The sequence below is a fragment of the Actinoallomurus spadix genome (assembly GCF_024055725.1).
Classification (GTDB): Bacteria; Actinomycetota; Actinomycetes; order Streptosporangiales; family Streptosporangiaceae; genus Actinoallomurus; species Actinoallomurus spadix.
On sequence record NZ_JAMXMX010000009.1, the window covers coordinates 1 to 56,949 of the forward strand.

General features: G+C 70.3%; 54 protein-coding genes, 1 tRNA gene and 2 pseudogenes (1 of these 57 only partly in view). 21 read left to right on the forward strand and 36 right to left on the reverse strand.

The features are described 5' to 3' along the window. A partial coding sequence (locus tag NE235_RS15115) for a hypothetical protein (protein WP_252803166.1) occupies nt 1-181 on the reverse strand: 181 nt, incomplete at its 3' end. Nucleotides 182-463: 282 nt separating this feature from the next. Here NE235_RS15115 and NE235_RS15120 point away from each other — a divergent pair. After that, nucleotides 464-988, forward strand: coding sequence for an AAA family ATPase (locus NE235_RS15120; RefSeq protein WP_252803168.1), 525 nt, complete (start codon nt 464-466; stop codon nt 986-988). A gap of 153 nt (nt 989-1,141) precedes the next feature. Here NE235_RS15120 and NE235_RS15125 read toward each other — a convergent pair whose 3' ends face one another. Beyond that, on the reverse strand, nt 1,142-2,527 hold the full coding sequence (locus tag NE235_RS15125) for an FAD-binding oxidoreductase (RefSeq protein WP_252803170.1): 1,386 nt from the start codon (nt 2,525-2,527) through the stop codon (nt 1,142-1,144). 82 nt (nt 2,528-2,609) lie between these two features. Between NE235_RS15125 and NE235_RS15130 the strand changes: the two genes are divergently transcribed. Then, on the forward strand, nt 2,610-3,773 hold the full coding sequence (locus NE235_RS15130; RefSeq protein ID WP_252803172.1) for a MalY/PatB family protein: 1,164 nt from the start codon (nt 2,610-2,612) through the stop codon (nt 3,771-3,773). Between the two features lie 171 nt (nt 3,774-3,944). Then, entirely contained in the window at nt 3,945-5,105 is a 1,161-nt protein-coding gene (locus NE235_RS15135) for a sulfite oxidase (protein WP_252803173.1), read from the forward strand. Between the two features lie 21 nt (nt 5,106-5,126). On the opposite strand, the gene sigE is transcribed toward NE235_RS15135, so the two are convergent. Next, a complete protein-coding gene (sigE, locus tag NE235_RS15140; protein ID WP_252803175.1) occupies nt 5,127-5,729 on the reverse strand; it encodes an RNA polymerase sigma factor SigE in 603 nt (200 codons plus the stop codon). Nucleotides 5,730-6,075: 346 nt separating this feature from the next. Between sigE and NE235_RS15145 the strand changes: the two genes are divergently transcribed. Then, nucleotides 6,076-8,436, forward strand: a complete 2,361-nt coding sequence (locus NE235_RS15145) for an AfsR/SARP family transcriptional regulator (protein ID WP_252803177.1) — start codon at nt 6,076-6,078, stop codon at nt 8,434-8,436. Continuing rightward, nucleotides 8,391-9,050, forward strand: coding sequence for a tetratricopeptide repeat protein (locus tag NE235_RS15150; protein ID WP_252803179.1), 660 nt, complete (start codon nt 8,391-8,393; stop codon nt 9,048-9,050). Before NE235_RS15145 ends, NE235_RS15150 begins: the two co-directional genes overlap by 46 nt. Here NE235_RS15150 and NE235_RS15155 read toward each other — a convergent pair. Then, on the reverse strand, nt 9,004-9,519 hold the full coding sequence (locus tag NE235_RS15155; RefSeq protein ID WP_252803180.1) for a hypothetical protein: 516 nt from the start codon (nt 9,517-9,519) through the stop codon (nt 9,004-9,006). The genes NE235_RS15150 and NE235_RS15155 overlap by 47 nt on opposite strands. Before the next feature lie 148 nt (nt 9,520-9,667). Next, a tRNA-Asn gene (locus tag NE235_RS15160) sits at nt 9,668-9,743 on the reverse strand. A 135-nt stretch (nt 9,744-9,878) separates the two neighbouring features. On the opposite strand from NE235_RS15160, the gene NE235_RS15165 reads away from it, so the two are divergent. Next, a complete protein-coding gene (locus tag NE235_RS15165; RefSeq protein WP_252803182.1) occupies nt 9,879-10,205 on the forward strand; it encodes a YtxH domain-containing protein in 327 nt (108 codons plus the stop codon). 398 nt (nt 10,206-10,603) lie between these two features. Here the strand turns inward: NE235_RS15165 and NE235_RS37365 are convergent, their stop codons facing one another. From NE235_RS37365 to dnaG, 7 genes are all read right to left on the reverse strand, one after another. Further along, complete coding sequence (locus NE235_RS37365) at nt 10,604-10,729, reverse strand: hypothetical protein (RefSeq protein WP_289848694.1); 126 nt, start codon at nt 10,727-10,729, stop codon at nt 10,604-10,606. A 119-nt stretch (nt 10,730-10,848) separates the two neighbouring features. Continuing rightward, nucleotides 10,849-11,313 carry a hypothetical protein gene (locus NE235_RS15170; RefSeq protein ID WP_252803183.1) on the reverse strand — a complete coding sequence of 155 codons (465 nt, stop codon included), beginning with the start codon at nt 11,311-11,313 and terminating at the stop codon, nt 10,849-10,851. 11 nt (nt 11,314-11,324) lie between these two features. Further along, on the reverse strand, nt 11,325-12,611 hold the full coding sequence (locus NE235_RS15175) for an MGH1-like glycoside hydrolase domain-containing protein (protein ID WP_252803184.1): 1,287 nt from the start codon (nt 12,609-12,611) through the stop codon (nt 11,325-11,327). 51 nt (nt 12,612-12,662) lie between these two features. Continuing rightward, nucleotides 12,663-13,889, reverse strand: a complete 1,227-nt coding sequence (gene efeB / locus NE235_RS15180) for an iron uptake transporter deferrochelatase/peroxidase subunit (RefSeq protein WP_252803186.1) — start codon at nt 13,887-13,889, stop codon at nt 12,663-12,665. After that, on the reverse strand, nt 13,886-15,013 hold the full coding sequence (gene efeO / locus NE235_RS15185) for an iron uptake system protein EfeO (protein ID WP_252803188.1): 1,128 nt from the start codon (nt 15,011-15,013) through the stop codon (nt 13,886-13,888). The genes efeB and efeO overlap by 4 nt, the downstream gene beginning before the upstream one ends. 244 nt (nt 15,014-15,257) lie before the next feature. Continuing rightward, on the reverse strand, nt 15,258-16,400 hold the full coding sequence (gene rpoD, locus NE235_RS15190; RefSeq protein WP_252803732.1) for an RNA polymerase sigma factor RpoD: 1,143 nt from the start codon (nt 16,398-16,400) through the stop codon (nt 15,258-15,260). Between the two features lie 71 nt (nt 16,401-16,471). Beyond that, nucleotides 16,472-19,321, reverse strand: a complete 2,850-nt coding sequence (dnaG, locus tag NE235_RS38170) for a DNA primase (RefSeq protein WP_252803190.1) — start codon at nt 19,319-19,321, stop codon at nt 16,472-16,474. Nucleotides 19,322-19,707: 386 nt separating this feature from the next. Here dnaG and NE235_RS15200 point away from each other — a divergent pair, with 386 nt between their 5' ends. Beyond that, nucleotides 19,708-20,976 (forward strand): ABC transporter ATP-binding protein, encoded by a 1,269-nt coding sequence (locus tag NE235_RS15200; protein ID WP_252803192.1) that lies wholly within the window; start codon nt 19,708-19,710, stop codon nt 20,974-20,976. A 96-nt stretch (nt 20,977-21,072) separates the two neighbouring features. Here NE235_RS15200 and NE235_RS15205 read toward each other — a convergent pair whose 3' ends face one another. The 4 genes from NE235_RS15205 to NE235_RS15220 form a co-directional block, all read right to left on the reverse strand. After that, nucleotides 21,073-21,513, reverse strand: coding sequence for a carboxymuconolactone decarboxylase family protein (locus tag NE235_RS15205; RefSeq protein WP_252803194.1), 441 nt, complete (start codon nt 21,511-21,513; stop codon nt 21,073-21,075). Nucleotides 21,514-21,606: 93 nt separating this feature from the next. Continuing rightward, nucleotides 21,607-22,467 carry an RNA polymerase sigma factor SigJ gene (sigJ, locus tag NE235_RS15210; protein ID WP_252803196.1) on the reverse strand — a complete coding sequence of 287 codons (861 nt, stop codon included), beginning with the start codon at nt 22,465-22,467 and terminating at the stop codon, nt 21,607-21,609. A gap of 22 nt (nt 22,468-22,489) precedes the next feature. Continuing rightward, nucleotides 22,490-23,725 (reverse strand): NAD(P)/FAD-dependent oxidoreductase, encoded by a 1,236-nt coding sequence (locus NE235_RS15215; protein ID WP_252803198.1) that lies wholly within the window; start codon nt 23,723-23,725, stop codon nt 22,490-22,492. 115 nt (nt 23,726-23,840) lie between these two features. After that, nucleotides 23,841-25,106: a deoxyguanosinetriphosphate triphosphohydrolase gene (locus NE235_RS15220; protein ID WP_252803201.1), complete on the reverse strand. Its 1,266-nt coding sequence runs from the start codon at nt 25,104-25,106 to the stop codon at nt 23,841-23,843. A gap of 51 nt (nt 25,107-25,157) precedes the next feature. On the opposite strand from NE235_RS15220, the gene NE235_RS15225 reads away from it, so the two are divergent. Beyond that, the gene (locus NE235_RS15225; protein WP_252803203.1) at nt 25,158-25,661 is read left to right on the forward strand and encodes an NUDIX hydrolase; all 504 of its coding nucleotides are present in this window, start codon (nt 25,158-25,160) and stop codon (nt 25,659-25,661) included. Nucleotides 25,662-25,734: 73 nt separating this feature from the next. Further along, nucleotides 25,735-27,273: a M48 family metallopeptidase gene (locus NE235_RS15230; RefSeq protein ID WP_252803204.1), complete on the forward strand. Its 1,539-nt coding sequence runs from the start codon at nt 25,735-25,737 to the stop codon at nt 27,271-27,273. A 48-nt stretch (nt 27,274-27,321) separates the two neighbouring features. Here NE235_RS15230 and NE235_RS15235 read toward each other — a convergent pair whose 3' ends face one another. Continuing rightward, nucleotides 27,322-28,260, reverse strand: a complete 939-nt coding sequence (locus NE235_RS15235; protein WP_252803206.1) for an alpha/beta hydrolase — start codon at nt 28,258-28,260, stop codon at nt 27,322-27,324. A gap of 105 nt (nt 28,261-28,365) precedes the next feature. On the opposite strand from NE235_RS15235, the gene NE235_RS15240 reads away from it, so the two are divergent. Further along, a complete protein-coding gene (locus NE235_RS15240; RefSeq protein WP_252803208.1) occupies nt 28,366-29,025 on the forward strand; it encodes a TetR/AcrR family transcriptional regulator in 660 nt (219 codons plus the stop codon). A 154-nt stretch (nt 29,026-29,179) separates the two neighbouring features. On the opposite strand, the gene NE235_RS15245 is transcribed toward NE235_RS15240, so the two are convergent. From NE235_RS15245 to ppdK, 5 genes and pseudogenes are all read right to left on the reverse strand, one after another. After that, a complete protein-coding gene (locus NE235_RS15245; protein WP_406567590.1) occupies nt 29,180-30,310 on the reverse strand; it encodes a fibronectin type III domain-containing protein in 1,131 nt (376 codons plus the stop codon). Nucleotides 30,311-30,388: 78 nt separating this feature from the next. Then, a pseudogene (locus NE235_RS37380) lies at nt 30,389-30,634 on the reverse strand (cellulose binding domain-containing protein); the annotation flags it as partial. Nucleotides 30,635-31,044: 410 nt separating this feature from the next. Continuing rightward, nucleotides 31,045-31,464, reverse strand: a complete 420-nt coding sequence (locus NE235_RS15250; RefSeq protein ID WP_252803211.1) for a PPOX class F420-dependent oxidoreductase — start codon at nt 31,462-31,464, stop codon at nt 31,045-31,047. A gap of 48 nt (nt 31,465-31,512) precedes the next feature. Next, nucleotides 31,513-32,502, reverse strand: coding sequence for a YdcF family protein (locus NE235_RS38175; protein WP_252803213.1), 990 nt, complete (start codon nt 32,500-32,502; stop codon nt 31,513-31,515). Between the two features lie 33 nt (nt 32,503-32,535). Beyond that, complete coding sequence (gene ppdK, locus NE235_RS15260) at nt 32,536-35,196, reverse strand: pyruvate, phosphate dikinase (RefSeq protein ID WP_252803215.1); 2,661 nt, start codon at nt 35,194-35,196, stop codon at nt 32,536-32,538. A gap of 216 nt (nt 35,197-35,412) precedes the next feature. On the opposite strand from ppdK, the gene NE235_RS15265 reads away from it, so the two are divergent. Next, nucleotides 35,413-37,296 carry a glycoside hydrolase family 15 protein gene (locus NE235_RS15265; RefSeq protein ID WP_252803217.1) on the forward strand — a complete coding sequence of 628 codons (1,884 nt, stop codon included), beginning with the start codon at nt 35,413-35,415 and terminating at the stop codon, nt 37,294-37,296. A gap of 877 nt (nt 37,297-38,173) precedes the next feature. Here the strand turns inward: NE235_RS15265 and NE235_RS15270 are convergent. Continuing rightward, nucleotides 38,174-38,635, reverse strand: coding sequence for an ATP-binding protein (locus NE235_RS15270; RefSeq protein ID WP_252803219.1), 462 nt, complete (start codon nt 38,633-38,635; stop codon nt 38,174-38,176). Between the two features lie 189 nt (nt 38,636-38,824). Between NE235_RS15270 and NE235_RS15275 the strand changes: the two genes are divergently transcribed. Together NE235_RS15275 and NE235_RS15280 are read left to right on the forward strand one after the other, a co-directional pair. Beyond that, on the forward strand, nt 38,825-39,646 hold the full coding sequence (locus NE235_RS15275) for a helix-turn-helix domain-containing protein (RefSeq protein ID WP_252803222.1): 822 nt from the start codon (nt 38,825-38,827) through the stop codon (nt 39,644-39,646). Next, complete coding sequence (locus tag NE235_RS15280; RefSeq protein WP_252803224.1) at nt 39,643-39,762, forward strand: DUF397 domain-containing protein; 120 nt, start codon at nt 39,643-39,645, stop codon at nt 39,760-39,762. The genes NE235_RS15275 and NE235_RS15280 overlap by 4 nt, the downstream gene beginning before the upstream one ends. 111 nt (nt 39,763-39,873) lie before the next feature. Here NE235_RS15280 and NE235_RS15285 read toward each other — a convergent pair whose 3' ends face one another. The 8 genes from NE235_RS15285 to NE235_RS15315 form a co-directional block, all read right to left on the reverse strand. Next, nucleotides 39,874-41,262: a glycine--tRNA ligase gene (locus NE235_RS15285; RefSeq protein WP_252803226.1), complete on the reverse strand. Its 1,389-nt coding sequence runs from the start codon at nt 41,260-41,262 to the stop codon at nt 39,874-39,876. Nucleotides 41,263-42,574: 1,312 nt separating this feature from the next. After that, nucleotides 42,575-43,189 carry a WXG100 family type VII secretion target gene (locus NE235_RS15290; RefSeq protein WP_252803228.1) on the reverse strand — a complete coding sequence of 205 codons (615 nt, stop codon included), beginning with the start codon at nt 43,187-43,189 and terminating at the stop codon, nt 42,575-42,577. A gap of 73 nt (nt 43,190-43,262) precedes the next feature. Then, a complete protein-coding gene (locus tag NE235_RS38685; protein ID WP_406567582.1) occupies nt 43,263-43,643 on the reverse strand; it encodes a YbaB/EbfC family nucleoid-associated protein in 381 nt (126 codons plus the stop codon). Further along, nucleotides 43,640-44,758, reverse strand: coding sequence for a S8 family serine peptidase (locus NE235_RS15295; RefSeq protein WP_252803230.1), 1,119 nt, complete (start codon nt 44,756-44,758; stop codon nt 43,640-43,642). The genes NE235_RS38685 and NE235_RS15295 overlap by 4 nt, the downstream gene beginning before the upstream one ends. Before the next feature lie 112 nt (nt 44,759-44,870). Then, the gene (locus NE235_RS15300) at nt 44,871-46,175 is read right to left on the reverse strand and encodes a WXG100 family type VII secretion target (RefSeq protein ID WP_252803232.1); all 1,305 of its coding nucleotides are present in this window, start codon (nt 46,173-46,175) and stop codon (nt 44,871-44,873) included. A gap of 6 nt (nt 46,176-46,181) precedes the next feature. Continuing rightward, nucleotides 46,182-46,628 carry a hypothetical protein gene (locus NE235_RS15305; protein ID WP_252803235.1) on the reverse strand — a complete coding sequence of 149 codons (447 nt, stop codon included), beginning with the start codon at nt 46,626-46,628 and terminating at the stop codon, nt 46,182-46,184. A gap of 207 nt (nt 46,629-46,835) precedes the next feature. Next, a complete protein-coding gene (locus NE235_RS15310; RefSeq protein ID WP_252803239.1) occupies nt 46,836-48,035 on the reverse strand; it encodes a DUF1906 domain-containing protein in 1,200 nt (399 codons plus the stop codon). Between the two features lie 108 nt (nt 48,036-48,143). Further along, nucleotides 48,144-48,431 (reverse strand): antibiotic biosynthesis monooxygenase family protein, encoded by a 288-nt coding sequence (locus NE235_RS15315; protein WP_252803241.1) that lies wholly within the window; start codon nt 48,429-48,431, stop codon nt 48,144-48,146. A gap of 48 nt (nt 48,432-48,479) precedes the next feature. On the opposite strand from NE235_RS15315, the gene NE235_RS15320 reads away from it, so the two are divergent. The 5 genes from NE235_RS15320 to NE235_RS15340 are packed head-to-tail and all read left to right on the forward strand — an operon-like array spanning nt 48,480 to nt 51,653. After that, complete coding sequence (locus NE235_RS15320; RefSeq protein WP_308206090.1) at nt 48,480-48,767, forward strand: DUF6703 family protein; 288 nt, start codon at nt 48,480-48,482, stop codon at nt 48,765-48,767. Between the two features lie 60 nt (nt 48,768-48,827). Continuing rightward, entirely contained in the window at nt 48,828-49,718 is an 891-nt protein-coding gene (locus tag NE235_RS15325) for a metal ABC transporter substrate-binding protein (RefSeq protein ID WP_252803253.1), read from the forward strand. Next, complete coding sequence (locus NE235_RS15330; protein WP_252803255.1) at nt 49,715-50,470, forward strand: metal ABC transporter ATP-binding protein; 756 nt, start codon at nt 49,715-49,717, stop codon at nt 50,468-50,470. The genes NE235_RS15325 and NE235_RS15330 overlap by 4 nt, the downstream gene beginning before the upstream one ends. After that, on the forward strand, nt 50,467-51,288 hold the full coding sequence (locus tag NE235_RS15335; protein WP_252803257.1) for a metal ABC transporter permease: 822 nt from the start codon (nt 50,467-50,469) through the stop codon (nt 51,286-51,288). The genes NE235_RS15330 and NE235_RS15335 overlap by 4 nt, the downstream gene beginning before the upstream one ends. Then, a complete protein-coding gene (locus NE235_RS15340) occupies nt 51,285-51,653 on the forward strand; it encodes a Fur family transcriptional regulator (protein ID WP_252803259.1) in 369 nt (122 codons plus the stop codon). Before NE235_RS15335 ends, NE235_RS15340 begins: the two co-directional genes overlap by 4 nt. A 146-nt stretch (nt 51,654-51,799) precedes the next feature. On the opposite strand, the gene NE235_RS15345 is transcribed toward NE235_RS15340, so the two are convergent. The 4 genes and pseudogenes from NE235_RS15345 to recO form a co-directional block, all read right to left on the reverse strand. Continuing rightward, nucleotides 51,800-52,210, reverse strand: coding sequence for an endonuclease domain-containing protein (locus NE235_RS15345; RefSeq protein ID WP_252803261.1), 411 nt, complete (start codon nt 52,208-52,210; stop codon nt 51,800-51,802). 75 nt (nt 52,211-52,285) lie between these two features. Further along, nucleotides 52,286-52,741 (reverse strand): hypothetical protein, encoded by a 456-nt coding sequence (locus NE235_RS15350; protein WP_252803263.1) that lies wholly within the window; start codon nt 52,739-52,741, stop codon nt 52,286-52,288. A 281-nt stretch (nt 52,742-53,022) separates the two neighbouring features. Next, a complete protein-coding gene (locus NE235_RS15355) occupies nt 53,023-53,847 on the reverse strand; it encodes an isoprenyl transferase (protein ID WP_252803265.1) in 825 nt (274 codons plus the stop codon). Nucleotides 53,848-54,033: 186 nt separating this feature from the next. Next, a pseudogene (recO, locus tag NE235_RS15360) lies at nt 54,034-54,756 on the reverse strand (DNA repair protein RecO); the annotation flags it as partial. Between the two features lie 117 nt (nt 54,757-54,873). Here recO and NE235_RS15365 point away from each other — a divergent pair. From NE235_RS15365 to NE235_RS15375, 3 genes are all read left to right on the forward strand, one after another. Next, entirely contained in the window at nt 54,874-55,332 is a 459-nt protein-coding gene (locus NE235_RS15365; RefSeq protein WP_252803267.1) for a hypothetical protein, read from the forward strand. A gap of 106 nt (nt 55,333-55,438) precedes the next feature. After that, nucleotides 55,439-56,476 carry a M4 family metallopeptidase gene (locus NE235_RS15370; protein WP_252803270.1) on the forward strand — a complete coding sequence of 346 codons (1,038 nt, stop codon included), beginning with the start codon at nt 55,439-55,441 and terminating at the stop codon, nt 56,474-56,476. Then, the gene (locus tag NE235_RS15375; protein ID WP_252803271.1) at nt 56,473-56,727 is read left to right on the forward strand and encodes a protealysin inhibitor emfourin; all 255 of its coding nucleotides are present in this window, start codon (nt 56,473-56,475) and stop codon (nt 56,725-56,727) included. The genes NE235_RS15370 and NE235_RS15375 overlap by 4 nt, the downstream gene beginning before the upstream one ends. An 86-nt stretch (nt 56,728-56,813) precedes the next feature. Here NE235_RS15375 and leuA read toward each other — a convergent pair whose 3' ends face one another. Beyond that, nucleotides 56,814-56,949, reverse strand: partial view of a 2-isopropylmalate synthase gene (gene leuA, locus NE235_RS15380; protein WP_252803273.1) — the 3' end only. The gene runs 1,574 nt beyond the window's last position; only the last 136 of its 1,710 coding nucleotides appear in the window; the start codon falls outside the window, past its right edge — the gene reads right to left on this strand; the stop codon is at nt 56,814-56,816.

Below are 56,949 nucleotides of genomic sequence, written 5' to 3' on the forward strand. Positions count from 1 at the left end.
GAGACGGGACCGTCCGCGCCGCGCCTCCCCGAGGGGACGGACCAAGCATCAGCGCCAGCTCTTGCACGAACAACGGCTCCAGATCAGGGAACGCGGGTCCGGCCGCGAAACGGCCGTTGAGCCAAGGCCAATCCGCAGCCTCTTCGATCGTGGTCTCGCCGACCTGCTCATCCTGACGCATCACACGCCAGACGCCATCACTGCACTCCACGGCCGTCCCGCCCTGACGTGGCCGTCGTCCTGGACACCTTGCCGCCGAGGTGACCGCGGTATGTCGGTTTGGTCGGTTTCAGTGCGTCAACGACGTCGGCAGAGTGCCTCTTCTCCCTAGGGCGCGGCTTACGCCCGACCTGTCGAGTCCGGAGGTCGGCCTCACCGTGGCCTCCATCCGCCTGTGGCTCAGCATGTGATCGGGCAGATAAAACGGTGGTCGCCTGATCGGCTTCCCTGCCACGATCTGGGTGTGACCACGTTGTTCCTGATGGTCGGCCTGCCAGGGGCCGGAAAGACCACGCGGGCTCGACAACTCGCCGCGGAGCACGGCGCGCTGCGTCTGACGCCCGACGACTGGATGATTCCCCTGTTCGGCGAGGCGGAGGCGGACGGGAAGCGCGACGTGCTGGAGGGGCGCATGCTCTGGCTCGCCTTGGAGGCGGTCAAACTGGGCACCAACGTCGTCGTGGACTACGGCTGCTGGTCACGGGACGAGCGGTCTGCGATCCGCTGGCTAGTGGAGGCCGAGAAGGCGTGCTTCCGCATGGTCTACCTGCCGGTGGACGTTGAGACCCAACGTGCCCGTATCGCCCGCCGCTGGGCGACCACCCCCGAAAAAACGTTGCCGATGTCCGAGGCCGACATTCTGCACGGGCGGGCGCATTTTGAGGAGCCCGACGCGGCGGAGCTGGAGGGCCGCAGGGTCGCCGGCCCGCCGCCCGGCTGGGTGGGCTGGCGGGAGTGGGCCGCCGACCGGTGGCCGTCGTTCGCGTGACTACCGCGGCCCACGACAACCCAGCCGTACCGGGCGTGCCTGCACTAGCCCGAAACGATCCGCCGGACAGCCCCTAGTGGGCAGAGTGGGCCGGTCCGGGCGGTCGCCGGGACTCCCGCACGTAGAGGGGGCCGCGCGGCGCAGGTCGGGGGTTCAGGTGAAGACCTTGCCGGGGTTGAAGATGCCGGCCGGGTCGAGGGCCTGCTTGATCGCGCGGTGCATGCCGAGCACGACCGGGCCGATCTCCTCGGCCATGCCCCGGCGTTTCAGCAGGCCGACGCCGTGCTCTCCCGTCACGGTGCCGCCCAGCCCGATCGCCTCGTCGACGATCCGCTCGAACGCGGCCTGGGCCCGCTCCCGGGCGGCCTCGTCGTCCGGCGGCGTGATCATCAACGGGTGGAGGTTGCCGTCCCCGGCGTGCGCGACGTTCGCGATGCGGATGTCGTGCTCGGCGGCGATCCGCTCGATCCGGCCGAGCATCTCCGGCACCAGCATGCGCGGCACGCACACGTCCTCGGTGAGGACCGGACCGAGCCGCTCGACCGCCGGGTACGCGAGGCGGCGTGCCGCGAACAGCGCCTCCGCTTCCTCCGGGTCGGTGGAGCGCGCGCTCCAGGTGGCCCCCGCGGCCTCGAAGCACGCCAGAATGGCGTCGGCCTCCTCCTCGCCCACCTGGCCGGGGCTGTCGCTGCGGCCGAGCAGGAGCACGTCGCCCTCGTCGGCCAGGCCCATGTGCCGCCACTCGTCGACGGCGCGCAGGCAGTGCCGGTCGATCAGTTCCAGCGCGCTGGGCACCACGCCGGCCGCGGTCACGGCGCTGACCGCCTCCCCCGCGGCCACGAGTGAGTCGAAGTAGCCCACGATCGTGCGCTCGGCCGCGCGGGCGCCCCGGAGCCGTACGGTGATCTCGGTGATGACGCCGAGGGTGCCCTCGGAGCCGACCATGAGGCCGGTCAGGTCGTACCCTGCGACGCCCTTGGCGGTGCGCCGGCCCAGGCGTACGACGTCGCCGTGTCCGACGACGGCCTCGAGGCCGAGGACGTAGTCCCGCGTCACGCCGTACTTCACGCAGCACAGGCCGCCCGCGTTCGTGGCGACGTTGCCGCCGATGGTCGACCATGGCGCGCTCGCCGGGTCCGGCGGGTACCAGAGGCCGTGCTCGGCGCAGGCCCTGCGCAGGTCGTCGTTGACGACGCCGGGCTGGACGATCGCGATCCGCTCGTGCGGGTCGATCCGGAGGATCTCGTTCATCGCCTCGAACGACAGCACGACGCAGCCGTCGATCGCGTTCGCGCCGCCGGACAGGCCGGTCCCGGCTCCGCGCGCGACCACGGGTACGCCCAGTCGCGCGCACCGGCTGACGACCTCCCGGACCTCCGCCGTCTCCCGGGGCCGTACGACCGCGGCCGGGCTGCCGTACGGCGCCCACTCCGCCTCGTCGTGGGCGTAGGAGGCCACGACGGCGGGGTCGCGGACCACCCTGCCGCCGGGGAGCGCCCGCTCCAGTTCCGCCGCCAGGTCCACGGAGATCGCCGTCATACGCCGCACCCTACGCCCGGCGTGATCTCCGCGAACGGCGCCGGGCAGACTGACGGGGACGACCAGTAACGAAGGTGGTGTCATGCCCGCGAATCCGCTCACCGCGTACGAGCTGACCGACCTGCGCGAACGGCACAGCGTGAAGTGGCGCGAGTACCCGCCGGACGTGCTGCCGATGTGGGTGGCGGAGATGGACACTCCGCTCGCCGAGCCCGTCGCCGAGGCGCTCACCAGGGCGATCGCCCGGGGCGACACCGGGTACGCGGTCGCGGGACGGCTGCCGGAGGCGTTCGCGGATTTCGCCGCCGACCGCTACGGCTGGCGGCCCGATCCGGCCGCGATGCGGCTGGTGCCCGACGTGATGTCCGGGATCAAGGAGGTCCTGGAGATCATTTCCGCGCCCGGCGACCGGATCGTGGTGAACACCCCTGGTTATCCGCCGTTCTTCTACTGGCTGGAGCGGATCGGCCGCGAGGTCGTCGTCAACCCGCTGGCCTGTGGGCCGGACGGGTACCGGATCGACCTGGACCGGCTCGAGCGCGACTTCGCCGCGGGGGCGCGGGCGTATCTGCTGTGCAGCCCGCACAACCCGACGGGCCGGGTCTTCTCCCGCGACGAGCTGCTGGCCGTCGCGGAGCTCGCCGACCGGTACGACGTGCGGATCGTCGCCGACGAGATCCACGCGCCGCTGACCCATCCGGGCGCGCGGCACGTCCCGTTCGCCTCGCTGGACGCCCCGGCCGCCGCCCGGTCCATCGTGCTCGCCTCGGCGTCGAAGGCGTGGAACCTCGCCGGTCTGAAGGCGGCCCTGGCCGTTCCGGGGCCCGACGCCCGCGCCGACGTCGCCACGATCCACGAGGAGGTGAGCGAGAGCGCCGGGCTGTTCGGCGTGATCGCCGCGGAGGCGGCCTTCGACCACGGCCGTCCGTGGCTCGCCGACCTGCTCGGCGGGCTGGACGCCAACCGCCGGCTCCTCGGCGAGCTGCTCGCCGCTCACCTGCCCGGCGTCGGCTGCCACCTGCCGCAGGCCACCTACCTGGCCTGGCTGGACTGCCGCTCACTGGGCCTCGGGGACGATCCCGCGGAGGCGTTCCTCCGGCACGGCAGGGTGGCGCTGTCCCCGGGCCCGACGTTCGGCGAGGCCGGCCGGGGCTTCGCCCGGCTGAACTTCGGTACGGCGCCGGACCGCGTCGCGGACGCGGTACGCCGGATGGCGGCCGTCCTCGACGGGTCCGGCGCGCGATGAGGCGGGCGCCCGTCCGGGCCTGAGCCGACACCGCGACCGTCTCGTAACGCTCCGGCACTGGAGCGCGCGAACGTACTCAACTATCTTGGTCGGAAAACCTTGGAGATGGGAGCCGTGATGGGCATCACCGAAGAGGGCGACTGCCGACCGTCACGACGCACGATCCTTCGCATGTCCGCGGGGTTGAGCCTGGGCTCGGCGGTGGCCGCCGCGGCCACCGGGACGGCGCGCGCCGACGACGGGCCGATCGTCAAGCCCCTGCCACCCGCGCTGTTCGTCGTGCACGGCACGAACGCCGAGATGCGCTGGGAGGCGATGCGCGGGCAGGGCTACCTCACGCCGGCCGACCGCTTCTTCGTCCGCAACCACACCCGCACCCCGCTGATCGACGCGCGCACGTGGCGGCTCCGCCTGTTCGGCAGCGGCCTGCGCGGCTCCCCCACCCTCGACCGGCCGGTCACGTTCTCCTACGAGGACCTGCTCGGGATGCCGGCCCGGACCATCGACGCGTTCATCGAGTGCACCGGGAACGGCCGGAGTCTCTACACGACCCAGCAGCACCAGTCCGTCTCGGGCACGCCGTGGCGGCTGGGCGGCGTCGGCGTCGCCCGCTGGCGCGGCGTCCCACTCGCCCACGTCCTGGAACGCGCCGGCCTCACCCACCGGGCCGTGGACGTGATGCCGCGCGGACTCGACCCCGACTTCGTCGACGGCGGGCGGAACCTCGGGCGGGTCCGCAGGCCGCTGCCGGTCGCCAAGGCGCTCGACGACGTCCTGCTGGCCTACGAGATGAACGGCCGCCCGCTGCCCCCGGACCACGGCTTCCCCGTACGCGTCGTGGTGCCCGGCTGGGTGGGCGTCGCCTCGATCAAGTGGGTCGGCGACATCGAGGTCTCCGGTACGCCGCTGTCGTCCCCCTGGAACACCACCTACTACCGGATGTTCGGCCCGGACCACCCGCCGGAGGGCGGTGCCCCACTGACGCGGCAGGTGCTCAAGAGCGCGTTCGAACTGCCGTGGGACGCGCGGCTCGACTCCGGGCGGACCCACCGGCTGCGCGGCCGTTCATGGTCCGGCGAAGGGGCCGTACGCCACGTCGAGATCAGCACCGACGGCGGCCGTACCTGGCGGCGGGCGACCCCCTACGGACGCCGTGACGCCCTCGGCTGGACCCGCTGGGAGATCGTCTGGCGGCCGCCGGGCCCGGGATCGTACGAGCTGCGGGCGCGGGCCACGGACCGCACCGGAACCGCGCAGCCGGACGTCGCGCCGTACAACACGCTCGGCTACCTGTTCGGGGCGGTCGTGCGCCATCCCGTCACGGTGGGCTGAGAGCCGGTCCGCGCAGCCCGGTCAGGGAGTGGTCCAGGCCGGGTTGGTGCGCACCCGGCCGGCGTTCCGGCGCGGCTTGCGGCGGGCGGCGCGCTCCTCGGACACCCGCCGGTCCGGGGCCCGGTGCGCCAGCGCGTCGCGGAGCTGGGCGCGACCGCGGTGGATGCGGCTGCGGACCGTGCCCATCTTCACCCCGAGGGTCGCCGCGATCTCCTCGTAGGACAGGCCCTCGATGTCGCAGAGCACCACGGCGGCGCGGTACTCCGGTGCGAGCGCGTCCAGAGCCGTCTGGATGTCGTCGTCGAAGTGCCGGTCCTCGTACGCCTGCGCGGGGCTCGGTTCGCGGCCCCTCAGCCGCTCCGCCGCGTCGTCGGCGAGACCTTCGAACCGGATGCGCTGCCGCCGGCGGACCGTGTCGAGGAACAGGTTCGTGGTGATCCGGTGCAACCACCCCTCGAACGTGCCCGGCGTGTAGTTCGACAGCGAACGGAACACGCGCACGAACACCTCTTGTGTGAGGTCCTCGGCATCGTGCTGGTTCCCGGTCAAGCGGTAGGCGAGGCGGTAGACACGCGCGGAGTGCTCACGCACGATGTCGTCCCAGCTGGGTGGCGTCCATGCCACCGTGTCACCCTTCACCCGTCACCCCCGATATCACTGTTCGCGGTCAGAGTCTGTACCGCCGGGGGTAAGAGCGGTGTAAGGGAAGCCCGTCATGGGACCCTCCTTCCGCGGCCGTTCGGCCTGCCTTCTCCTCCGACGTTGTCCAGCATGGCAGCCCCGGGCCCGCCCGACGTCGCCCGTCAGGCGGGTGTCCGCACGCCCCCGCGTCGGCCGCGCGGCGGAGACGGAGACGACCTCCTCATCCTCAGGGGGGAGGGACCGGCGCGAACACCATCTTGATCAACTTCGTCCTGTCGGCCATTCTGGGCGCGGGCGGCCACCCCCGCCGGCCGCCCCGGGAGCGGCGATGGAGATTCGCATTCTCGGCCCGTTCGAGTTGATCGACGACGAACGACGGGTGCCGATCGACGCGCCCAAGCAGCGCGCGGTGCTCACCGCTCTGGTCCTGCGCGCCAACCGGGTCGTGCCGACCGATGAACTCGCCGCGCTGGTGTGGGGGGACGACCCGCCGGCGAGCGCCCGGCTCACCCTCCAGGGATACGTCCTGCGGGTCCGCCGCGCCCTGGCGTCCGTCCCCGGCCTGAGCATCCGCACCGAGCCCACGGGCTACCTGCTGCGGGTCGACCCCGACCGGATCGACGCGCACCGGTTCACGCGGCTGATCGACGACGCGGCCCGGGCGGCGGCGGGCGGCGACACGGCGGCGGAGGCCGAACTGCTGCGCGAGGCCCTCGCGCTCTGGCGCGGAGAGCCCCTCGCCGACGTCGGCTCCGACGCCCTCCGGCGGGAGGAGGCCGGCCGGCTGGCCGAGATGCGGGCGAGTGCCATCGAGCGGCGCGTCGACGCGGACCTGCGCCTCGGACGGCACCTCGCGCTGATCGGCGAACTGACGGCGCTCGTCGCGGCCCACCCGTTCCGAGAGGGGTTCCGCGCCCAGCTGATGCTCGCCCTGTACCGCGCGGGCCGCCGGGCGGACGCCCTGGAGGCGTACCGCGACGCGCGGGCCGTCCTCACACGGGAGCTCGGCATCGAACCGGGACCGCGGCTGCGGCGGCTGGAACAGGCCGTGCTCACCGCCGACCCCGCCCTGGATCCGGCGCCCCGGGCGGAGCACAGCCCGTGCGCGCTGCCACCGGACGTGCCGCATTTCGTCGGCCGGCGGGCCGAGCTGGCGCGGCTGCTCGCGGGCCCGCCCGCGGACGCCGGCCCGGCCGTGTGCGCGGTCGCCGGCATGGCCGGCGTGGGCAAGACCTCACTCGTCGTGCACGCCGCCCACCGGCTCGCCGAGCGGTACCCGGGCGGGCGGATCCACGTCGACCTCGGCGGCACCACCGGGCATCCGATGGATCCGGCCGTGGCCCTGGACCGAATCCTGCGCCTGCTCGGCGTGTGGGGCGGCCGGATCAGGGGCGGCGTGGACGACCGCGCCGCCCTGCTGCGCGACCGGCTCGCGGGCCGCCGTGTCCTGCTGGTCCTCGACAACGCCGTCGACGAGGCACAGGTACGGCCCCTGATCCCCGGAACGCCGGGCTGCGGAGCGTTCATCACCAGCCGGGCACGGCTCATCGGGCTGGAGTACGCCGACCTGATCGACCTCGACGTGCTCGCCCCGGACGACGCGGTCGACCTGCTGGCCGGGGTGATCGGCCGGCAGCGGATCCTCGCCGAGCAGGACCGCGCCCGCACGCTCGTCGCCCAGTGCGGCCACCTGCCCCTGGCGGTGCGGATCGCGGCGGCGCGGCTGGCCGGGCGTCCCGAGTGGATCCTGGGGCGGCTGGCCGGCCAGCTCGCGGACGAGCACCGGCGGCTCGACCGCCTGGCCGCCGGGGACCTGGAGGTGCGGTCCAGCATCGCGCTGAGCCAGGACGCCCTGCCGCCCGCGCACCGGCGGCCGTTCCACCTGATCGGGCTGCTCGACCTGCCCGAGGTCACGCCCTGGATGGTCGCCGCCCTCCTCGACCGGCCGGTCGCCGGGGCCGAGGACGTCATCGACGCCCTCGTCGACGCCCGCCTGCTGGAGCCCGGCCGCACGGACGCCCCCGACGGACCCCACTACCGCTGTCACGACCTGGTCCGGCTGTTCGCCCGCGAGCAGGCCCTGGAATCCGAGCCGCCGGAGGTACGGGACGCGGCCGTCATCCGGGTGCTGCGGGCGCTGCTGGCCCTGGCCGAGGCGGCCGACGAAGCCCTCCCGAGCCGGCGGCTGCGCCTGCCCGGCCCGCGGGTCCTCTCGGCGGGCCCGGCCGCGCCCGCCGGGGCGGCGCCGGCGGAACCGCTCGCGTGGTTCGAGGCGAACCGCCAGACCCTGACCACGGCCGTGCACCGCGCCGCGTCCGCCGGTGCGGCCGAGCTGTCCTGGCGGCTGGCCGCCTCGCTGCTGAGCTTCCTCGACCTGCGCGGGTACTGGGACGACTGGCTCGGCACCCACGAGGCCGCCCTGGCGGCCGCCGGTGCCCGCGACGACCGGTGGGGAGAGACGGCGATGCGCTACGGCCTCGGCCTCCTCGCCACCGCCCAGGACCGCTACAAGGACGCCGCCGCGCACCTGGCCGCCGCCGTCGCCGGAAGCCGGCGGCTCGGCGCGCCGGTCCGCGCGGGCCGGGCCCTCGGCGCGCTCGGTGACGTTCACCACATCTGTGACCGGCTGGACGACGCCTTCGCGTGCTTCCGGGAGGCACTGGAGATCGCCGACCGGCACGCGACCTGACAGGGCGGGCCAACGCCCTGCTCGACCTGGGGCTGGTCCACCGCGACCGGGGCGACCCTGCCGCCTCCCTCGCCCACCTGGGCCGGGCGCTGGCGACGTTCCGCTCGGCGGACGACGAGTACGGGGAGGCGCACGTCCTGCGTTTCCTCGCCGCGACCCACTACCACTCCCGTACCGACCTGGCGGCCGCGCGACGGCACGCGACGCGCGCGATCGGGCTGTTCCGGCGGTTCGGCGACGGTCTCGCCGAGACAAGGTCGCTGCGCCTGCTGGCCATGGTGCTGACGGCCGAGGGCCGCCCGCGGGCCGGGGCCGACCTCCTCGACCGCTGTCTCGTGGCCTTCCGGGAGCAGGGCGACCTGTTCGGCGAGGCGTCCACGCTCTGGGCACTCGGCGAGGCGGCACACGAGAGCGGCGACACCGTACGGGCGATCGCGTGCCTGGAGCAGGCCCTGACCCTCTTCCGGCGGCTCGACGTTCCGCTGTGGGAGACGCGCACCCGCACCCGGCTGGCCGCGGTGCGCGGGGAGGGAGCCGGCCCCGCCGGCGGCTCCCTCCCCGCGATCGTCACTGACGCGGGACCGCCGCGGGCGTCCAGCCCAGGTAGTGACTGAAGTAGCTCACGCTCGACGCGTGTCCGATCTTGCCGCTGATGCTGGTCGAGTAGAACCCGCCGTTGCCGTCGGCGATGCCGACGTGCCCGTACGAGCTGATGTTCCAGTACACGAAGGACCCGGCCGGGGGCTTGGTGCCGCTGTGGTGCGGAGCGCCGTTCCAGTGCGCGATCGCCGAGGCCCACACCCCGGTCGTGCCGTAGGCGTTCTCCACGGCCTTCTCGCAGTAGTGCTCCCAGCCGGTGCTGCCGACGTGGTTCTTCATCCACTGCACCGCGCCGGCCGGAGTGCCGTCGCCGGCGCTGAGCGGCGACACCTGCCCGGCCGACGAGACGGCGGCGGGCGCCTTGGCGGCCGCCGTGCGGACGGGCGCCGCGTGGGCGGTCGCCGGGACGCCGGCCGCGATGAGGACCGCGGCGGGGACGAGTGCGGCTCCGGCACGCAGCCGGAGCCGGGAAGGACGACGCATCTGCCAACCTCCAGGGGTCGAGGGGGACATGCGTCGAAGAGCGTCTCAACCGCCGCTTGTACATCGCTTGTACGCAGGGGACCCACAGGACCCGGAAGAGGCTGGAAACGGCGAATGGGCCGGTCTCGACGAGACCGGCCCATTCGGCTGGCTCCCCCGACTGGACTCGAACCAGTAACCTGCCGGTTAACAGCCGGACGCTCTGCCAATTGAGCTACGGGGGATCACACGAGAGGCCGCCCCGACCGCTGGCCGCCCCATCGCGCATAAGGTTAGCGCATTCCGCACGTGCTCGTTTCGCCGACTGGCCCGCCCTCTTCGGGGTATGGCCTACGGCGACTCAGCAGAGGAGTACGACCATGAAGCACCGCGTTGTGTTCTTCGCCGGAGCGGCGACCGGTTACGTCCTGGGCACGCGCGCCGGCAAGGAGCGCTACGAGCAGATCAAACGGATGTCCCGGCGTGTCGCGGAGAACCCCACCGTGCAGGAGGCCGCCGGCGTGCTCCGCGCCCAGGCCGGTGAGATCGCCGAGTCGGCCCGGCACAGGTTCGGCGGCAAGGTCCACACGGTGAGCGAGAAGGTTCAGGAGAAGGTCCCCGGCATGCGCGGGGCCGAGCCGTCCGCCTCCACCGAACGGACCGGCCAGGCCGCCCACCCCGGCAGCACACCCGCCGACCTCACCTGACCGCCCCATCACGCGCCCGGACCGGCCAGGCCGGTCCGGGCGCACCCGCATCGGGCGGCCGTGGGTTCACGCGCGGCGGCGGAACAGGCCGCGGACGCCGCGTACGAGGAGGTGGAGGGTCGCGACGGCGAAGGCGGCCGTCATCGCCGAGCCGCCGATCAGCCCCATCCAGTGCGGCGAGCCGCCTTTGGCGAAGACGTACCGTGCGGCCCCCGTGTCGACCGCCGGGAGAGCCGCGCCCGCCGTGACATCGCGGTGCGGGACGCCCTCGATCCAGACCTTCCCGCGAGATCCGCTCCCGGCGTCGGTGCGGAACGTGCCGTACCACAGGCACCGCTTCGCGCAGTCGAGTCGCTCGGCCGTGAAGACGCCGGGCCGTCCGCCCCCGCGGGCCGCCCTCAGGTCCGGCCCGAGGTCCGCAGCACGAAGCTCGCCACGAGCACCGTGGCGGCCAGGAACACCAGTCCCAGGATCAGCCGCCCGGCGGCGCCCGCGCGAGACCCGTCAGGGTGGTACCCGGCCATCACACCCGCCCTCGACGCCGACCGAACCTTTCGATGACCATAACGCGGCGGCACGCCCCACAGGCGGGCTCCCGCAGGCGGGCGTCACCGGCCGACGTCGCCGGTGCGCCCTGCGGGTCCTACAGCCCCGTCTGGCGGCGGATCTCCTCGAGGGCCTGCTCGGCCTGCGCGAGCACGCCCGGATCGGCGGGGTCGAGACCACGGTCGAAGACGAACGACCAGCGCACCTCGCCGTCCCCCCGCGGCGCGCGGCGGCCGACGACCCGTACCCCTCCGGCGGGCAGCTTGACGTGGGTGCTGACGACGACGGTGGCGGTGACGCGCTCCCGTACGGCCTCGGGCACCGACCCCGGCTCCGAGAGCGGCACGGTGTGCCGCCGGCCGCCGACCTCCCGCACGGACAGGACGCCGTCCTGCCAGGTGGCCTGCTCCACGCGCTCCCACGGCAGCCGGGTGCCCTCGCCGGCACCGGGGAGGTAGAGGGCGGCGTTCGTCGCGACCGTCTCACCGCCGATCGCCAGGACCCGCTCTCCCCGCTGGAGGACGACGCCGTCCGGCACCTTCTTCCGCCACGTCAGTCGCATGACAGATCACGCTACAGCGCCCGGCCGGCGCCCCGTCGCGCGGCCAGGAGGTCCAGCAGGAGCGCCGCCGACCAGCTGTAGTCGTGACCGCCCCGGCCGCTGCCGTCGAACGGATCGTAGAACTCCCGGAACCCGGACTGGCGCACCAGCCGGGCCGTGGAGCCGAAGATCAGGTCGGCGATCCCGCCCAGATCGTGCGCACAGGCTCCGAACCACAGCAGCCAGTTGGTGTTGGCCCAGGTCGGTCCGCGCCAGTAGGCCCCGCGGTCGAACGCCTCCGACTGGATGTCGCAGGTCGGCACCGGGTAACCGGCCGCCCCCGCGAAGCGGGGCGACAGCAGCAGGTCGGTCAGCGCGCGCACGACCGGCGCCGGCAGCTCCGGGTCCATGAGGGGCACGAAGCCGGCCACCGTCGTCTCCGGGATCAGGCGCCCGGCCCTCAGGTCGCGGGCACGGAAACAGCCTGCCGACTCGTCCCACAGCCGGTCCAGAAGGGCACGGTGGATGCGCTCCGCGGCCTCCCGATGGGGACGCGGATCGGCCCCGGCGAGGTCGGCCAGCTCGGCCAGCGCGTGTGTGGAGGCCAGATAGACCGCGTTGAACAGCGGATCTTCGACGACGAAGGGATGCTCGTCCCGGAGGTACTCCGCGCGGTAGCCGGCGGCCCGCATCCCCGTCACCAGCGCGACGTACCGGTCGTGGTCTCCCCCGTTGTACGTCCGTCCCCGCGGGTCGACGGCGGCCAGCGGCGTGTCCCACGCCGGGCTGTCGTCGAGCCCGGACTCCCACGGGTGGCAGAGGCTCGCCAGGCCGCCGCCGCCGATGTCACGGTCCCGCGCGAGGTAGGCGTGCTGGGCGACGAGACAGGGGTACAGCGGGCCCAGGAAGGCCCGGTCCGCGCCGTCGGACGCCTGCACCATCCTCAGCGCCACGAGGGCGTGCAGCGGCGGCTGGGCGAGCGCGGAGGTCTGCACGCCGCGCGGTGCGGCGGGGTGCGCGGAGCTGCGCCACAGCTCGGGTCCGGGGAAATAGGCGTGCCGTGGTTCCGTCGTGTGGAAGACGATATGCGGGAGCAGGCCGGTCGCCCACTGGCCGCGGAACAGGGACAGGAACTCGGTCCGGGCACGGTCGGGCCGGTGGTGGGCGAGGCCGAGGCCGATGAAGGCGGAGTCCCAGCTCCACTGGTGCGGGTACAGGCCTGGAGAGGGGACCGTGGCCGCGCCGGTCCAGTTCGCGTCCAGCACGCGGGCGGCGGCCAGCCAGAGGGCCGTCTCGTCGCCGGTGAGCCGTGGCCCCATTACGACAGCGTACGGCTCCGCGGCGTTCCCGGCGATGCCCGGACGCCGAATTCAGGAGAAGAGGCCGTCGCCCCAGTAGCCGCCCTTGCGGACCCCGGGCGGGCAGGCCCAGATGCCCGAGCCGACGTGCTGGACGTACTCGTTCATGTGGTCGGAGGCGGCCAGTCTGTTCTGCAGCGGGACGAACTGCTTACGCGGGTCACGCTGGTAGGCGATGAAGAACAGGCCCGCGTCGAGGCGGCCGAGCCCGTCGGTGCCGTCCGTGAACGAGTAGCCGCGCCGCAGGATCCGCACGCCGCCGTTGCTGTCGGGGTGGGCGAGGCGGACGTGCGAGTCGGCGGGCAGCTTGTCGAGCGGCACCGGGTCGTGCTCGCGTTCGGCGCCGTACGCGTTGCCCTCCCCCTTGGTCCGGCCGAAGGTGTCCTGCTGTTCCTGGAGCGAGGTGCGGTCCCACGTCTCGATGTGCATGCGGATGCGCCGGGCGACGACGTACGAGCCGCCGGCCATCCAGGACGGCCCGTCGGCCGCGGACGCCCAGACGTGCTCTTCGAGGGCCTTGGTGTCGGTGCCGGCGATGTTGCGGGTGCCGTCCTTGAACCCGAACATGTTCCGCGGCGTCTGCCGGTCCGGAGTCGTCGAGGACGTCTTGCCGAAGCCGAGCTGGGACCAGCGCACGGAGACGACGCCGAAGCCGATCCGGGCGAGGTTGCGGATGGCGTGCACGGCGACCTGCGGGTCGTCGGCGCAGGCCTGGACGCAGATGTCGCCGCCGCTGCCGGCCGGGTCGAGGTTGTCGCCGGGGAAGTGCGGCAGGTCGATCAGGGCGGCCGGCCGTTTCGCCTTGAGACCGAACCGGTCCTTGCCGTCCTTGTCGAAGAGCGTCGGGCCGAATCCGATCGTCAGGGTCAGCCGCGCCGGGGGCAGGCCGAGCGCCTCGCCGGTGTCGTCGGGCGGCGCCTCCCCCAGGCCGCCGGCGGCCGAGCCGTACGGGTGGCCGCCGGTGAACGCGGCGGCGGCCGCGGTCCACTCCTTGAGCATCCGGACCAGGCGGTCGCGGTCGTCGGTGACGACGTCGAACGCGGCGAAGTGCAGGCGGTCCTGGACGGGGGTGGCGATCCCGGCCTGGTGCGCGCCGTGGAAGGGGACGGCCTCCTCGTCGGCGGAGCCGTGGTCGTCCCCGGCCCGGGCGACGCTGATCAGGCCCGCGCCGGCGGCGGCGCCGGCCGCGAGCGTGGCGCCGGAGTAGCCGAACAGCCGGCGTCTGCTGACGCCTCTCACCTGGCCACCACCGCCGCCAGCTTCGACAGCGGCTCGCCGAGCGCGTTCACCTCGTCGGACAGGTCCTTGCGGTCCTTGGCGCCGACCGTGTCGTAGGCGACGTAGCCGTCGCCCTTCTCATACTTGGTGAGCAGCTTCTGCACCTTGGCGAACTCGTCGTCGAGCGTCGAGGCGAGGTCGGCGTTCCGCTCCTTGACGACGGGCTTCAAAAGCCCGTACACCTTCTCGGCGCCGTCGACGTTGGCCTTGAAGTCGACCAGGTCGGTGTGGGAGAACGTCTCCTCCTCACCGGTGACCTTGCCGGTCGCGACCTCGTCCAGCAGCTCCTTGGCGCCGTTGGCCATCGAGGTCGGGCTGATGGAGGCGGTGCCGACCTTCGACTTCAGCGTCTGCAGGTCCTTGACGAGCTGGTCGGCGTAAGGGCCCTCGCCCTTGAGCGAACCGGTCTTCCACAGTGCCTTCTCGATCCGGTGCCAGCCGGTCCACTTGTCGCCCTGCTTGAGGTCCGCCTCGCGCAGGTCGACCTTCGGGTCGATGTCACCGAAGGACTCGGCGACCGGCTCGATCCGCTCCCAGCCCACCCGGGACGGGGCGTACAGGTCCTTGGCCTTCGCGGTGTCGCCCGCCTTGACCGCGGCGGCGAACTCCGTCGCCTTGGCCAGGGTGTCGTCGACCTGCTGGGCGACATAGGTCCGGTACGCGGCCACGGCCTCGTCCAGGCGCGGGTCGACCGCCTTGCCCTGGCCGGTGACGGTGAGCGCCTGGGAGGGGCCCTTGCCCGTCATGCCGGCGCTGCACATGACCTTGTACGTCCCGGCGGAGAGCTGGACGGTGACCTCGGCGCCGGTTCCGGGCCCGATGTTCTCACGCTCGGTGACGACCTTGCCGTCGGGAGCGAGGATCTCCAGCTCGTTCACCTGGGAGCCCTTGTTGGTGACCTTGAACGTGACCGCTCCGGCCGGCGCGGTCTTGGCGCCGACCTCGCAGGAGGAGTCGGTGGCGGTCACCTCGATCGCCCCGGATCCTCCCTTGGCGCTCGCGTCGTCGTCCTTCCCGCACGCCGAGAGCGCGGACAGCGAGAGGAGGGCGGCACCCGCGGCGGCGAGCACGTGGACAGGACGCATGCGGTCTCCAACGGGGCGAAGGACGGTCGGGCGCCCTTGCGAGGGAAGCGGGCACTCCTGTTTAGGTGTACCTAACTTAGCTTTACCTAACCTCACTTCGTCAAGCAGGAGCGGGGCCCGGGCCGTGTGAACATCACCACGCCGCCGGTATGACCGCGTCTGAACAGATGAAACGGGGTCGGCGTGACCACACGCCGACCCCGCTCGGGACCGCTCGGACCGCCTCGAAGGCGGTCCGCGAGACTCACTCCAGATACTCGCGCAGCATCTGCGCGCGCGTCGGGTGCCGCAGCTTCGCCAGGGTCTTGGACTCGATCTGCCGGATGCGCTCCCGCGTCACCCCGAACTCCCGGCCGACCTCCTCGAGCGTCCGCGGATGGCCGTCCGTCAGGCCGAAGCGCAGCTGGATGATCCGCTGCTCCCGGTCCGACAGCGACCCCAGGATGCCGCCGAGCTGATCCTGCAGGAGGATGAACGCCGCCGCCTCCATGGGAACGACGGCGTCGGCGTCCTCGATGAAGTCACCGAGGTCGGAGTCCTCCTCGCCGATCGGCGACTGCAGGGAAACCGGCTCCTGCGCGACCCGCTGGATCTCGACCACCCGGTCGGGCGGCAGCCCCATCTCCGCGCCGATCTCATCAGGAGTCGGCTCCCGGCCGAGATCCTGGTGGAGCTGACGCTGCACGCGCACGAGTTTGTTGATGGTCTCCACCATGTGGACCGGGATCCGGATGGTCCGGGCCTGGTCGGCGATCGCCCGTGTGATCGCCTGGCGGATCCACCACGTGGCGTACGTGGAGAATTTGTACCCCTTCGTGTAGTCGAATTTCTCGACCGCACGGATCAGTCCGAGATTCCCCTCCTGAATCAGATCAAGGAACAGCATTCCGCGGCCGACGTAACGCTTGGCGATGGACACCACCAGGCGCAGATTGGCCTCGATCAGTCGTTGCTTCGCCCGTACTCCGTCATGGGCGAGCAGTTCGAGGTCGGAGCGTTCGGCGGGAGCGACGATGGCCGCGTCGGCCAGTTTCTCCTCGGCGAACAGACCCGCCTCGATCGATTTCGCGAGTTCTACTTCATCTTCTGCCGTGAGCAGCGGTACGCGTCCGATCTCGCGCAGGTAGATCCGGACCAGGTCGCTGGTCGGCGCCCGCCTTCCAAGGTCGTCCCCATCAGCTCGCGCTGAGTCCTCGTGCCCGCTCGGGGACTCGAGAACCTCCACCCCCTGATCCGCGAGCATCCGGACGACCCGGTCGGCCGAGTCCGCCGGCAGGTCGGAACGATCGATCGCGGCGGCGACGTCGTCCACCGTTATTCCACGTTCTCTGCCACGTGCGACGAGGTCCGCCACCTGGTCAACCGATGGCGTCTCGCTAGGCAGCACCGAAGGGCCCACGGTGACAGTGTGCGGCAAGGGGCCCGTATTCCGGGGGACCTATTTTTGCGTCCCAGGGGTCACAGAGAACTGATGGATCGCTCCCGCAACACCTTTCTCTGCAGCTCAAGGGCCATGAGGTCGCCGAAAAGGCGGTTGTGCTCCTCGCGGTGCTCGACCGGATTCAGCCGTCCGAGTTTGGACTGCAGTTTCGCGATCTCGCGCGTGACCTGGATCTCCTGCAATCTGGACAGCATTGCGGCGGCATATCGGTCATCCGGATCCCCGCTGGTCCGCAACGGCTCGACGGCGAGAGCGGTGACCAGGGCCCTGACCTCGTCGTTCGGCGCGGCCTCCCGCAGCCGGCCCGCCCACTCCGGTCCGCTCTGCGCCGTCACCACACCGCCGAGCTCCGCGATCAGCGACCGGACGGCAGCGTGAGCCGGGACGATCAGCGCCTCGGCGGGCATCGCGTCGAAGGCGGGCCCGAGCAGCGCGGGCCGCTGCACCGCGAGCTTCAGGGTCTCGCGCTCGACCTGGACGACCGGATCGTTCGGGTCGTACGCCGGGCGCTGCGCGGCCGGGGCCTGAACCGGCTCGGGCCGCCGCCCGCGCGCGTCGCCCCGCCGGCCCTCGCCCGGGCGGCCGGAGGCGTGCTCGCGCACCCGCCGTAGGACGAACTGCTCGTCGAGGAAGCCCGTCCACTTGTCCAGGTCGATGGCGTAGCGCTCGCGCATGCCCCGGTCCCTGATCCCCGCGATGATCGGCGCGGCCGCGTCGATCGCCGCGAGCCGGCCCTCGGTGGTGTCGAGGTCGTACTTGGCGATCGTCGCCTGGATGGCGAACCGGAACAGCGGGACGCGGGCGGCGACCAGGTCGCGCACTGCCGCGTCACCGTGCTGGAGCCGCAGGTCGCACGGGTCGAGACCGTCCGGCTGCACGGCGACGAACGTCTGGGCGGCGAACCGGTGCTCGGTCTCGAAGGCGCGCAGCGCGGCCTTCTGGCCCGCGGCGTCACCGTCGAAGGTGAAGATCACCTCACCGCTGGCCTCGTCCTGGTCGAGCAGCAGCCGGCGCAGGATCTTGATGTGCTCGTCGCCGAAGGAGGTGCCGCAGGTGGCGATGGCGGTGCCGACGCCCGCCAGGTGGCAGGCCATGACGTCGGTGTAGCCCTCGACGATCACCGCCTGCCGCCGCTTGGCGATGTCCTTCTTCGCCAGGTCGGCGCCGTACAGCACCGACCCCTTCTTGAACAGCGGTGTCTCGGGGGTGTTGAGGTACTTGGGGCCGTCGTCGCGCTCCTCCAGCCGACGCGCGCCGAACCCGATGACGTCGCCGGTGAGGTCGCGGATCGGCCAGATCAGCCGGCCGCGGAACCGGTCGATCGGCCCGCGCCGTCCCTGGCTGGCCAGCCCGCCGGTGACGAGCTCCTTGTCGGTGAAGCCTCGGCCGCGCAGGTGCCGGACGAGCGCCTCCCACTCGTTCGGCGCGTAACCGACGCCGAAGCGCTCGGCGTCGTCCCGGCCGAAACCGCGCTCGGCCAGGAAGCGCCGGCCGAGCTCGGCCGACGGGGTGAGGAGCTGCTCGGCGAAGAACTCCGCCGCGGCCCGGTGGGCCTCCACCAGCCGGGTGCGCTCGCCCTTCTGCCGGCCGGGGACGTAGCCGCTGTCGGTGTAACGGAGCTGCACGCCGGCCTTCGCCGCGAGGCGCTCGATCGCCTCGGCGAACGACAGGTGCTCCATCTTCTGCACGAAGGAGATCGCGTCACCGCCTTCCCCGCAGCCGAAGCAGTTCCCCGTCAGAATGTTGTCTTCGAGAACGAAGGCATGCCCCTCGTCCACTACAGCGCAGAAGACCTCCTCAACTCGCTCGGTCTCTTCGACCGACTTCACCACCCAGCCACGGCGGGCGAACTTCTTCGCCGCGGATTCGAACCGAAAACGGTGCTCGTCTATCAGGAAGAAGTCGTCCGTCAGGTCCTCGTTGACGAAGTGAATCCGGAAGATCGAGCTCGGCTCCCGCCCCGGAAATCCTTCCCGCACTTGCTCAGTGATCCCGTAAGTGCCGATACCCAGGCGTGCGCAGAGGGTCCGGACATACTCCAAGACGTCTCGGTCAGCGCAATGGAGCATGACCGTACCGTCCTTGGCCACGTGACCGTCCGCCGCCACGTAACCTGCCAGCCATCCGTAGAGATACGGCGTCGACTCGTCGAGCGGTGGAAGCTCGCAGAAGAACCGCGGAAGGTGGTGTACCAGAAGCTGACCACGCCAGCCGCTGGATCCTGCCATGTCATCGACCGTCACATGGTTCAAAGGGAACCATTTGAGCAGTTGATGATCCTTTATGGTATCGAGTGTGGCCACACTTCCGGTGCCATTGAGGGTACCGTCACCGAAAGTGATCCCATGGGCGATACCGAAGGGTGATGGCGTCGTTCGTTTGACGCGCGACCCGGGGAAGACCCAAGCCAGCCGATGCCCTTGCTTGAGGTCTCGGGTGACGACTTCACGATTCCAGTCCCGCTTCTTGCCCGCACGCACGAACCAGCGGTGCTCCGCGGTCGCGTAAAGTTCCTTCGTTTGACCGTTCCTACCCAGGACCACCCTCATGAGTGGCTGGACGCCGAACGAGTAGAACGGAGCGTAGTGCCACTGTGCGTCGCGCCCGAGGATACGGTGGGTTCCGCCCGCCAACTCGCGGATGGGCCGGAGGCCCTCCCAGGTGAGCACTCTGGTCTCGCCCGCCAAGCAGTGCCAGAGACCGTTCGAGACGTTGAACGACGGGGACTTCTCGTCGTGGAAGGGGCAGAGGCCCTTGAGCGCGCCGCCGCCGGCGTTGCGGAGTTGGACGTACTCCCCCACAACAGCGTCGATCGGCGACCGTTCGCGTACGAGGGCGATGTCTTCATCGCGGATCCGGCCTGCCACGTCGGCAGTCTAGTCCCGGCCTCGGACACCGCAGGCCGTACCGGACACCCCCGCCGGATCCGGTGAACCACCTCCGGCCGCCCCGGCCGTTCCGACGAGCCGCTTCCCCGGCCGGTCCCGGCAAGTCCCGCGGGCCGTCTCCCCGGACGGTCCCGGCGAGTCCAGCGGGCTGGTCTCCGGACGGCCCTGGCGGTCTTCGGCACGTCTGATCGATAAGCGCGCCGACACTCTGGACAAATCACGGAATGGCGCGATGTACTTACTCAACTTCGGCGGCACTGGCGGATGCCGCCGTCACTCGGCATCGAGTGGTTCGGGGGCCGCGACGAACACGCGCGAGCGACGGAGGGCCGCCATCTGCCGTCCCGGCGACACAAGGTGGACGTATGACCGAAGTCGTCCTCGACGCGGTGAACAAGGTCTACCCGGACGGTTTCCACGCCGTACGGGACGTGAGCCTGCGCGTGCCCGATGGCGAGCTGTTCGTGCTGCTCGGCCCGTCCGGCTGTGGGAAGTCCACGCTGCTGCGCATGGTCGCGGGCCTCGAAGAGATCACCTCCGGTGACCTGTGGCTGGGCGGCAAGTACGCCAATCACCTGCAGCCGCGCGAGCGCGACGTGGCGATGGTGTTTCAGAACGGCGCCCTCTACCCGCACCGCGACGTCCGGGGCAACATCTCGTTCCCGCTGGAGATCGCCAAGGACGACTCCCCGGCCTCCCACGAGCGCATCGTGGAGCTGTCGCGGGCGCTCGGCATCGAGGAGACGCTGGACCGCTCGCCCTCGACGCTGTCCGGCGGCCAGCGCCAGCGCGTCGCGATGGGCCGGGCGCTGATCCGCGAACCCGGCATCTTCCTGATGGACGAGCCCCTGTCGAACCTGGACGCGGGCCTGCGCACCGAACTCCGCATGGAGATCGGCGCCCTCGTTCACACGCTCGGGGTCACCACGCTGTACGTGACCCACGACCAGACCGAGGCGCTCACCCTCGCCGACCGGCTGGCGATCATGCGGCGGGGCGTCCTGCAGGACGTCGGCACCCCGCAGCAGGTGTACGACGATCCCGCCACCATGTTCGTGGCGGCCTTCCTGAGCGCTCCGCCGATCAACCTCTTCAAGACGGGTCTCTGGGCGGACCAGGAGGAGGGGATCATCCTCGGCCTCGGCAACCAGCGGCTGGTCCTGCCGTGGACCGACCCGCGGTCGCCGTCGCTGGTGTCGCACCACGGCAAGTACATCACGGTCGGCGTCCGCGCCGACGCCCTGCGGCCCGCGGCGGACGGCCTGATCGCGGGCCGGGTACGGGCGCTGGAGTTCCACGGCTCGGAGTGGCTCGCCTACGCGGAGGCCGGCCTGCCGCACGTCGACGCCGAGGCCCCGTACGAGAACGAGCCGGCCTGGACCAGTCCGGAACAGCGGCCCGGCGCCGGGCAGGGTGTGCTGCGCCGGCTTCTGCGGACCGCCGGCATCCTGGCCGATGAGCCCGCGCCGCAACCGGTCCAGCACGACGGTCACCACCGCCGGTCGGACGTGGTGTTCCGGCTCGAGTCACGGGCCGGCGTGTCGGCGGGCCAGGCCATCCGGCTGGCCGTCGACACCGACCGCATGCTGTTCTTCGGCGACGACGGCCGCCGCATCGACCCCGTACGCCGGTGAGCACTTCGCGGGGCGTCCCCGCCGGCGCACCGCCCCAGGGACGGCGCGCCGGTTCCGCCTCGGGCGGCGTCAGTCCCGGTTCGGCCTCGGGCGGCGTCAGTCCCGGTTCGGCGGCGGGGTGTGCATCGTCCCGGCGACGCGGTTCCACATGTTGATCTGGGCGACCTGGGCGACGAGGAACGCCGCCTCCTCCGGCTTGAACGCCTCCGTCACCGCGGTCCAGATCTCGTCGGAGACCTCCTCGGGCCCGCGGGTGGCGGCCTCGGCGTAGGCCAGCGCGACCCGCTCCTCCTCGGTGTACAGCCGCGACTCCCGCCAGGCGGGGAGCTGGATGATCCGGTTCAGGTTCTCGCCGAGTTCGAGCGCCTCGTGGGTGTGCATGTCGATGCAGAAGAGGCAGCCGTTCATCTGCGAGGCGCGGATCTTGACGAGCTCACGGATCGTGGCGCTCAGCGGCCCCCGGCGAATCGCCTGCTCCGCCTGGAGGAAGGCCTTGTAGACCTCGGGTGCCAGTTCGGCGACGTTCAAGCGCGACATCGCGTCGTCCCTTTCTCGATGGTGGTTCCTTCGTTTCCTTCACCAGGGAGACGAGACGGCACCGCCCGGTGTGACGGGAGACCGGAAAAAAATTCAGGCCGGCAGGGCGACGCGCGCCAGCTTGTCCGGATTGATCACTCGCCGGACGGCCAGGATCCGCCCATCGGCCGTGATGTCGAACGTGTCGATGGCCGCGACCGCGCCGTCCCGGAGGATCGCCAGGGCCGGCTCGCCGCCGACCTCGCAGGGGACGGCGTGACCGAACGCGTGGCGGACGCGGACGCGGTGCAGCACCTCGGCCACCCGGCGGCCGCCGACGATGAGCTTGCGCGCCGCCGAGACCTTGCCGCCGCCGTCGGTGACGTAGACGGCGTCGGGGTGCAGCAGCCGCACCAGCCGCTCCAGGTCCCCGGTCTCGTACGCCGTGCGGAACGCCGCGAGCACGCGCTCCCGCTCGGGGCCCGTCGCGCGCGGCCGCTCCCCGGCGGCGGCCACCCTGCGGCGCGCCCGGGAGGCGAGCTGCCGGCTGGCCGCGGGGCTGTTGCCGAGCACGCCCGCCACCTCGCCGAACGGCATCCCGAACACGTCGTGCAGGACGAACGCGACCCGCTCCGGCGGCGTCAGCTCCTCCATGACGAGGAGCATCGCGGTGCTCACCGACTCGTCGACCAGCACCGGTTCGGCGGCGTCCGGCCCGGTCAGCAGCGGTTCCGGCAGCCAGGGCCCGACGTAGGTCTCCCGGCGCACCCGCGCGGAGCGGAGGACGTCGTAGGACCGGCGCGCCGCGACCGTGACCAGCCACGCGCGCAGGTCCGTCACCTCGGACAGGTCGGCGGCCGCCGCGCGCAGCCAGACGTCCTGCACGACGTCCTCGGCGTCGGCGACGGTGCCGAGCAGCCGGTACGCCACCCCGAACACCGCCGGCCGGTGTTCCGCCCACTCCTCGTCGGTCACGCGCCGACGGTACCGGGCCCGGTCAGAGCAGATCGCCGAGGGGTACCGCCGGGTCGGCGAGCCCCGCGGGGTCCACCGGGCGGCCCGACCGGATGAGCGCCTGGACGTCCCCGGTGACGTCCCAGACGTTGACGTTCATGCCGCCGACGACCTTGCCGTCCGACAGCCAGAACGCGATGAACTCCAGCTCGTCGGTGTCGCCCGAGACGTACGCCGCCGGGTCGGTCCCGCGGTACACGACCTGATCGTAGGCTCCGGCCCACGCGCCGGACGCCTCCATGCCCAACTCGTACTGGTCCGTGTAGAAGTACGGGACGCGGTCGTACACAACCGGCCGGCCCAGCATCGAGCGCGCCGCGGCGGGGCCTCCGTTCAGGGCGTTCGCCCAGTGCTCGACCCGGATCCGGCGGCCCAGCAGCGGGTGGTCCGCCTTCGCGACGTCACCGGCCGCGTAGACGTCCGGGTCGGAGGTGCGCAGCGACGCGTCGACCAGGATGCCGTCGTCCACCTCCAGGCCCGACTCCTCCGCCAGCGCGGTGTTCGGCACGGCGCCCACCCCGACGATGACCACGTCGGCGGGCGTCTCCACTCCCTCGGTGGTGACGACGGACGAATCGGTGATCTTGGCGACCTCGCCCGTGACGAACGCGACGCCGTGCCTGCGGTGCAGGGCCGCGAAGACCTCCCCGAGCTCGGTGCCGAGCGACCGGCGCAGCGGCGTGGACGGCGCGATGACCCGCACCTCGTTGCCGTACGCGCGGGCGGCGGCCGCCGCCTCCAGGCCGACCCAGCCGGCGCCGACGACCGCGACGCGCCGGTCTCCGGGCTCCAGTGCCGCGCGGAGCCCCTCGGAGTCGGACGCGTCCCGTACGTAGTGGACGTGGCCGAGGTCGGCGCCGGGAACCGCCGGCCGCCGGGCGGAGGCCCCGGTGGTGAGGAGCAGCTTGGTGTAGCCGACGCGCTCCCCGTCGGCGAGCCGGACCTCCCTGGCGGCGCGGTCGAGGCCGCTCACCCGGACGCCGAGGCGGAGCTCCACGTCATTGTCGGCGTACCAGGACTCCTCGTGGACATACGCCTTGTCGAAGGGGTCCTTGCCGGACAGGAAGCCCTTGGTCAGCGGGGGCCGTTCGTACGGCCGCAGAGTCTCCTCCCCGATGAGGATCACGCGTCCGGTGAAGCCCTCCTCCCGCAGCGTCTGGGCGGCCTTCGCGCCCGCCAGGCTCGCTCCGACGATGACGTAGGTCTCGGGTTCGGGCATGGGGACCTCCACGGTCGACTCAGGGTGAGCCCCAGTATCCTCCGCGCGACCGCGCTCGGGAGGCATGGCGCGCGATGCCGGTCGGCCCGGGGAGGCGCCGTGTCGCGGGGAAGCGTCAGCCGAGGAGCTCGCGGTGCCAGGCGAGCGCGGAGGTGTCGGTGAGCGAGGCGATCTGGTCGACGACGACGCGCAGCCGCGCGCGGTCGTCGGCGGCCTCGGCGTAGAACCCGCGGAACACCGGATCGAGGACCCACGGGGCCTTCCGTCCGATCGCGTCGGCCAGCTCGGCGATGATCTCCCGCTGCCGGGCCTGCAGCGCGCCGTGGTCCGCGCGGCCCATGACGTACCGCGCCGCGACCCCCTTGAGCAGGGCGCACTCCAGCCGCCGCCCGCGCGGCACGACCAGGTCGCCCGCGTACCGCGTGAGCGGCCCGGTGCCGTACGCCTCGTGCGTGGCCCGCTCGGTCGCCCGGCAGAACCTCCCGATCAGCTCGCTCGTGAGGTTCTTCAGCGCCGCCGCCGCGCGCAGCGTGCCGTCGTAGGCGCGCGGCCAGTACGGCCGGCCTAGCAGTTCGGTGAACCGTTCCTCGAGTTCGGCGACGTCCGCGTCGCAGTACAGCCGGGCGGTCAGCTCACAGACGGCCCGGCGTTCGGCCGGGTCGGCCAGGCACTCCAGCCGGATGTGCCCGGCGTGCAGCCCGTCCTCCAGGTCGTGCGCGGAGTAGGCGACGTCGTCGGCCCAGTCCATGACCTGCGCCTCGAAGCAGAGCCGCGCGCCGCCGCGGCCCTCGCCCTCCGCGCGCGGAGCCCCGTCCCGGATCCAGCCGAAGACCTCACGGTCCTCCTCGTAGGCCCCGTACTTGGCGCCGTCGCCGGCCGGCGCGCTCCTCGGCCAGGGGTACTTCATCGCCGCGTCGAGCGCCGCGCGGGTGAGGTTCAGGCCGACGCTGCGCCCGTCCGGCGCGAACGACTTGGCCTCCAGCCGGGTCAGGAGACGCAGGCTCTGCGCGTTGCCCTCGAACCCCCCGCACGCGGCGGCGACCTCGTCGAGCACCACCTCGCCGTTGTGCCCGAACGGCGGATGGCCGAGGTCGTGCGACAGGCAGGCGACCTCGACCAGGTCGGGGTCGCAGCCGAACGCCTTCCCGAGCTCCCGGCCGATCTGCGCGCACTCCAGGGAGTGGGTGAGCCGGGTCCGCGGGCTGTGCTGGCCGCGCTGGTCGCCCGCCGCGGGCTCGACCACCTGCGTCTTGGCCGCCAGGCGGCGCAGCGCCGCGCTGTGCAGCACCCGGGCCCGGTCCCGCTCGAACGGCGTGCGGCCGCGCCGTTTCGGCGGCTCGGGCGCCCAGCGCGCCGTGTCGTGCTCGGTGTAAGCGGTCATCGGAGTTCGAGCGTATCCCGCCGGTCTTCCTTCACCCTTTAGAGTGCGGGCATGCCCGACGGACCGTACCGGCGCCGCAGCGCCCGCGTGCTCCTGCTCGACGACGCCGACCGCGTCCTGCTGCTCCGCCTCCTTCACGACCACCGCCGCCACCGGCGCGGTCACTACTGGCTCACGCCCGGAGGGGGCGTCGACGACGGCGAGGCCCTGCACGAGGCCGCGGCCCGGGAGCTGCGCGAGGAGGTCGGTCTCGTCGTCGCCCCGGAGGACCTCGGGACGCCGGTCGCGACGACGTCCGGGTACGCGGAGTTCAGCTGGGCGAAGGGCCTGTTCCGCGACGACTTCTTCCTCCACCGGGTCACCGCGCACGAGGTCGACACCGGCGGTCTCCAGCCCTACGAGGTCAAGCACTTCAGCGGGCACCGGTGGTGGACCGTGGACGAGCTGGCCGCCACCACGGAGGCGGTCTATCCCTTCGGGCTCGTGCCGCTGCTGCGGGACCTCGTCGCCGGCCGTCGCCCGGCCGAGCCCGTCCTGCTGCCCTGGCACCACTGACCCGGCCGTTCCGCGGAACGGCCGCGGCGGGTTAGGGTCCTGTTCCCCCGTCCGTATCTCCCGAGGCCCGCTCATGCTCACCACGTTCCGCGCCGCGGTCGCCGTCGTCCTGCTCGCCGGCTTCTACGTGCTCGTCGCCGCCATCACCGTCGGCACGGTCTTCCTCGACTTCTACGCGGTGAAGTACGGTCACGCGGGCGGGTTCAAGGTCGCGGCGCTGGCCACCTTCGGCGTCCTGGCGATGCTGCGCGGCGTCTTCGTCGTCGGCCGCCACAAGCACGAGGAGCAGCCCGGCGTCGCGGTGACGCCCCGCGACGAGCCGGAGCTGTGGCGCACGGTCACCGAGCTCGCCCACCAGGTCAGGACCCGCGTGCCCGACGAGATCCGCCTCGTCCCCGACGTCAACGCCGCCGTCAGCGAGAACACCCGGCTCCTGGGTCTCGTCCCCGGGCGGCGGTACATGTACATCGGCATGCCGCTCATGCTCAGCCTCGACGCCGACGAGATGCGCGCGGTGCTCTGCCACGAGCTCGGGCACTACGGCGGATCGCACACCCGCCTCGGCGGCATCACCTACCGGGGCCGTACCTCGCTGATCGGCACGATCGAACGGCTGCGCAACCACCCGATCATCCGCACGATGTTCCTGCTGTACGCGACGCTGTACCTGCGGGTGTCGCAGGCGGTGTCGCGGCGGCAGGAGCTGGAGGCCGACGCCGCCGCCGTGGCGATCTCCGGGCGGCGGCCGATGGGCGAGGCCCTGCGGAAGGTACGCGCGAGCGCGGCGGCCTGGAACTTCTACCTCGCCTCCTACTGCGCGCTGATCGGGCCCGCCCAGGCCCGCCCCGCGGACCTGTTCGCGGGGTTCTTCACGCTGCTGCGGGAGCCGAGCCGGCAGGAGGAGCTCGCCAAGGTGGTGAACGCACCCGAGGAGCGCTCGCCGTACGACTCGCACCCGAGCCTGGCCGAGCGCCTCGCGGCGATCGCGACGCTGCCGGAGCCGGCCGCCCGTCCCGACCCCCGCCCGGCGCTGGCGCTGCTCGCCGATCCGCAGCGCGCCGCGCTGGCGACGCAGGCGTCGATGCTCACCGGGGAGGCGCTGCGCCTGCCCGTCCTGGACTGGCCGCAGATCGTCGAGCGCGGCCTGTACGCCGGAGCGAACGCCGAGGCGATGAAGGACGTCTTCACCGCCGCCGCGCAGGCGGCGAACACGCCGCAGCCGACGGTCGACACGGTGCTGCGGATCCTCGCCGGAGGCGGCGCCGGTGACCTCGGCACCCGCCTCCGGATGGCGGGCTGGCAGGACGATGACACCCCCGCGCTCGTGGCGCGCGTCGTCGCCCGCGCCTTCGAGGGGCTGCTCATCCAGGCGGGCCGCGCCCGTTACGTCTTCTCCTGGTCCGAGGTCGCCCGCCTGCGCGACACCGGCGGCGCCGAGATCGACCTGACCGACCTCGTACGGCGGGCGGTCGACGATCCCGGCCAGGTCAACGCCCTGTACGAGGGCCTGCTCCGGGTGGGCATCACCCCGGCCGCCGCCCCGATGCCCGAACCGATCCCGGCCGGCGCGGCCCCCGGCGGAATGGCGCCCGGCCCCGGTCCTCTTCGCTGAGCAGCGATGATCTTCGGCGGCGTTCGCGGGTCCGGCGGTGGCCCGCCATCACGCGAAGGCCGCGCCGATGGCGTCGCCGATCTCGTTCAGCACGTCGCGCGAGACCTGGACGTCGCGGGTGAAGGACAGGAACGCGTGGGGCACTCCCCCGACCGGTCGGTGCGTCACCGGCACCCCCGCCGCGCGGAGAGCGTCCGCGTACCGGATGGCCTGGTCGCGTAGTGGGTCGAGTTCGGCGGTGACGATGAACGCGGCCGGGAGCCCGGTGAGGTCGTCCGCGCGCAGCGGGGAGACGCGGGGGTCGGCGCCCTCGTCGGGGGTGTTCAGGTAGACGCCCCAGAACCACTCGAGCCAAGGGCGCGTCAGCAGGGGGCCGGCGGCGTTGTCGTACATCGACGCGCTGTCGTCGAAACGGTCGGTCGCGGGATAGGCGAGGGCCTGGAAGGTGACGGCCGGTCCGCCGCGTCGCTTCGCCTCCTGCGTGGTGACGGCGGCGAGGTTGCCTCCTGCGCTCTCTCCGAACAGGGCGATGCGCTCCGGATCGGCGCCGAAGGTGTCCGCGTTCCGCTCGGCCCACTGCAGCGCCGCGTAGGCGTCTTCGACGGCTCCCGGGAAGCGATGCTCTGGCGCCAGGCGGTAGTCGACGGAGACGACGACGGTCTTCGACCGCGTTGCGACGACCCTGGCGTAGTGGTCCTGGCTGTCGAGGTCGCCGAACACCCAGCCGCCGCCGTGGAAGAACACCGTCACCGGAGCGGGCGAGCCCGTCGGGATCGTCTCGGGTGTGTAGATGCGGATCGGGACGTCATGGTCGCCGTTGCGGAAGGTCGTGTCGCGAACCTCGCGCACCGGGACGACGTCACCGGCGAACGAGGCGAACGCAAGGCCTGCGGCGCGGTTCTCCGCCACGGTGAGGGTGTTGGGTGCGGGCGCGGGGGTCGAGGCCAGGTCGTCGAGCACGGTCTTGATATGGGGGTCGAGGGCCATGAGCTGCGCCTTTCGCGGACACTGAAGCGATCTTGGAATGGACACTCCAACCGTAGGAAGCGCGAGATTGGAAAGTCAATTCCAATGTTCGGTAGGCTGACCCTCATGCAGACGCGCAGTGCCGGGACCCGGGCCAAGGCGGCGAGCACCGAGGGCGGCCGTCGCACGCGAGACCGCATCCTGCGCGCCGCCGCCGAGCTGATGTTCGAGCAGGGCGTCGCCGGCACGAGCATCCCCGACGTGCAACGTCGTGCTCAGGTGAGCGCCTCGCAGATCTATCACTACTTCGGCGACAAGAAGGGCCTCACGGCGGCGGTGATCGAGTACCAGAGCACCGTGAAGCTCGAACAGCAGCGGCCCCTGCTCGACCACCTCGACAGCATCGACGCATTGCGTGAATGGTGTGAGCGCGCCGCCGTCCGGCTGGACGCGGTGCACTGCGCCGGAGGGTGTGAGATCGGCTCGCTCGCGAGCGAGCTGTCGGACCTCGACCCCTCGGCCCGCCTCGGCCTGGCCACGGGATTCGCCGCGTGGCAGGCGGCGATCGAATCCGGGCTTGCCCGCATGCGCGAGCGCGGCGACCTCGGACCTGACGAGGACGTTTCGGCGCTTGCGGTCGCGCTGCTGGCCGCGATCCAAGGCGGCATGCTCCTGTCGCAGGTGAACCGAGACGCCACCCCGTACCGCCGCGCGGTCAACGTGGTCATCGACCACATCGCCGACCGCGTCGCGGCGGCTCAGGCTTCGCGGTCCGCCGATCGCTGAGAACGCACGCGTACGGCGATCGACCGAGCCTTCCGGGGGCGTCGCCGCTCAACGCCGGTCGGCTCGATGACCGCCGTACGCCATGCGCCCTCCCTGTCCCCCGAGGGACTGGGATCAGGGCCGCCAGCCGGTATCCGAGCAGGTCAAGACGGCTTCATCCGGTGAAGTTCTTGAAGATGTCGGTGAACTCGTACGTGCTCTGGCCGATCCCGCTGCAGGTCGGGGAGACGGAGCCGTTCGGGCAGCCGCCGTTGTCCCGGCCGACGGACCAGAAGCCGATGGACCCGACGTGGTTGGCCTGGGCGTAGCTCAGCACCTGGCGGGCGATGTCCTGCGTGGTGACCGGGCCGGTGTCGTTCTTACCGATCATCGGAGTGAGGCCGAGCATGCCCTTGAGCTCGGCGTCGCTCTTGCCGGGCCAGACCTGCCTCATCTGCCCGAGCGTGGAGTTCGCCGCGGCGATCAGGGCGTCGCCCCACGATCCGGAGTACCCGAAGTCCATCAGCATCGGGTTGACGGTGACGTTGAGGCCGCGGGATGCGGCGTCCTGCAGGATCTGCACCGAGAACGGGTCGACGCCGTAGTCCGAGGACTGCACGCGCAACGTGTACGTGACGGCGGTGCCGCGTTCGCTCTGCAGCTGCTTCAGGGCGGTGTTGACCTGCGCGACCGGGATGGACGCCTCGACGTCCACGTCGAGGCGGTTGCCGCCGACGGCGTCGAGCGCCTTCTTGTAGGCGGCGAGCAGCGCGGCGGAGCTCCCGCAGGTGTTCTCCAGGTACGGCCCGAGCGCGCCGCCGGTCGCGACCGTGACGTCACCGCCGACGCCCTTGAGGTCGTCGACCTCGCCGATGACGCGCGCGTCGTTCAACGGGATCGTGCCGCCCCACGACGGGTTGCACCCGGTGCTGTCGGCGAGCGCGAAGGCGAGGGTGAAGTGCTTCTGGCCCGTCGCCGTCGCCACGTCCTTCAGCGTCGGGGTGGCCATCGTGATGTCGACGTACGGCGAGAACCGGCCGCCGCCGGTGCCACCGCCCCCGCCGCCGTTGCCGTCGGTGGTGGCGCCGACCGCGGCGCTGTAGGCCGAGAGGTTCCCGGCCGCGTCCTTGGCCCGCACCGTGAAGGAGTACGACGTCGAGGCGGCCAGGCCCGACACGGTGGCGCTGGTCCCGGAGACGGTCGTGGCCAGGGACGGACCCTGGTAGACCTCATAGCCGGTCACTCCGACGTCGTCCGTCGAGGCCGTCCAGGACAGCGAGACGCTGGAGGCGCTGTGCCCGGTCACGCGGAGACCGGTGGGTGCGCTGGGCGGCTGGGTGTCCGAGCCGCCACCGCCTCCTCCGCCGCCGGTACAGGCCGCGCCGTTCAGCGTGCAGCCCGTCGGCGTGCCGGCGCCCGACGCCACGAATCCGAACGACACCGACCCGCCCGCCGGGACGGAGGCGTTGTAGTCCCGGTTCTTGAACGTGTAGTGCGACCCCGACTGAGTGAGCAGCGCGTCCCAGTAGGTGCCCACCGACGAACCCGGTGGCAGGTCGAACGCCACCGTCCAGCCGCCGGCGGCGGAGGTGCCGCCGTTCGTGATCGTGAACTGGGCCTGGTAGCCGCTCCCCCAGTCGGACGGTCTTGGCGAACGCGGCGGTGAGCGATCCGGCGGCGTGGGCGCGCCCGGCGGTCAGGGCGCCGAGCACGAGGAGACAGACGGCGAGGGTGGTCAGGGCACGCGGGTGAACACGCACGGGTCCTCCTTGCGGGCGCCCGCGCACAGGCGCGGGCGGGGTCGCGCGGTCAGTACCCTGTCGCTGGTCGTCGGGCGAGCCCCCGGAGGCTTCCGCCTGCGCCTTCACCTTCAGCGGCAGTCGGTTCGAGTAAGCCCGATGGGAACCGGAACCGTCAATACTCTTAAGAAAGTTTCTTGTCTGTTACTCCTACGCTCCGGCGGGCCGCTCGTCAGCGCCCGGACGAGGCGGCGCCAGATTCGACCGAAAGGATGATTCGGGCGGCCCGTAACCCGCCGTCTCAGTCGACGTCCCGGGCGTTGAGGTCGGGCTGCTCCGGATCGAGGTGCCAGCTGTTGACCCTCCGGGGATGGATGCGGATGACCTCGTTGCTGAAGAAGCCCGGCGCCAGGGGCGGCTCCTCGACGGCGAGGGTCTCGGCGCGGCCCCGGATCTCGACGCCACGGCCCCAGCCGGGCCTGACCGCACCCGGCTCGTCGGGCGTCATGTCGTCGACGACGAACGCCACCACCGGATTGGCCTGGACGTTGCGGTACTTCTGGCTGCCGCTCAGGTTCGGACCGCCGATGTCGATCGTGTCGTCCTCGTTGAGGCGGAAGCCGACCGGCCGCACCTGGACGGCCCCGTCGGCGGCGACGGTCGCCAGGCGGCCGAGGCCCTGCCCGGCCAGATACGCGCGTTCCCTGTCAGTGAAGATCATGCTCCGAGGCTAGAAGCTGAACCACGCTTGAGGTCAACCTCGGAGGGGTCAGGAGTCGCCGCGCCACCGGCCGATGAAGACGTACCAGAGGTAGCCGCCCGTCTCACGGACGATGTAGTGGAACTGGGTGTCCCGGCTGCCGACGGTGGGCCCGCTGCGGGTCGGCGAGGTGACCGCCTTGATCCCGTTGTCGCCGGCCATCGTCCGGGAGCGGAGCGCGTGCCAGGGGTCGGTGACGATGACGGCCGTATGCCAGCCCCGCCGCTTGTACGCCTTCCCCACGTCGATCATGCTCTGCAGGGTGTCGCTGCCGCTGCCCACCGCGACGATCCGGTCGTTCGGCACGCCGTGCCGGCTCAGCCACGCCTTGCCGGTGCCGGCCTCGGTGTAGTCGTCCCCGGGCCGGTTGCCGCCGACGGTGACGATGTGCGGGGCCACGCCCTCGCGGTAGAGCTTCAGGGCGTGCGTCAGCCGCCATTCGAGCACGGACCCGGGCCTGCCGTTGTACTGGGCCGCGCCGAGCACGATGATCGCGTCGGAGTGCCGGTGGTCGTCCTGCCGCGCGACGTACCAGACGCGGAAGCCTGCGAACAGCGGCGTCCCGATGATCAGGGCGAGCAGCAGGTAGACCACCCGCCGCACCCACCGCCAGCGGGAACGCCGGCGCGGCCGATCGCTCGCGGAGCCGTCCTCGCCCGGGCCGCCGCCGGCGGGTTCGACCCCGGCGCGCCGGTCCGCGGACTCGCGCGGCCGCTCGAGGACGCTCGTCCGGTCGTCCCGGGCCGCCTCGCCATCGCCCTGCTCGGAGCCGGCCGCCTCGTCGTCGCCCGGCTCGGGGCCGGCCGTCTCGTCGTCGCCAGGGCCCTCGCCGTCGCGGCGCCGGGTGGGCAGATCCTGTCGTGTGGGGTCCGGCCGCCACTGAGGCAGGTCGTTGCGGGTCCGCGCCGGTCCGGCCGGGACGCCCGTGGCATCCCGGCCGAACTCGACCGTCGGCTCGCCGCCGTCAGAACGCTCGGTGATCGCTCCTCCGTCTCGCACGACCCTTTAGACGCGCTCGACCGGGTCGGTGGTTCAGCGGCTGTCACTCTCCGACGACTGTATAGCCGCCCGGCCGGCCTCCAGCCGCGCGACCGGGACCCGGAACGGCGAGCAGGACACGTAGTCCAGGCCGGCCTCGTGGAAGAAGTGGACCGAGTCCGGGTCACCGCCGTGCTCGCCGCAGATGCCGAGCTTGAGGTCCGGACGGGTCCTGCGGCCCTCCTCGGCGGCCACCCGTACGAGCCGTCCGACGCCGTCCACGTCGAGGGTCTCGAACGGGGACACCCCGAAGATGCCCAGCTCCAGGTAGCGGCTGAAGAACGCCGCCTCCACGTCGTCGCGGGAGAAGCCCCAGGTCGTCTGGGTGAGGTCGTTGGTGCCGAAGGAGAAGAACTCCGCCGCCTCGGCGATCTGCCCCGCCGTGAGCGCGGCGCGCGGCAACTCGATCATGGTGCCGATCGGCGCGTCGACACCGGCCTCCCGCAGCACCTCCTCCGCCTGGTCCCGGATCAGTTCCAGCTCCTGGACCGCGACGACCAGCGGGATCATGATTTCCGGGCGCGGGTCGCGGCCGGCGGCCTTCTGCTCCGCCGCCGCCTCGGCGATCGCGCTGACCTGCATGGCGAACAGGCCCGGGATGACGACGCCGAGGCGTACGCCGCGCAGGCCGAGCATCGGGTTCTCCTCGTGCAGCCGGCGTACGGCGTCGAGGAGCCGGCACTCGTCGTCGGAGGCGTCTCCGGTGGCGACCTTGACCGACAGCTCGGTCAGGTCGGGCAGGAACTCGTGCAGCGGAGGGTCGATCAGCCGGATCGTGACCGGGCTGCCGTCCATCGCCTCGAAGATCTCGGCGAAGTCCCGCTTCTGCAGCGGCTTGAGCGCGTCGAGCGCGGCCTGCCGTTCCTTCTCGGTCTCGGCGAGGATGAGGTCCTCGACGAGCTGCCGCCGGTCGCCGAGGAACATGTGCTCGGTGCGGCACAGGCCGATCCCCTTCGCGCCGAACCGCCGGGCCCGCGCCGCGTCGGCGGCCGTGTCCGCGTTGGCGCGCACGTCGAGACGGCGGCGCGTGTCCGCGTGGGTCATGATCCGGTGGACGGATCCGACCAGTTCGTCGCCGTCCTCGACCGGCAGCGTCCCCTCGAAGTACTGCACCACCGGGGAGTCGACGACGGGGACCTCGCCGAGGTAGACGGCGCCGGAGGACCCGTCGATCGAGATGACGTCGCCCTCGGAGATCGTCACGCCGCCGGGCGCGGTGATCTTCCCGGCCCGTACGTCGACCTCGAGCTCCTCGGCTCCGCAGACGCAGGTCTTGCCCATCCCGCGCGCGACGACGGCGGCGTGCGAGGTCTTCCCGCCGCGAGAGGTGAGGATGCCGCGGGCCGCGATCATGCCGTCGAGGTCGTCGGGATTGGTCTCCCTGCGGATGAGGATGACGTCCTCGCCCCGCTCGGCCAGTTCGACGGCGCGGGCGGAGGAGAAGACGGCCTTGCCGACCGCCGCGCCCGGCGAGGCGTTCATGCCCTGGGCGATCTTCTCGGCCTTCGCGTCGTCGGCGAAGCGCGGGAACATCAGCTGGACGAGCTGGTCGCCGGTGACCCGGCTGACGGCCTCGTCCTCGTCGATGAGCCCCTGCTCGACGAGCTGGCAGGCGATGCGGAACGCCGCGGCGGCGGTCCGCTTGCCGACGCGGGTCTGCAGCATCCACAGCTTGCCGCGCTCGATGGTGAACTCGATGTCGCACAGGTCGCGGTAGTGGTTCTCCAGCGTCTCCATGATCTGCAGGAGCTCGTCGTAGGAGCGCTTGTCGATCTGCTCCAGGTCCGCCAGCGGGACGGTGTTGCGGATGCCGGCGACGACGTCCTCGCCCTGGGCGTTCTGCAGGTAGTCGCCGTAGATGCCCTGGTGGCCGCTGGCCGGGTCGCGGGTGAAGGCGACGCCGGTGCCGGAGTCCATGCCCAGGTTGCCGAAGACCATCGCGACGATGTTGACGGCGGTGCCCAGGTCGGCGGGGATGCGCTCCTGGCGGCGGTAGAGGATGGCGCGCGGGGCGTTCCAGGACTCGAACACCGCCTTGACCGCCAGGTCCATCTGCTCGCGCGGATCGGTGGGGAAGTCGCGGCCGGCGTGTTCGCGGACGATGCCCTTGAACGTCTGGACGAGGCCCTTGAAATCGGCGGCGTCCAGGTCGAGGTCGTCATCGACGCCCTTCGCGCGTTTGGCGTCCTCCAGGGCGTCCTCGAAGTGCTCGCCGTCGATACCGAGGACCGTCTTGCCGAACATCTGGATGAGCCGCCGGTAGGAGTCCCAGGCGAACCGCTCGTCCCCGGCGCGTTCGGCGAGCCCGTGCACCGACTCGTCGTTGAGCCCGACGTTGAGGACGGTCTCCATCATTCCCGGCATCGAGAATTTCGCGCCGGATCGTACGCTGACCAGCAGCGGATCGTCGGCCTGCCCGAGCCGCTTGCCCATCTGCCGCTCGAGCGCGCCGAGGTAGCGGTCGATCTCCTGGTCCAGGCCGTCCGGAACGGCTCCGTGCTCGAGGTAGTGCCGGCAGGCCTCGGTGGTGATCGTGAACCCCGGCGGTACGGGAAGCCCGAGATTCGTCATCTCCGCCAGGTTCGCGCCTTTGCCCCCCAGCAGGTCTTTCAGGTCCTTGTTGCCCTCGGTGAAGTCGAACACGTACTTCGGCATGGGAGACTCTTTTCCCTCCGGTCCACGCTGAATGCGGCGACTCTACCCAGCTCTCAGTGAAACGATCGTCACTGTCAGCGCTCACCGATCTTTGTGCAGGTCAGGCCCGGTCTAGTGGTCTATTCCAATACCGACATTCCCCCCATTCGACCCCAATAGCCCTCATGAGGGGCGCGCCGGGTGCGTAACATGCCACTGCTGCGCGATGATGTGCCGATGAGGCCTGTGACCAATCCCGGGGCTGGTGAGGCGTTCGCGCCGATCGCCGATTACGGGTTCCTGTCCGACACCGAGACCACCGCGCTGGTGGCCCCGAGCGGCAACATCGAGTGGATGTGCCTGCCGCGCATGGACTCCCCGAGCGTGTTCGGCTCGCTGCTCGACCGAGACGCCGGGTACTTCCGCGTCGGACCCGCGGGCATCGAGGTGCCCGCCGCCCGCCGCTATATCCCGGGCACGATGGTGCTGGAGACGACCTGGTGGACGCCGGGCGGCTGGCTCGTCGTGCTCGACGCCCTGCTCATGGGGCCCTGGCACCACGAGGACCAGCGGTCCCATACCCACCGCCGCGCCCCCACCGACTACGACTCCGACCACGTGCTGCTGCGCGTGATCCGCTGCGAGAACGGCCAGGCGCAGGTCCGCCTCGACTGCATGCCGATCTTCGACTACGGCCGGCAGAGCGCCAAGTGGGAGCACACCGGCGTCGGCTACCACGAGGCCGTGGCGAAGGGCAACGGCCTCGAACTGCGGCTCACCAGCGACCTGAACATCGGGTTCGAGGGCTCGCTCGCCACCGCCCGTACGCTCATCAAGGAGGGCGAGACCCGCTTCGTCGCGCTGTCGTGGAGCGAGCACCGGCCGCCACAGACGCCCGCCGAGGCCCAGGAGCGGCTCACCTGGACCGTCCACCACTGGCAGCACTGGCTCGACCGCGGCCGGTTCCCCGACCACCCCTGGCGCGCCCACCTGCAGCGCAGCGCGCTCACGCTCAAGGGCCTGACGTACGCGCCGACGGGCGCGGTCGCCGCGGCCGCCACCACCTCCCTGCCGGAGACCCCGGGCGGCGACCGCAACTGGGACTACCGCTACACCTGGATCCGCGACTCGACGATGGCCCTGTGGGCCTTCTACACCCTCGGCTTCGACTGGGAGGCCAACGACTTCTTCCACTTCATCACCGACGTGGCCGAGGCCGCCAACGGGCACCTGCAGATCATGTACGGCGTCGACGGCCGCGCGGAGCTGGAGGAGTCCACGCTCGACCACCTCCACGGCTACGACGGGGCCCGGCCGGTGCGCATCGGCAACGGCGCCTACACCCAGGCGCAGCACGACGTCTGGGGCGCGATCATCGGCTCCATCTACCTGTACGTCCGCAAGCGCGACCGGCTCGACGACCGGCTGTGGGGGATCATCGTCAAGCAGGTCGAGGCCGCCCTGCAGCACTGGCGCAACCCCGACCGGGGGATGTGGGAGGTACGCGGCGAGCCGCAGCACTTCACCTCGTCCAAGCTCTTCTGCTGGCTCGCCGCGCACCGCGGCTCCCAGCTCGCCCACATCCGCGGTGACGGGGAGCGGGCCGAGCGCTGGCGGGCGGCCGCGGAGGAGATCCGCGCCGACGTCCTCGAGAACGCCGTCGACGAGCGCGGGGTCTTCGTCCAGCACTACGGCACCAAGGCGCTCGACGCGTCCGTGCTGCTCATCCCCATGCTGGGCTTCCTGCCCCCGGACGACAAGCGCGTCCGCGAGACGGTCTTCGCGATCGCCGACGAGCTGACCCAGGACGACCTCGTGCTGCGGTACCGCACGACGGACACCGACGACGGGTTCGACTCCGAGGAGGGGACGTTCACGATCTGCTCGTTCTGGCTGGTGTCCTCGCTGGTGCTGATCGGCGAGTTGGAGCGTGCCAAGACCCTGTGCGAGAAGCTGCTGTCGTACGCCAGCCCGCTCCAGCTCTACGCCGAGGAGATCGACGCGCACAGCGGACGGCACCTGGGCAACTTCCCGCAGGCGTTCACCCACCTGGCGCTGATCAACGCGGTGATGAGCGTGATCCGCGCCGAGGAGGAGCTGCGCGAGGTCCCGCGGATCTGACAAAACATCGAACATAACAGACATAGCAAATATCGAGAAAGATCTGAGTTGCGGCCATAAGCGGGCATTGACCGATACGACGGCGAACCCTACCGTTCAGTAACGGCCCCGCCAGGCCCCGCGCGAACCCGGTGCCGGTTCCCCTCTCCCGGCACCGGGTCACGCCGAACCCGACCCGCCTCCCCTCACGAGGGAAACGGCCGGCGCCGCCGCGAAGCTCCCCGCCGGCGGCCCCCGATTCCTGCGCCTTCACCGGTGTTCGCGTACTCGAACACGCCGCGTCCGCCGAACGTTGCGGACACCTATCGAAGTCCCACCGCCCGCCGCACAGGCGACCGAAGACGTTACCGCCGTCGTTGACGGCGAATCCGGCTTTTCGCACACCGCCGGACAGGCCACACCGACGGCAACCAGTCACCAGCGACGGCAAAGCGCCGGCGTGACGGGAGTCTGATCAAGAGGCATCCGAGCCGGGGGAATCGGCAGCCCTAGATCCTGACGCAGACATCGTAATGTCGGACGCACGCTCATACCGTTACTCGTCCCAACCTCCGGCACCGCCGAGCTGCTCGATTCGCTCTGACGACAGGCCGGTCAACTTCGCGACGCTGGACGACAGGGAGCCGTCCAGTACCTTCATCGACTCGATCATTCCCTGGCGGATCTCCTCTCGCCGCTGCTCCAGGTACGCCCTGGGCGGCCTCAGTGACGAAGTCTTTCTTGGTCATGCCGAGGAAATGCGCAGCCTGCGAGATCAACTCATCAGTCGCGGGATCCACCTTCAATGGCGCCTGGCGCTTGTGACCACGTCCACCGCTTACCTGCAAGACGGAGGCACCTAAGTACCTGGAGTCACAAGCAGGTGGAGAGTAGATCGTCACGTTATAGCCCTACCGGACGTCACCGCGTCGGCGGATGCGTCGCGGTCACCGACGATGGCCCACACCGTCCTGCCGCCCTCCTCGTGCAGCCTCCAGCCCCAGCCATCCGCGCGGGACTTCACGACTGGGAGGCGCCGGCCCTCCGTCCGGTCGGCGGCCCGCCTCTGACACGCAGGCGAGGTCTCGGTGCTGTCCCACACCTCGATCAGTACCGCGCCGTCTTGGCGTGACAGGGTGATGTCGACGGCGTCGCTGACCTCCATCGCGTTCTCGACGAGTTCGACCGCGACCAGGCGCGCGTTCTCGCCCCTCCTAGGCGTCTCCCAGTCTGCGAGCGCCATCTCCACCAGCAGAACCGCCTGGTCGATGGCCACCGGATGCGGCGGAAGCGGGAGCCAGTACACGCGGTACTCCGGCTGCCGCGCCGTCTTATCGTCGGCGTTCGTCATGACTGCCACTGCGCCCTCCTGGGTCCTTCTCATCGCCGGCTCGGCCGTACGCCCGTTCCAGCGATACTCGACTTGACCGAATCGCATGACCAATCTCACACGCGCGATTACGGTTAGCTACCAACCGCGTCCGACCGCGGCGTAACCCAGAAACCGATCAACGAAACCTCGACACGGCTCACCCCCCGGAGGCCGGCCATGGTGGCACAGCGCGACCCGTACGAGTCCCCCACGATCCGCGCCTTCGCGGCCGAACTGGAGGCCTGGCGCAGCGAAGCCGGCCTGTCCAAGGTCGAGTTCGCCGAGACGCTCGGCTACACGCCACAGCTGATCAGTCAGCTCGAAGCCGCCAAGAACATCCCCTCGAAGAAGTTCGCCGAGGACACCGACACGTTCTTCAAGACCAAAGGCGTATTCGTCCGGCTATGGAAGCTGGTCAACGACACCCGCCACCTCGCCGCTCTACCGCCCGGCTTCCCCGAGTTCGTCGAGCGAGAGACTAAGGCCGATGCGATACGGGTCTTCGGACTCCTGCTGGTCACCGGCCTACTTCAGACCGAGGAGTACGCGCGGGAGATCCTGCTGACCGTCCAGCAGCCGGACGTCGTCGACCGGTTCATCGCGTCGCGCATGGAACGCCAGGCGATCCTCGCCCGCGACAAGCCGCCCCGCCTGTGGGCGACGTTCGACGAGAGAGCCCTGCGTTGCATGGTCGGCGGCCCCGAGATCATGCGCGGCCAACTCGAACACCTACTGGAGGCGTCCAAGCGCCCCAACATCATGATCGAGGTCGTGCCGATCAGCGCGGGCGCCTACGCCGGACTGGAGGGTGACGTGACCCTGCTGAGTTTCGATGGAAGGCCCGACATCGCGTACACCGAGGCGGCCGGTCGTGGGCAGGTCGTGGAAGACCCCTCCGGGGTCACGGACTTCCACGTAAGGTACGACTTGATCAGGGGCCATGCCCTACCGGTGGCGGAGTCCCGGACGTTGATCGAGTCGATCATGGAGAGCCTATGAACACCCCCGACCTGTCGGCGGCACATTGGCGCAAGAGCAGCCGCAGCGGCGGCAGCGGCGGCCAGTGCGTCGAGATCGCCGTACTGGCCGCTCCCGGCGACCACCGGGCTGAATGACTCCGCATCAGACCTTGACGTGAGGAGCCCCTGTCCATTCCTGGACAGGGGCTCCTCACGTTCGGCGACCCGGGACGCGAACCGGACCGGTCGCGTCCCGGCCGCTACAGGTCAGCAGCCGAGGAGGCGGGTGGCGAGGAACGCCTCGACCTGGTCGAGGCCGATGCGCTCCTGGGCCATGGAGTCGCGCTCCCGGATGGTCACCGCGTTGTCCTCAAGGGTGTCGAAGTCGACGGTGACGCAGTACGGGGTGCCGATCTCGTCCTGGCGGCGGTAGCGACGGCCGATCGCGCCGGCGTCGTCGAAATCGACGTTCCAGTTGCGGCGCAGCTGCGCGGCGAGGTCCCTGGCCTTCGGCGACAGGTCGGCGTTGCGCGACAGCGGCAGCACCGCGACCTTGACCGGCGCGAGCCGGTGATCGAGGCGCATGACGACGCGCTTCTCCATCTTGCCCTTGGCGTTCGGCGCCTCGTCCTCGGTGTAGGCGTCCATCATGAACGTCAGCACGCACCGGTCGACGCCGGCCGCCGGCTCGATGACGAACGGGACGTACCGCTGCTCCTTCTCCTGGTCGTAGTACGACAGGTCCTGACCGGAGTGCTTGGCGTGCGTGGACAGGTCGAAGTTCGTCCGGTTCGCGATGCCCTCCAGCTCACCCCACTCGCTGCCCTGGAAGTTGAAGCGGTACTCCACGTCCACGGTCCGCTTGGAGTAGTGGGACAGCTTCTCCTTGGGGTGCTCGTAGAGCCGGAGGTTGTCCTTGGAGATGCCGAGGTCGACGTACCACTGGAGACGCGTGTCGATCCAGTACTGGTGCCACTCCTCGTCCGTGCCCGGCTCGACGAAGAACTCCATCTCCATCTGCTCGAACTCGCGCGTACGGAAGATGAAGTTGCCCGGGGTGATCTCATTCCGGAACGACTTGCCGATCTGGCCGATGCCGAACGGCGGCTTGCGCCGGGCCGCCTGCTGCACGGCGGCGTAGTTGATGAAGATGCCCTGCGCGGTCTCCGGCCGCAGGTACGCCAGGCCGGACTCGTCCTCGACCGGGCCGAGGTAGGTCTTCAGCAGACCGTTGAACATCCGCGGCTCGGTGAACGCGCCGCGCGTGCCGCAGTTGGGGCAGACGAGGTCGGCCAGGCCGTTCTCCGGTACCCTGCCGTGCTTCTCCTCGTACGCCTCGGTGAGGTGGTCGGCGCGGTAGCGCTTGTGGCAGGACTGGCACTCGGTCAGCGGGTCGACGAACTCCTTGACGTGGCCGCTCGCCTCCCAGACCTCACGGGCGAGGATCACGCAGGAGTCGAGGCCGACGACGTCGTCGCGACCCTGCACCATGGACTTCCACCACTGGCGCTTGACGTTGTTCTTCAGCTCGACGCCGAGCGGGCCGTAGTCCCAGGATGCGCGGAGTCCGCCGTAGATCTCGCTCGACGGGAAGACCAGGCCTCGGCGCTTGCTGAGGCTGACGATGGTCTCCATCACTTCGGAACGACGAGCCATGAGTGATCTCCATCCGGCTGGCGGTCGGCGGGTTCTCCGCGTAGATGAGGTACGGCACCTGCGGCCGACCTGCGAGCCTGGCCACGGCGCCCGGTATCAGCTTAGCGACAGGATCGTGAGCCCCGCGCTCCAATACACCGCCACGCCGCCCGGCGATGACGCCCGCCCTTGCAGCGGACGCCGTCTGCACGGCCTGAGGCCGCGACGCCTCGCCACTGACAGCTCTTGGTCTTCTTACATCTGATACGCCTGAATCATGTCGAAAGCCCACACCTGCCCGCTGCCACTACCAACACCGGCAACGCCTCATCGATAACCGAATGCGACTGAAGTTCTAAATATCCGGCCTATGAGTCAAACCAATCGACCTCTTAGCCGTGGCAGCGTTATCAATCTCCGTGCCGGCATACTTGTCTGCGACCTGGTAAATAGCCTCCCGGAAGCTAATGAGACCATTCGCCGCAGCATTCAATCTTTCGATCGCCTCCCGTCGATTCCCTTCGTATCCCGACTCCCCCACTCGCGCCGCTTCACCAGCGACTCCCAATGCATTGAAAGGAAGCCATGCGGCATCAATGTGACTCGTCGCCTCAACCCATATGTTAACGGCATCATTGATTCGGCCTCCGCACTCTCTGAGTGTCGAAACCTGATGCTTCACGTGCGATTTACTGATTGTACTCACCGATCCCATCAAGGTAGCTACTTCAAATTGTCTAGGAGCTCCCGAGCAACACGGTTCGCCGTCTCATGAATCCTCCCTCTGGACAAGGAAGGAGAATTCATGGCATCACATGTAAGCCACACAGTACTGTAATCATCGCGGAGTACTACCGTGAGTGACGTTCCCGGGTCGGCGTACCAACATGCCTCTGGCGCGTTGACTGAAACCTTCTCACACTTCTTGCCCGTAGTGAAAGTCCGATAATAGATTCTTGCACCTAGATATGGGTCTCCGCTAGCAGTGTGCATCAGGTCGACATGTGCACCGACCTTGATGGTGCCCTGCTTCCGATGCTGATCGTTCAATCCACTATTGGCCCATTCACATTCTACGACGGTCGACGAATCATGAGGCTCAGGACCGTTCGTTTGCTTGCCCCACTTCAACCCGACCAGCTCATCAGAAAGGCTAGCGCTGATCAGGCTGCAGGGTTCAGGAATTCTCGCCCTGGTGGACACAAAACCAGCAGAATTCGAGGCGCCACGCCCGGTATCCCCCTCGCCAGAACACCCTGAAATTAGGGCAAGAAGACTGAGTCCACTCAGCAAGGCACCCTTATGTTGGGACTTCAATGTGTCGTGTCTTTCTCTAGCGCGGATCAAATTCCCACTTACGCATATCAGTCATACCGGCTGGCACCGGAGCCACTCCCTGAATCTGGAGGATTTGCCCACGGAGTTCAACCATCTTGGCCTGTTTAGCAGACAGACTGTGCTGAATGGCCTGTCGCCGCGCGTTCATTCCCGACATGAAGGTTTCTAGAACAGAGATGACCTCCTCCCTTTGCTTATCCGGATCCAGAGGAGTAACATCTTTGAGCGCTGAACCGATCGCAAGGACCGCTTCGTTGTAGCCATCCGCTGCCGTATTGTAGAGATCCACGACCGCATTGCCGACCTCGAAGAGCGTCTCTCGATTCCCGTCAGCAACGCCGGTCACATCATCCATCAGATCGAAGAAAATCTCGGCAGCATCTCCATCCCAATAGATGTCCAGACCCTTATAGGCACTCTTGAGGATCTTTGACGAACTCCCAATACGCTCAGATGCCATATACCACTTCTGTGCAACGTCCAATATGGCCGCGCCGTTCGGTTTCAGCTTTCGAGCAACCTCTATCTGCTCTTTCACCTCATTCGCCTTGAAGACCATACCTGCGATGTTGATCAGGTCACTCGCCGCAGTGCTGGGGAACTGCTGCAATCCCCTAGCCGAAGCGGATCTGGAAGCACCAGCCTTTCCCCCACCTGACTTACCCGCCATGTTGGGCAGCCCCTTATCTATACAGATGGCTTGAATCCGCCAACTCCTTGAACTTCTGATCTCTGAAGCGCTTCACCCGGGACTGGCCCGCTTTGATTGCCGCTAGGACACAATGTCCGACCAGGGAGGCATCAACAGATCGCAGACCCTCGGGGCTCAGGTCGATCTTGACTAGGTCGCCGTTGCCGTTCACGAACACGAAACCGAGATTCGAATCGATTTCTTGCTTGATCCCAAGTCGACTAAATGATCTCTGCAGCGCTCGGAGTTGCTGAGCATACTGCTCTACGGCATCCACGGTAACCTGTGTTCGACGCTCGACCTCTTCTATTCCCGCCAAGCGCGCCTGAGCCTCAGCACTAATGGGTGCATTCGCCCTACCGGGACTCGTCACGAGATCATTCGCCTTCGATTGATTCGCCTGATGGACGCATATATCGCCACCGCCGTCAGGATCGCCACGATCCCAACTCCGATGGAAATCAAAATGATAGCGCTTCGCGTACCGGTGCGAGCAGTTTGCGGAAGCCTGTGACCACTTCGACCGTTGCTAGGTTGGCGCGACCCCTCAACGGGTGGCTTAGCAATACGGTCCAATGCCGCGAATACCGGGTTCGGGGCATCTTGGGGCACTCTGTCAACGAGAGCATGATAAGGGCGAATAAGACCGTATCCTGTCTTATCATCCCGGCCTGGAGTTCCAACGTCGCGAGCCGTCCCTATTATTCGCTGCACGACCTCGCGTGCGGGCATATCAGGATATTTGGACCGGACAAGCGCTGCGACGCCGGCGGTAAGTGCAGATGCGCCACTCGTCCCTTCCAAATTCGGGATGAAGGCGCCGTTCTTTCCGATGGATCCGACCCTGACTCCAGGAGCGGCCACGGCAACGTAGGGTGCCGGTTGCGAGTCCACCCAGGGATCGAATCTGTAATCCACCCCGCCTACCGCCATGAAACCAGGGCAGAGCGCCGGCTCAGCGTTCATTACTCCGATACTTGCATCATTCCCGGCTGCGGCGGTAAGAATAATGTTCTTTCGAATAGCCCGAGATATGGCGCGTTGAAGATCTGTTCCACAACCGCCTGCAGCAGGTGGACTCGCCAACCCTTGGGAAACGTTGATGACGTCCGCACCTCGCTCGATCGCATAATCGATCGCCGGCGCTAGGTCCTCTACTCCTGAGTGGATGCTCAGGACCTTGGCCTCAGGCGCGATACCCACCATGCCGACACCAGTGCCTTGACCGGCGATTAGGGCGGCCATCGCGGTCCCGTGCCCGAACTTCTTATCGTAATCAACAAGGCCGTTGCCCTTGGGACCGATGATGTTGGTGCCGGGTAGCACTGCCCCCCGTAGGTCCGGAAGGGTGGCATTGACTCCCGTGTCGATCAGCGCAACGGTTACGCCCCGACCTTTAGTGATCGGCCACACCTTTTTCTGGATGTCCCAGGTCCCGAACCACCACTCTTCTTCACGTGGGCTGGGAGTGGCGTTCGCCCCGGTCATTGTCGCCGCCGAAAGCATCAACACAGCCGCCGAGAGCGCGCAGGCCCTCTTTACCCACATCGAAGAGGCCCCCGACGCGCGAGACGGATCCCTCTGCCGTTGTCCCGTGGAGTCACTCGTCGATGATCCAAGGAGAAGCGTTGGCCGCAGGGTCGACGTCAGATTCTTCGCTGAAGAGCGCACCGGTGTTCTCGCCCGTTTCTTCGTCTACAAGGTCCAGCAGATCTTGCAGCTCATCGAGGCTCAGCACCTCATCATCGCTTCGTTCACGTTCGCCGAGACGGTTACGGGCGTCCCCGATCAGCCCTCCGAAGGTCACCTCATCACCGACCCAGACATCCGGATTTTCAGAGAGCCATGTCGTTCGCTCGCGCGTCCTGTCCCTGCTCCGCTCCGATCCCGAAGCGAGCGGCATCTGGGTGCCGTTGAGTCGTTCGCCGCCGTAAACCCCACGTGCCTGCGCTGCGCCTGGGCGCTCGCCGACAACTCCTGCGCCGCCCAAGGGGGTCAGTCCTGGCTTGATCCCGCTACCTACTGGTCCGCCTGGCCCAGAGTGGCCGAATCCGAACTCGCCTGCGCTGGTGGACTGGCTGAAGGGACCCCCGCCCGGTCCGAGCACGCCTCTGCCAAGGCCATATCCATTCGTAGCCCCCCCGATCGGGCCTGGAGATCCCACCACTGGCGGACTACCGGCCAAGTCAGTGCTTCCCGGGTCCAGTCCAGAGGATGGCGCACTAGGAGGAGCCCCGCCGTGGTTGCCGGGTGCCCCAGGAAGTGGTCTACTGCCGTGGAAACGCGACGGATGACCAGCGTGGATCTTGCCGTTGAGGGTCGGTTTCCCGCCTTCGCCCGTTTGCTCTCTGCCAGTAGCGCCTGCGGTCGGCGAGCCGGCATCTGGCTGGTCGGGAACGCGGTCAGATGGATTGGCGAGCCCAGGCAGATCCTTCTTGATCTGAGGGGGCATGCCGTCCCAGGTCTGAGCGATGCGCTCATTGAGGTTCTTCATGACCTGGTCGGCCGCGGCCGTGGCGGTGGGTGACTTGGTGTTCTTCGGCCACTTGACGTTCCGGTACATCGGAAGGATGGAGCCGCCGTACCACTGGAGCGTCTTGGCGCTCTCGTTGCTGCGGATGACGACTTCCTCGGCCGTCGTGTGGAGACGGCGCAGTGTCTCTTGGGCGTTGTCCGCCGCCGGGCCACTCCAGTAGTCGGCCAAGACCTTCGCGGCGTCGTACAAGGCGGTCTGAAGGTCGTTGAGCGCGGCGCCCAGGTCGTCAAATGCCCCGGCGGCAGTGGTGATCTTCCCGGGCTGTGTCGCGGTGATCAAATTCTTGACGGCGTCCGCGTCGCCGTAAGAACCTGCGCCCTGCGGTCGTCCACCGGTCTTGATCACATACGTGTGATGCTCGACAGCCATGGCGAGTCAGTCGGCCGACGGCACGTTGTGCCAGGTCGGGTCGGTAGCTGAGGTCGGCCGACGCCGGCCGCCGATCTGCCGCGCGTGTTCGGCCAGCTTCTGCTCGGTTCCGGAGTAGCCCGCCGCTGTCTTCTGCAGAAGCTGTATGACGGCGGCGTACTGCAGGATGAGGTCGTGGGCCACCGCGGTGATGTGCTCGTGCGCTGCCTGGGTAGTACCGGCGAGCGCCTGGCCTGCGTCCCAGTTGCCGAGTTCAGCGGCGGTGAGGCGCCCGTGGGCCTGGAGTTTGTTGATCGCACCGGTGGCGGCGAAGTTCTCCAGCGCATTCTCGAGGATGGCGGCGGCATGGCCGATCTTCGATGGCTCCCACTTGACGTCCGGAGCGCCGCCGCCGACCCATAGCTTGGGGTACTGCGCTCCGCGCTGCGTGCCCCCTTCGTTCAGTGGCGGCATGCGGCCGTCCCCCTTCTTGACCTGTGCACCCCCGTGCCCTGCAAGGGTTGTCAAGGTACTGAATGACACGCTGTCATGTCGAGAGCGATAAGGCCGAAATGCGGCTATCTATCCCGGCTGATGACGCGAAGCCGCAGATGATCGGCCGATGGCCTCATACGGCCGGACCTCGACCTCTATTTCGGACTCTCTGTTTAGGTGTTTCGGTCAGCGGACGTAGCCGTCTAGGGCGTCGTTGTCGATGTTGAGGGTGTAGCCGCCGTGGGTTTCGCGGTGGTCGCCTCGGTACTGCTTTATGCGGCGGTGTCCCGGCCACCAATCGCGTGACATGTACCGGTCTTTCCAGGGGTCGGACTTCTTGTCCCAATGGGCGAACCAGACGGCGGAGGGCTTCTTGATGCCTTTCGCCGCGGCCAGGTCGCGGATGGCGGACGCGACACTGCTGTAGACGCCCGGCACGTAACCGAGGCGGCGTAGTTTCCGGGTCCACGCGTCGAGGAAGTCGAGTACCGCCTCCCGGCATTCGGGGTCGTGCCGGCTGTACGCCTCCATGTCGTAGTAGATCGGCGTGAGCCGGCGCAGTCCGAGGAGGCGGGCGCGCTCGGCGGCGTCCTCGGCCGAGGCACGGGCGTCGTCGACGGCGCTGTCCGGGGTGAAGTTGACGCGGTGCGGGCCGCACGGCGCCTGCGGGCCGACGTACGTCGGGATCAGCCGCCAGCCCATGCCCCGTACGGCGGCGATCCAGTCATGGGACAGTCTGCCGTCCGGGCAGGCGCGGGACACGCCGCCGATGTAGACGTTGGCGGCGACGAAGTCCTTGCGCCATGCCTTCATGGCGTCGAGGGACGGCGCGCGGCAGGTGTCGAACCCGTCGCCCCGCACCCAGCGGCGGGGGCGGGCGGCTCCGGTGTGACGCTCGGCCGCGCCGTCGGGTGTGGGCTCCTCCAGGGTGATGCGGTTCAGGACGCGTTCCAGGTCGCGGACGTCCGAGCCGTACGAGCCGGTGATGAACGCGCCGGCCTGCGGGACGGCGATCAGGATCTCGTGGGCGGCGGGGTCGTGGACCCGCAGGCCCGGCAGCCGTCCGCCGCCGCCTGCCCCGTCACGCGCGAGGAGTCCGGTCACCAGGGCGTTCGTCTGGGCGGCGAGCGGTTCGACGTGGATCGCGGTCGTACGGCCGACGGCGTGCGCGGGGCAGTCCTGGTTCTCTCCGGCGGACCCGAGGTAGACGGCGTGCCGGTCGAAGCGGAGGCACTCCGTGGAACGGGGGCCGAGGTGGTGGACCTCCCATCCGGCGGGCGCCGGGATGCGGAGTCCCTGGTAGTGAACGTCGGTGTCCGCCTGGGCGGGCGGCGGGCCCGGGATCAGCGTTGCGAGGATTCCGGCGAGCAGCATGGCACGGCGCATGGCGTCCCCCCACGATCGTCGTCGGTACGACGATGAGCGGCGTGGGGGCGAGGCGGGGTGGGGCGCGCGGAGGGCTGAGCAGGTCTTCGACGTCGGGAGGCCCGCTCTTTACTCCTCGGGGTCGACGAGCTCGTACGCTCCGGGCTCGTCGACGGCGAGCGCCGAAAGCGGGATGAGGGCGAGCCGTACGTCGTAGGCGCCCAGCGCCCGGCGGTAGTAGCCCGCGCCGTCCCAGTAGGTCACCATCGCCCACAGGTCCGGTTCGTCGACGGACCGGGCGAGGCCGCCGGAACGGTGGCCGGGGCTGCCGGCGAGGGAGCGGAGCACCTCGTGCGCCGTCTTGACGAACGTCTCGGTCTCGGTCTCGGGGACGCGGTATCGGGTGATGGCCAGCACCCGTCCATCATGCCGGTAGGCGAGGCGATCGCCCCGCGCGGGACTCCGATGCGGGACGATGGGAGCGTGGCTTCGAAACTTCGGCAGCGCAGCGCCGTCTTCTTCGTGTATCTCCACCAGCTTCCCCGCTGGGTTCCGCTGGTCGTCCTGCCGGCGCTGCTGATCGCGGGGCTGGCGGTGCCGGGCGCGGCCGGTGGCGTGCTGCTGGCGGTGCTGGCCTTCCTGCTGTGGTTCGCGTTCCTGGCGGCGCCGGCGCGGAGTGTGTCCCATCGCCTGGTGAGGATCGTGGTTCGCGCGGTCATCCTGGCGATGGCGGTCGGGAAGCTGATCAGCTGACCGACGATCCGGACATGGGCGATTTTGACAATCATTTTCATATTCATCCATACTCAGAGCGTGCGATACCGACGACTCCTGCCCTTCGTGCTCGGCGCCTCGCTGCTGGCGACCGCCTGCGGAGCGCGGACCGGCGGCCACGGTGACCCGAAGATCGTCGCGGCCTTCTATCCGCTGGCGTGGCTGGCCGCGCAGGTCGCCGGGCCCGACGGCTCCGTGCAGAACCTCACCCGGCCCGGTGCCGAACCACACGACCTCGAACTGACCCCGCGCCAGGTGATCGACGTGGGCGAATCGAAGCTGGCCTTCTACATCAAGGGCGTGCAGCCGGCCGTCGACAAGGCCGTCCGCGAGCACGCCGGGAAGCACTCCCTCGACGCCTCGTCGCTCGTCAGGACACTGCCCGCCCCGCAGGACGAGACCGGCCACGCCGCCGAGGACCCCCACGTGTGGCTGGATCCGACCCGGTTCGCGACCGTGGCCACCGCCCTGGGCGAGCGCCTCGCCGCCCTCGACCCCGCGCACGCCGCGGGGTACCGCTCACGCGCCGCGCAGGTCGTCACGAGACTGACCGCCCTGGACGGGGAGTTCCGTACGGGCCTGCGCGACTGTGCCCGCGAGGAGATCGTCACCGGCCACTCGGCGTTCGGTTACCTGGCCGAGCGGTACGGGCTGACGCAGGTCGGCGTGACCGGGCTGGACCCCGAGGCCGAGCCCTCCCCCGGCCGCCTGGCGAACCTCATCGACCTCGTCCGGCGGACGCACGCCACGACCGTCTTCACCGAGACGCTCGCCAGCCCGAAGACCGCCGCGACGCTCGCGAACGAGACCGGGGCGCGCACCGAGGTGCTGGACCCGGTCGAGGGCGTGCAACGCGGCTCGTCCGACGACTACTTCTCGATCATGCGCCGTGACCTGGCGACGCTGCGACCCGCTCTAGGATGCCGATGACCGTTCCGTTCCGCATGACAGGCGGCGAGGTGCGGCTGGACCGCCGCCCGGTCCTCCGCGGCGTCGACCTGACCGTCGAGCCGGGCGAGGTGCTCGCCGTGATGGGGCCGAACGGCTCCGGCAAGTCCACCCTGATCCGCTCCCTGCTTGGCCTGATCCCGCTGTCCGCCGGGCGCGTGGAGCTGTACGGCGTGCCGCCGTCCCGGTTCAGGGACTGGAAGCGCGTCGGATACGTCCCGCAGCGGCTGTCGGTCGGCGGCGGCGTGCCCGCCACCGTACGCGAGGTCGTGTCGTCGGGGCGGATCGCCCGGCAGTCGCGGTTCCGCCCGTTCTCGGCCGCCGACCGGCGCGCCGTGGACCGGGCCCTGGAGGCCGTCGGCATGGTCCACCGGGCGCGCGACTCCGCCCAGGAGCTGTCCGGCGGCCAGCAGCAGCGCGTGCTCATCGCCCGTGCCCTCGCCGGCGAACCGGACGTCTTCGTCATGGACGAGCCGACGGCGGGCGTCGACGCGGCCAGCCAGGAGACCCTCGCCCGTACGCTCCGCGACCAGGTCGCCGAGGGCCGTACGGTCGTACTGGTCGCCCACGAGCTCGGGCCGATGGAGCCGCTCATCACCCGTTCCGTGGTCCTGGAGAACGGCCTCATCACCCACGAGGGCGCTCCCCCGAGGCCGAGGGGCGAGTGCGCCCGGCCCGGCCACGATCACGTTCACCCGCACGCCCCGGCCGAGGAGCCACACCTGCTGTCATGATCGAACTCCTGTCGTACGACTTCCTGCGCCGGGCCCTGATCGCGGCCGTCCTCGTGGGCGTCGCGGCCCCGGCGGTCGGCACGTTCATCGTCCAGCGGCGGCTGGCCCTGCTCGGCGACGGCATCGGGCACATCGCGCTCACCGGCGTGGGGCTGGGCCTGCTCACCCGCAGCTCGCCCACGATCCTCGCGCTCGTGGTGTCCGCGCTGGGCGCCGTCGCGATCGAGCTGCTGCGGGTCCGGACCCGTACGGGCGGCGACGTCGCCCTGGCCCTACTGTTCTACGGCGGGCTCGCCGGCGGTGTGCTGTTCGCCAACCTCTCCGGCGGCAGCGCGAACCTCGGCAGCTACCTGTTCGGCTCGATCAGCAGCGTCGGCACCGGCGACCTGTACATCGTGGCCGGCCTGGCCGTCGCGGTCATCGCGATCCTGGCGCTGTTCGGCCGGGAGCTGTTCGTCCTGTGCCAGGACGAGGAGGTGGCGCGCGCGAGCGGCCTGCCGGTGCGCTTCCTGTCCCTGCTCATCGCGATCACCGCGGCGCTCACCGTGGTCGTCGCGATGCGCGCGGTCGGCCTGCTGCTGGTCAGCGCGCTCATGGTGGTGCCGGTCGCGGCCGCGCAGCAGCTCACCCGCGGGTTCAGGGCGACGATCGGGCTGGCCGTCATCGTCGGAGTGGTGTCCTCGGTGGGCGGCCTGTGGGTCTCCGTCGACGCCGACTTCGCCCCCGGCCCGACCATCGTCCTGCTGGCGATGGCCGTCTTCCTGGCCGCCGTCGGAACGGGGAGACTGGTGCGCATGCGGCGAACGGATGTGACGTGAGCGGGCGACGGGAGGACGTGCGCCGGGCACTCTCGGGCTGTGAGAGTTTCCGCAGCGCCCAGGACATCTACGCCGACCTGCGGGCCGCCGGCTCCCGGATCGGCCTGACCACCGTCTACCGCGCCCTGCAGTCGCTCAGCGAGACCGGCGAGGTCGACGTGCTGCGCACCGACGAGGGCGAGGCGATCTACCGCGCCTGCCGGACCGACGAGCACCACCACCACCTGGTCTGCCGTGTCTGCGGCCGTACGGTCGAGGTCGAGGGCCCGGCGGTGGAAAAGTGGGCCGCGGCGGTCGGCGCCGAGCACGGCTTTCGTGACGTCACCCACACGGTCGAGGTCTTCGGCACCTGTTCCGAGCACTGACCCGCGACTCCGACGCCCGCCCCGCACGCGGTCAGGACCGGTCGGCGACGTCGGCGACCGCCTCGCGGACGAGGCGGCGCAGCCCCGCTCGGCGAGCCGGGCGTCGATCGGGCCCTATGCCGGCCCATCGGACGACTCCTTGACCCTCACCTCCGCCTCGGGCGTGCGTCCTGTCCGGTTCCCGCCGGCCGACCTGGCGGGTGCCGGGTCGCCGCCGCGAGCGTGAGGACCTCGCGGGCCGAGCGCACGACGTAGGCGGGGTGGCGGAAGACGTCCTCCCAGGAGAAGCGCAACAGCCGCCAGCCCGCCAGTGTGCAGGCGTTGCCCAGGGTGCGGTCCCGAAGGTAGGCCCTACGGTCGCGGTGGTAGGCGAAACCGTCCGCCTCGACGATCACCCGCAGCTCCGGCCAGGCGAAGTCGACCCTCGCGAGATGACGCCCGCTCACCGCGCGCATCTCGTACTGGGTTCGCGGGGGCCTCATCTCGTGCTCGATCAGCAGCATCCGCAGCGCGGACTCCAGGACCGACCCTGATCTCGGGTCGCAGCAGTCGATCACATGCCGTAGCCGTCCGGCACCGCGCCCGCGCGTCTCGCGTGCCGTCTCCCGCAGGTCTGCGAACGCGACGAAGCCCTACCGCACCGCGGAGTCGGCGAGGACCACCGCCTCGGCCGGCGTCAACGCGCGGGCGCAGGCCAGGACCGTACGGAGCGGGGTGGTCACGGGCAGGCCGTCGACTCGCGCCACCTCGTGCGGAGCCAGGTCGGCGCGGTGGATCACGCATCCGGGGTGGGCGACACGGGCGCGGTTCCGCTCCACCGTGAGGTGCCGGTCCGGGCGATGCGCCAGTTCGATGCCATGCAAGGTGGCGGCCGCGTCGTGGGAGACGACGCCACCGGTCGCCAGCACCGCCAGCCTGGTCAGCCCCACCCCGCCCGACGTCCCGAGGCAGTACACCTTCTGCTGGAGACGGAGGATCCGCCGATCTGCGAGAGCCCGCGTCAGCGCGGACTTCGAGACCCCGGCCGCCAGCATCGTACGGCGATGCGCGACACCACCGTTCGCGGCGAGATAGTCGACGGGGTCCACAAGGGACCAGGATCGTCTGCGCCGACCTTGATCGTGCGGTTTCTGGGGCCCGCCGGGTGGTCAGGGGCCCGTTCGCACACAAACGCCGCGCTGCTCGGTCGTTGACGCAGGTCGCGTCACGGCGGAACCGACTTCGTGTGCGAACGGGTTCAGAGACCGGGGCGGGTCCGCGCGAGCCCGACCGATCGGCGACCGCGCCTTTGGAGCGGCCTCTCTGCGAGGGGCCGCTTCTCCGCCGGCCCGGAGCCGTCAGCGGCCAAGGCTTGGCCGCCCGGCACCGTTCAGCGGACGGGGGTGGGTTCCTCGTCGTCGGCACCGATCTCGGCCTCGGTGACCTCGTTCGGCTGCGCACCGCCGAACCGGCGGTCGCGCCGGGCATACTGCTCACACGCCTGCCAGAAGTGGCGCCGGTCGAAGTCCGGCCACAGGACGTCCTGGTACACGAACTCGGCGTACGCCGACTGCCACACCAGGAAGTTCGAGCTGCGCTGCTCACCGGACGGGCGCAGGAAGAGGTCGACCTCGGGGATGTCCGGCTGATAGAGGTACCGCGCGAAGACCTTCTCGTTGACCTTCTCCGGGCGGAGGCGGCCGGCCTGCACGTCACGGGCGATGGCCGCGGCCGCGTCGGCGATCTCGGCCCGGCCACCGTAGTTGACGCAGAACTGCAGGGTCAGCACCTTGTTGTTCTTGGTCATCCGCTCGGCGTCCTCGAGCTCCTTGATGACGCTGCGCCACAGCTTCGGCCGGCGACCGGCCCAGCGCACGCGGACGCCCATGGCGTTCAGCTGGTCACGGCGGCGGCGGATCACGTCGCGGTTGAAGCCCATGAGGAACCGCACCTCCTCGGGAGACCGCCGCCAGTTCTCCGTGGAGAACGCGTACGCCGACAGGTACGGCACGCCGAGCTCGATCGCCCCCATGATCACGTCGAAGAGGGAGTACTCCCCCATCTTGTGCCCCTCGGTGCGCGGCAGGCCGCGCTCCTTGGCCCACCGCCCGTTGCCGTCCATGACGACGGCGACATGCCGGGGAACGAGATCCTTGGGAATCGCGGGCGGCCGTGCGCCGCTCTTGTGCGGGTCCGGCGGCTGTACGCCCCTCATCGTCCGGTGTTCTCCTCACTCATGGTCATTGTTCAGCGTCATGCCGTGGAACGACGCCGCCCGCTCCGGCGCCTCGCGCCCGAACCCCGCGGCCTCGCGCTCGAACTCAACGGTCGCACTCGGCTCCTCACTCACTCCGCGGCCGACCTCGTCCCTCGGCCGGCCACTCCGCTCGCTCGGCGCCTCGCGCTCCACGTGCTTGAGGGAGCGGATCCCGTGTTCCAGGTGCCACTGGAGGTAGGCGGCGACGAGGCCGCTGCACTCCAGCCGGTGCCTCGGCTCGCTGCTGTCCGCGCGTGCCCAGTCGCCGCGCAGCAGAGCGATCATCAGGCCGACCGTCGCCTCGGCGGGACTGGCGGACCCGGGGGGACGGCAGGATCCGCACACCATCCCGCCGGCGGCGATCGCGAACGCCCGTCCGGTGCGCTCGCCGCAGCGCGCGCACTCCTCCAGCGACGGCGCGTATCCCGCGATGGCCAGCGAACGCAGGAAGTAGGCGTCGAGAACGAGGCGGGGATCGTGCCCGCCCTCCACGAGGGTGCGCAGCCCGCCGATGACCAGCAGGAACTGCCGCAGCGCCGGTTCCTTCTCGATCGGGGTGAGCTTCTCGGCGGTCTCCAGCATCGCCGTGCCGGCCGTGTAGCGCGGGTAGTCGAAGACGAGGCGCTCACCGTACGGGCGCAGCGTCTCGGCCTGCGTGATCAGGTCGAGGGAGCGGCGCTCGTACAGCTGCAGGTCCACGTGCGTGAAGGGCTCCAGCCGGGCACCGAACCGCGACTTGGTCTTGCGGATGCCCTTGGCGGCGGCGCGTACCCGTCCGCTGCGGCGGGTAAGGATCGTCACGATGCGGTCCGCCTCGCCCAGCTTCTGGGTGCGGAGGACGACGCCTTCGTCACGATAGAGACTCACCGGTCCATTGTCCCGCAGACGCCGGGTGGAACCGGCAGGAACCCGCCACGGTCCAAGGTTCGTTGACTTGACGATCTGATCATCAGGCTCGTACGAGCCGCCGTCTCAGGAGACAACGTGACCTGCTTCTTCGACGCTTCGCACGGCCCGGCCACCCAGGACATCACCTGGACGCCGCAGTGGGGGGCGCCGCGTCCCGTACGCTGCTGTGCGGCGTGCGCGCAACGCTGGATGGAGTACCTCCAGGCGCAGAGCGGCTACCCGCAGCCGGGTTACCAGCACGGATATCCGCAACCGGGCTACCAGCAGGGTTACCCGCAGCAAGGCTATCCGCAGCAGGGCTACGGCTACCCGGTGGACTACGACCACGACCGCCATCACCACGGACGGCAGTACGGTCTCGGCACCGTCGCCGCCGCGGGCGCGGCGGGGTTCGTCGGCGGCATGGTCGTCAACGAGCTGCTCGACGACGATGACCACGAGCACGTCGAGGTCGTGGAGCATGTCGAGGTCGTCGAGCACGTCGTCCACGAGGACGTGGTGGACTACGACGGTGAATACGGGGGCGAGTGGTGACGAAGCGCCGCTAGTTGCGCAGCGGAATCGGCCTTTGACGGTCCGTGACCGGATGCGGCCCGGGTAAAGCGTGGTGGGGGCGGCACTCGCGTGGGAGCGTGGCTCCATGAAATGCGCGATCGTCCCCCCACACGTCCTGGACCACATCGCCGAGAACCATCGCGACGAGCGGCTGCGCGAGTCCGCTCAGCGGACCCTGGCCATCGACGGCGGCCGGCGGAGCGCGCGCGTGGCCGCGCAGCTGATCGCCTCCGCCGAGCCGACGGGCGGTTCCGGGGCTCCGAAGCGGACGGTCCACGACGCCGGGCACCGCGAGCGGTTGCCCGGCAGGACGGTCCGCGCCGAGGGCGCCCCGGCGACCGGCGACCGGGCCGCGGACGAGATCTACGACTGGCTGGGCGTCACGTTCGACTTCTACCGCAGCGCCTACGGCCGTGACTCGATCGACGGCGCCGGGCTGCCGCTCGTCGCGACCGTGCACTATTCCGTCGACTACGACAACGCCTTCTGGGACGGCTCCCAGATGGTCTACGGCGACGGCGACCGGCAGGTCTTCACGACCTTCACGGGACCGCTGGACGTCACGGGGCACGAGCTCACCCATGGGGTCACGCAGTACTCCGGCGGGCTGGACTACACGGGGCAGAGCGGGGCCCTCAACGAGTCGCTGTCGGACGTGTTCGGCTCGCTGGTGAAGCAGTACCACCTCGGTCAGACCGCCGACCAGGCCGACTGGCTGATCGGCCAGGGCATGTTCGCCGCCGGGGTGCGGGGCGTCGCGCTGCGCTCGATGAAGGCGCCCGGCACCGCGTACGACGACCCGAATCTCGGCAGGGATCCGCAGCCCGACCACATGACCCGCTTCGTGCGCACGGCGCGCGACAACGGCGGAGTCCACATCAACTCGGGGATCCCCAACCGCGCGTTCTACCTCGCCGCGACCGCGATCGGCGGTCACGCGTGGGAGAAGGCCGGGCGGATCTGGTACGAGACGCTCACCGGGGGCGGGCTGCCGAAGGACGCGGAGTTCGCGACGTTCGCCCGCATGACGGCGGAATGCGCGGGCAGGCTGTTCGGCGTGAAGAGCGCGGAGAGCGACGCGGTCCGCCGGGCGTGGGCGACCGTGGGAGTGGAGGCCGGGTGAAGGTGACCGTCACCCGCAGCGGAGGATTCGCCGGGATGGTCCGCCGCGCCGAGATCGACTCGGCGGACCATCCAGCGGTGGCCAGGCTCGTCGACGAGATCGACCTTGGTGATGTGCCGGAGCCCGCGCCGGCCCCCGACCGGTTCGTGTACGAGGTCGAGGTGGACGACCACTGCGTACCGGTCGCGGAGACGGATCTGTGCGGGCCGCTCCGGGACCTCGTCGACTATGTCCTGGCCCACGGCCGTTGACGAGCCCCTCGTGAGGGCTCACCCCGGCCGGACCGCTCGGCCCGCAGGATCGTGAGGGCCGAACGGCACGTCTTCTTCTGGAGGCGTCAGCGGCCCGCGCGATTGACGGCCGACAGCACCGCCTTGAGCGAGGCGGTCACCGTGTTGGCGTCGATGCCGACACCCCACAGCACCTCGTCGCCGACCTGGCACTCGACGTACGCCGCGGCCTTCGCGTCGCTA

Bases quoted from the DNA above. Each gene is read 5' to 3' on its own strand.
- NE235_RS15125 (WP_252803170.1), bottom strand. From the start codon at position 2,527: ATGACGGCGATCTCCGTGGACCTGGCGGCGGAACTGGAGCGGGCGCTC.
- NE235_RS15130 (WP_252803172.1), top strand. From the start codon at position 2,610: ATGCCCGCGAATCCGCTCACCGCGTACGAGCTGACCGACCTGCGCGAA.
- NE235_RS15135 (WP_252803173.1), top strand. From the start codon at position 3,945: ATGTCCGCGGGGTTGAGCCTGGGCTCGGCGGTGGCCGCCGCGGCCACC.
- NE235_RS15145 (WP_252803177.1), top strand. From the start codon at position 6,076: ATGGAGATTCGCATTCTCGGCCCGTTCGAGTTGATCGACGACGAACGA.
- NE235_RS15155 (WP_252803180.1), bottom strand. From the start codon at position 9,519: ATGCGTCGTCCTTCCCGGCTCCGGCTGCGTGCCGGAGCCGCACTCGTC.
- NE235_RS15165 (WP_252803182.1), top strand. From the start codon at position 9,879: ATGAAGCACCGCGTTGTGTTCTTCGCCGGAGCGGCGACCGGTTACGTC.
- NE235_RS37365 (WP_289848694.1), bottom strand. From the start codon at position 10,729: ATGGCCGGGTACCACCCTGACGGGTCTCGCGCGGGCGCCGCCGGGCGG.
- NE235_RS15170 (WP_252803183.1), bottom strand. From the start codon at position 11,313: ATGCGACTGACGTGGCGGAAGAAGGTGCCGGACGGCGTCGTCCTCCAG.
- NE235_RS15175 (WP_252803184.1), bottom strand. From the start codon at position 12,611: ATGGGGCCACGGCTCACCGGCGACGAGACGGCCCTCTGGCTGGCCGCC.
- efeO (WP_252803188.1), bottom strand. From the start codon at position 15,013: ATGCGTCCTGTCCACGTGCTCGCCGCCGCGGGTGCCGCCCTCCTCTCG.
- NE235_RS15200 (WP_252803192.1), top strand. From the start codon at position 19,708: ATGACCGAAGTCGTCCTCGACGCGGTGAACAAGGTCTACCCGGACGGT.
- NE235_RS15205 (WP_252803194.1), bottom strand. From the start codon at position 21,513: ATGTCGCGCTTGAACGTCGCCGAACTGGCACCCGAGGTCTACAAGGCC.
- NE235_RS15215 (WP_252803198.1), bottom strand. From the start codon at position 23,725: ATGCCCGAACCCGAGACCTACGTCATCGTCGGAGCGAGCCTGGCGGGC.
- NE235_RS15220 (WP_252803201.1), bottom strand. From the start codon at position 25,106: ATGACCGCTTACACCGAGCACGACACGGCGCGCTGGGCGCCCGAGCCG.
- NE235_RS15225 (WP_252803203.1), top strand. From the start codon at position 25,158: ATGCCCGACGGACCGTACCGGCGCCGCAGCGCCCGCGTGCTCCTGCTC.
- NE235_RS15230 (WP_252803204.1), top strand. From the start codon at position 25,735: ATGCTCACCACGTTCCGCGCCGCGGTCGCCGTCGTCCTGCTCGCCGGC.
- NE235_RS15235 (WP_252803206.1), bottom strand. From the start codon at position 28,260: ATGGCCCTCGACCCCCATATCAAGACCGTGCTCGACGACCTGGCCTCG.
- NE235_RS15240 (WP_252803208.1), top strand. From the start codon at position 28,366: ATGCAGACGCGCAGTGCCGGGACCCGGGCCAAGGCGGCGAGCACCGAG.
- NE235_RS15250 (WP_252803211.1), bottom strand. From the start codon at position 31,464: ATGATCTTCACTGACAGGGAACGCGCGTATCTGGCCGGGCAGGGCCTC.
- ppdK (WP_252803215.1), bottom strand. From the start codon at position 35,196: ATGCCGAAGTACGTGTTCGACTTCACCGAGGGCAACAAGGACCTGAAA.
- NE235_RS15265 (WP_252803217.1), top strand. From the start codon at position 35,413: ATGAGGCCTGTGACCAATCCCGGGGCTGGTGAGGCGTTCGCGCCGATC.
- NE235_RS15275 (WP_252803222.1), top strand. From the start codon at position 38,825: ATGGTGGCACAGCGCGACCCGTACGAGTCCCCCACGATCCGCGCCTTC.
- NE235_RS15280 (WP_252803224.1), top strand. From the start codon at position 39,643: ATGAACACCCCCGACCTGTCGGCGGCACATTGGCGCAAGAGCAGCCGC.
- NE235_RS15285 (WP_252803226.1), bottom strand. From the start codon at position 41,262: ATGGCTCGTCGTTCCGAAGTGATGGAGACCATCGTCAGCCTCAGCAAG.
- NE235_RS15295 (WP_252803230.1), bottom strand. From the start codon at position 44,758: ATGACCGGGGCGAACGCCACTCCCAGCCCACGTGAAGAAGAGTGGTGG.
- NE235_RS15300 (WP_252803232.1), bottom strand. From the start codon at position 46,175: ATGGCTGTCGAGCATCACACGTATGTGATCAAGACCGGTGGACGACCG.
- NE235_RS15305 (WP_252803235.1), bottom strand. From the start codon at position 46,628: ATGCCGCCACTGAACGAAGGGGGCACGCAGCGCGGAGCGCAGTACCCC.
- NE235_RS15310 (WP_252803239.1), bottom strand. From the start codon at position 48,035: ATGCGCCGTGCCATGCTGCTCGCCGGAATCCTCGCAACGCTGATCCCG.
- NE235_RS15320 (WP_308206090.1), top strand. From the start codon at position 48,480: ATGCGGGACGATGGGAGCGTGGCTTCGAAACTTCGGCAGCGCAGCGCC.
- NE235_RS15330 (WP_252803255.1), top strand. From the start codon at position 49,715: ATGACCGTTCCGTTCCGCATGACAGGCGGCGAGGTGCGGCTGGACCGC.
- NE235_RS15335 (WP_252803257.1), top strand. From the start codon at position 50,467: ATGATCGAACTCCTGTCGTACGACTTCCTGCGCCGGGCCCTGATCGCG.
- NE235_RS15355 (WP_252803265.1), bottom strand. From the start codon at position 53,847: ATGAGGGGCGTACAGCCGCCGGACCCGCACAAGAGCGGCGCACGGCCG.
- NE235_RS15370 (WP_252803270.1), top strand. From the start codon at position 55,439: ATGAAATGCGCGATCGTCCCCCCACACGTCCTGGACCACATCGCCGAG.